This window comes from Marivirga aurantiaca, assembly GCF_016679925.1.
Classification (GTDB): domain Bacteria; phylum Bacteroidota; class Bacteroidia; order Cytophagales; family Cyclobacteriaceae; genus Marivirga; species Marivirga aurantiaca.
Genome location: NZ_JAEQBW010000016.1, coordinates 1 through 57,671 on the forward strand (window position 1 = coordinate 1; position 57,671 = coordinate 57,671).

Here is a 57,671-nt window from a genome sequence, read left to right on the forward strand (position 1 = left end):
GAAGTAACCTGGAAATATTCGAGAATACCTTCTGGCAAAAACAACTCAATTAAACTCTGATCCACTTTGTCTTTTTTTGACAAAGTTAATTCTTCATTCCTAAATCCCCAGATTTATTGCTTGATCCTATATTATCGATTAAAGTGAAATCCTCTACAATAAAAAAACACGGAGCAAAACCCCGTGCATTTTTGTTTTATGGTTGTATATGAAGAAGAAAAATTTTAATTAATTCCCATATCCATCATTTTGATCCAATTCTGGATTAGCAATTAAATCATTTGCAGGAATAGGGAATATTTCTAAATGATCATTTATTGAAGCACCATCTAAAGCTCCACCTTTCCAGGGCCAGGTATATCCGTCATTTGAATAAGAAGTAAAAATATAAGCCTTATTTCAAAATTTTCAAAGTTTGAACACTTTGATCAGATCCAATTATTTTAAGAATTATTAAGCCAGAATAAGAAGTGTTAAATTTAATATGATTTAAATCAAAACTTATCTCTGATAACAAAAGTTTTTTTCCATATTCATTATATGCTTGTATTTTTACTTCAGAATTTGGTGTAGTTCTTGAGGTTAAATGATCTATGTTTAAAGATATATCATCCAATTCAACCTGAACCTCATCATTCTTAATATAACCTAAAACATATCTTGATCTAGGTAACCAAATACATTCATTTGAATTTTTAAGATCTCCAGTACAAATATCTGTTCCAGTCAATTGAAAAAAGTTATATTGGTTTGCAGAAGGTATATAAATCATGTAATCATAACCATCAATAGTTCTGTCCCCTGCATTAATAAATGCATCACCAACAGTTTTATTCATGGAGATATTCTTTAACCTTTTATTAAATCTAATATAAATGTATTGTCCGTTATCTATGTTAGTACAAAAGGTTGTATTATTAAGTGTTTGATATCCTGAGTTTGGGGAACTTGAATAAGTTGCTACATGGAAAGGTGTAGGTGTATTTCTAGATAAAAATTCTACACTTATTTTAGCCTTTATAACATTATTAAACCTATCTCTGAAATAACCTGTAACATAAATCATATCTGATGGATATGGACTATTACTTGGTAAATAAAAAGTTACACTTGTGTTATTCCGCCAAATTGGAGCAGCATTTATAGAAAGCTCCCAATTGCTAAATGTAACCCCAGCTGGTAATTCATTTAAATTATAGCTAACAGTGACACCATCGCCTCTACAAGCTAATTTTTTACTGGAATATAAATTACCATGAAGGTTCATTGTTCTAGCAACCACATTTTCGTCATAAAAAGTCTGAAGCATCCTATTTTTCTGACCATTGGTGAACCGATTTCGAGTTTCACGATAATATGACATAAAATTTTGAATATCTGGATTATACATACCAGTCCTACCTGTATTTGCATCAGCTGGTGTATCACATACAAGGTCTCCACACTCCTCGCAGTTAGGCAAAACTGATGGTACTAATTCTGCACATCCAGATGTATTTGTAGCAGTCCCTTGAAACGTATGATACAAATTTAAACAGTGTCCCATTTCATGTTGCATAGTTGTGGTAAATAATGCATCATATGTAATAAGAAATGCATTTGATGGAATATCTTTGGCGCGACCATTTATTAGCCCAGTGAAAACCTGCGCTCTATTTAGTATGTATATATTTATTACGTTGGGATCATTATTAATATTAAATAAGCTAACATTAGGATCGACCACAATATCATAATCAAAATATGTAGTGTTATTTATATTTGTGTAACCAATAATATCAAATAAAATGTTGTAATCTTTAAATTTATTTGATAATCCTATTTCTAAATTATTCAAAATAGAATGATTATATTTTGCACCACTTCCATCGTTTTTCCGTACAAAATGTACTTTTACATTAACACCTAATTTAGAATCAGGGTTTACAAGTAATCTACTATTTGAACTATTAACTTTTTGTCTATTGTAATTCTCTAAATTAAATGGTGTTCCACAGTCGCTAATATTAGCTGTGTTTATATTCTGAGACAATAAAAAATAACCGTTTGAGGCTAAAATAAGAAGTATAAGCAATGCTTTCATAATGTTTTGGTTTACTATTTAAAAAAGATTTAAAATTCATTATTTTACAATAATTTTTTTAGTGTAAGATGTATTATTTATATTGAAACTAATAAATAAAATATTGTTAGGTAAATATTTAGTTATGATTTTCATACCCTCAGATATTTTTTCACTATCAAAAGAATACGAATTGCCATTCGAGTCAAAAATCTTAATATCATATATCATTTGATCTTGCTTAAATTCAATAATTAGATAATCTTTTGATGGATTAGGATATAAGTTTAAATCACTGGATAAACCTCGATCATTGGAAAGTATAGAAGTAGTATTTATTACTAATTCATTACTAACAGATGACAAATAACTATTGTTAGCACTCACTCTATAAGTATACTGCTGATTAGGTAGCACTTCTGAATCAATAAAGTTTGTTACATCAGCACTTACTTTGTCAATTTCGACAAAATCCTCTGAGTCTGTTTTTCTGTAGATGCTATAGCTTAATTCTATGTTTGAATTATCTTCCCAGCTTATTGAAACGCCTTCTTCTGCAATCTCGCTTAAATCGGTTAATTCTGGAGCTATAGGTGAACTGTAATTAATTAATTCGGCTTCTGGTGATTCTAATTTCACATCTGTATAAATACGGAATTCACCAGGTTGTAAAAATACAGAAAACACATCACTGGTGACATTTAGAGTATCACCCCCAGAGAAATAATGAAGCCAATTGCCCTGATGCGGGAAATTAGTATTAAAAGCTTTAGGTACAACATCCATGTTTGCAATTACATGCACATTCATTTCTGATGAATTGGTAGGGTTTGATATGAAAGGATCACTCAGAAGAGAGATTTCCTTGAACAGTTTTTGATCTTCTCTAAAAACAACACTTTCGGTATCAAAAACTTCATAAGTATTCCGCAATTTAATAATCTCTGAAGTTGTTTTCAATAATCTTTCGCGATTCACATCTTCCAGATAATTCCAGAGTAGGGGCTTCTCTCCTGTTCGTCCATTTTCATTGATTGATACATCATATCCAAATTCTCCGAACTGCCAGAGCATTTTAGGTCCGGGAATAGTATAAAACAGTGCAGATGCTGCTTTCATCCGTTCTAAGGCAGTATTTACGTTTTTTGTAGAATAACCTCCTGAAGCGTTTCCATTATTAATTAACTGATACATTAATCTTTCCTCATCATGGCTTTCCATATAACTTACTAAATTAGGGTTATTCCATCCTCTGGTGCCATGGTAGGCGTTATCAATATTGGCATTATCATTATAGCCCATAGCCAATTGAGAGTAGGCGTAATGTAGATTGCCCCAAAGCATCATTCCATAATTAGCTAATTCAGTTTCTTCGCTATTATCCGCAAAATGTTCCAAAATAACATAAGCATCAGGGTGCGTTGACCATATCTCATCTGCCATTCGTTTGAGTAAAGCAATTCTTGAATTGTCTCTTCCACTCCACGCTCCTACATTATCACCTGTGTTAGTCTGAGTAAATCCTTTAGAAAGGTCAAATCGGTAACCATCTATTTTATACTCCTCCAGCCAATAGTGATTGATAGAATCAAGCAATTCCTGCGTATAGATACTTTCATGATTCATATCAAAAAAAACATTAAAAGGATGTTTTGCTTGTTGGTTAAACCATTTATTATCAGTTTCAGGAACAAAAGTGTTAAAATTTAGGTCCATGAGTAGAAAGGGTGATGGAGCATCCTGATGATTCATGGCTATATCAAGAATTACAGCTATACCATTTTTATGACATTCATCTATAAAGGCTTTGAAGTTATTTTTTGTACCGTAGAATTTATCAGGAGCAAACATAAAAGCGGGATTATAACCCCAACTATTATTTCCATTAAATTCCATAACAGGCATTAACTCAATGGCATTTACGCCTAATGATTTGATGTAATTAAGAGTATCAATCAAGCCTTCGTAGTTTCTGTCATCCACTCCTAAATAGTCTCTTATGAGTAATTCATAAATTACTAATTCCCCGTTTTCAGGTTGCTCAAAATCATCAACTTCCCATTGATATTCCTCTTGATTAGTTTGAAAAACAGAAGCTCTGTTAAAATACCACTCTGTGTGTCGTGCTCCTTCAGGATAGTCTATTAAATCTGGGTAAGTACTTTCGGGAATATATTGATCATCAGGATCTAAAACCTTATCAGCAAAAGGTTCTGCTATGTAAATCTGCTCGTCAACCAAATATTGGAAGGGATACTCTTTCCCCGGAGTCAGGTTATCTAATGTGATCCAAAAGATTTCTCCATCTCTCTTCATTTTATAATCTAAATCCACTTCCCAATTTGAGAGTTCACTTACCAAATAAGCAGATTGATTATTAGGTGCCCAAAGCGCCAGAGTTACTTTATCCATTTCAGTATGATAATTGATCCCTTTTTTGATGCCAGCCGGCAGCGGTTCATTAACGGTTTCCGTTCTAATGATATAGGTGAACTCTTCCACTTCAGTCACACCATCAGCAATAGCTTCAATTCTTACAGGAAGACTTCCTGAACTCTGATTTACATTTAAAACATAGGTATAGGAACTAATACCAATTTGTGAATCAATTAATAAATCATTAACAAATAATTGAAAATCAGCTGTTCTGTTTCCTGCCACTTCAATGGCAATATCTTCACCAGAATTTACAAAGAGCACAGATTGAGAGGGGTTAACCAGAGAAATGTCAAAGCTTCCATCAGAAAAATCCACAAATAAGTCTGTATCTGTTTGTTTATTATCAGCCCAATCTACTGATTTTAATTTTAGGCCTATTTGAGTAATTTCCTCTACTGGTTTATTAAAAAAATCTACGGGTACGAATGTAATTGTGTAAACATCGGGGTTAGCTTCCGACCTGGTCATTAAGGCATCTGACTGTGCATCGGTAGCAGGATTTACGTTGGTGGGCGCATCACATCCTGTTGTACAATTTTCATTAAGCCATGTCCAAATCCAAACATCACCAGTATAACCTTCCAAACTGGTACCTTCTGAATTTACTGTAAAAGTAACTTCTTCCGAAGCCTGAGGAATAGTAGGATTAGTAATAACTGTTTGGGCTTGAACTACTCTAGTAGTTAATATAAAAAATAAAAGAAGTTTAAATTTTAACATAATTAAGAAATATAAAAAGGCACCGAAGTGCCTTTTAATTTATTCAAGAATAATTGATTTATTTACAGCATCTAAAGTTATTTTATAAATTCCTGGTGTTCCAATAAACCTAAAATTACTATCTCCATCCAATGCATTTTCAAAGCTGGCATCAATAGTGTACCCTTCATTTTCATAATAAGGATAATTCCGTCCAGATCCCCAATCGCCTTCAGTTTCAAAGAACCTAAAGGCATCATTTTCAAAATTGAGAACAGAAACCCATACGTTTTCTTTAATCTGAATCATTTCTACGGTTGGTTCATCCCAATCCCATCCACTTGGAGTTGCAGCTCCAACCATAAACTTGGACGGTCGACCATCTATGTAAATCAATTTATTATTAGTGTCTAATGTGAAAGTATATTCACCTGCTTCTCCAACGAATCGGAAATTCTGATCTCCATCAGCTGCATTTTCAAAACGATCATCTATAGTATAACCCTGATCCAGGAAGCCAGGAAAATTTGTTCCAGACCCCCAGTCATCTCTCACATCAAAAACTCTGAATGCCTCATTATTAAAAACCAAGGTACCCTGAAAGAGACCTTCTTCGACCTCAACTATTTCAGTGGGATTATCCCAACCCCATCCTCCAGGAGTAGCTGCACCTACTAAATATTTTGCTTGTACAGATGTAAATCTTTTGAAAGAGATAGTAAAAACATCATCAGAACCTTGTGATAAACTTCCACTACTTGCTACTACTTGCCATTGAAGAGTCAAAGTTTCACCTTCAGCCAAACCTTCTGTTTCCAATATTTGATCAACTGTTTGGTGTGTAAGAGTAAGACTATTGTCTAAACCCTCATTGTCTGATGGTAAAGAAAGAAAAGGCTCAGAAAAATCTCCATCGGGTTTAATAGCTTCCCAAGTATAACTAACAGTATTTCCAAATCCAGAGTAAGTAGAGTCCCATGTAATTAAAATTTCTGCACCAGGATTGTCAATCTGTAAATCAACTGATGTTTCATTTGGAACAGAAATTAAACCAAAAGGAGCAATTTCATCCTTAAATCTGGTGAGAGTGATGGCATTGGGATCTGCTACTTTTACGATATCGCCATTATCGGCAAGCACTGTCCAATTCAATGTAACGGTTTCACCTGTTGCAAGACCAAGACCTTCGAGGGTATTATCAAGCGCTTCGAAAGTAACTGTTAGGGAATTTTCTCTTCCTTCATTGTTGGAAGGAATGGCAACTAATGGTTCTTCCACTGAAGAATTATCATCATAAGCCAACCATGTATAAAGCACCTCAGATTCTAAACCGGATTCTGCTTCACTCCATTCAATAATCAATTCATTTTCAGGATAAATAGAACGCAATTCCACAGTTTCACTTCCAGTAACTAATTGAAAATCTGCGAGTGCCTCTAAACCAGTACCGGTAAATTCTTCTTGTTCACATCCTGATAAGATTAAACTCAACAGGAAAAAAACGCTATATAATTTTTTCATATTTCAATAACTTAATTATTATTAATTACATCGGAAGAATAAGTTCCTGATTGAACTGTGCCTTCCATATTTCTATAGATATAACTAAATGAGGAAATCATCTGTCCAGCTTCTAATTCAAAAAAACTTCGAAGGTCAACCGTTAATGAAAAGACACCATTACCCTCATCAGTCATGGTCAGCTCTGGGGTAGTGCCCACCTCTGTCCACGGGGCTTTTTCAATGTTACCTTCCACAGGTACACCATTTTCATCAATTACATTGGCAAATGCATAAACAAAAACATCTTCCAAAGTCTTCATATCAGCATTATCTGCTAAAGATTGATCGAAATAAAGCGTTACAAAATCCTTACTTGTGAAAGATTCAGGGAAAGTTCTCGATTCTGCAGGCGTAAATATTAATGATTCAACAGGTAAAAATAAATCAATCGTTTGATCACCATTTCCCTTACATGCAGCAAATTCCTTGGGTATGAAACCTATTTCACTACCTATTATTGCGGGAGACGCAGCAAACAATTCTGTAGGAGTAAAAGTAAAACTCCATACATTGTCCCCCTCATTCGTCATCAATAATTCTGAGTTGGATCCATTACAAAAATCCCCATTGCCTCCTACTCCATCAGGCCCTGGACCACCTGGAATAAAGATCCAGATATACAATTCATCAAGTGAAGCTAAATAGCTGCAACTTGAAACATCAACAAATAATTTTACTTCATCTTCTGCTGTAAAAGTTGCAGGTTCAGTTCTGAAAGTAGCTTGATCACAGCTCTGTGCCTTTACAAAAAGAGACGAAAAAGCTAGTACAATTACTATATATAATTTCTTCATCTTCATCATTTTATAAATTTATATTCATATGTTACTATTGGCTCTTCATCTACCATCCTGGAAAAACTAAGATTAAGTTCACCCTCACTTAAACCCAAATACGTACCAACAATCAGAGTGAAAGAACCCCCTTCAGGATTGGTGAAAGTTATTTCTTTTGGATAATCAGGATCATCTAACGACCAGGATCCCTGGGATATACCTAAAATAGTCGGAGCATCAGTTGCTCTTTCTTCAAAACTGGAAGGATTACCACTGTCAGACTGATTAAGCACTAATTGATAGTCATTAAAACCTGCTCTCTCAGTCAATTCTATTCGCTGAACAAAGTCAGGATATCCTTTACTAACCGCTTTTTCGTCTACCTGTATAACTGAACTCAAAGTCCAAGTACCGGAAAGACCAGCTGCTCTATCCACTGGTTCTCCTATATCCTCAAACTCAGGTCTACAACTTGCAATTGCAGCAAGAAAAAACATTATTAAAATTATATTTTTCATATTTCTAACTTTTAAATCTCGATTAACATCCATTCGGATTATTGCCAACAAATCCTTCTACTGTTTCTAATGTGGGGAATTCTAGTAATAAGCCTGGGCATGACCAGATGGCACCGTCCAGTCTTAGATTAGAGCTGTTCTCAAGAATACCAACTCGCTTAACATCATGCAAATAATTACCTTCCGTTACTAACTCGATCCTTCTTTCTAATCTTGCTGCATTGATAATGCTTGTAGTGTTAGCATTAGGAGATAAATTTTGATCTGCTGAACCAAAAGCTCTTTCTCTTATATCATTAATATCACCAATTGCAGTACTGAGTTCCTGATCGGTTAATGCAGCTGATTCTGCTCTAATCAACTTTAATTCTGTTAAATGAATTAATGGTACATCAAAAAATGAAAGTCCATTATATTTTGTAATATAAATTTCTTCATCACTGGTATCCTCATTTGCTACAGTAAACCAATTCAGTCGAGCATCCCCTTCTCTTTCAGCAACAAGCTCGTAGACTTCTTCTGAGATTTTTATAATAGGTTCAATTTCATCAGATCTGAAGTTATTGGTAAATCCAGCACCTCTGTGATCCGAAAAATTAAGACTTGGCATTACAAAAATGCCCTCAGAGGATAAGCCTTGAGAAAATCTATGAGTTAAATCCTGATCCAAATTATATTCTCCACTACTTATGACTTCATTGGAAAGAGTAAAGGCTTCCTGGTATTGATTACTCAAAAAATAGAGTTTAGCCAAATATGCTTTTGCTGCGTTTTCAGTAGCAAATCCAAAACCTCTGTCATTTCCATCAGCTAACAATGAAGCCGCCTCCAAAAAGTCACTTTCAATTTGGATGTAAGCTTCTTCAAAAGTTGATCTTAGCTTAGCATCCTGAGATGCTTCAGTCCGGAGAGAGATTCCCGGATGTTGATTGTCGTCAGTAAATCCAAATGGCTGTGCGAATAGATTTAATACATCAAAATGACATAATGCACGTAAAAAAAATGCTTCTCCTCTCAATCTGTCAATTTCAGCTTGACTTAAACCTTCCACTGACTCAATTTCTTCCAGCAGAACATTGGCTCGAAAAATTGCGATATATGGTTCTTGATAATATCCACCAATCTCCCCATTAAAAAAGCCTGGATTTCTTCTATATACTTCCAGCTTGTTTCCAGTTAAACCTTTATTGGAAACCTCATGTGCTAAAAGTTCTGAAAATAGTTGGCTTCTACCACCCAAAAAACTACCTCCATTCCCTCTTAATACATCATAAGCTGAATTAATAAGTTTCTCATAATCATCAGCTGTATTAAGTGCTTCTTCTGGCAATAATACATCTTGTTCTTCTATCTCCAACCAATCATTACAACCTGTGAATGTTATGGCAGCGATTATTAATGGATAAAATAATATTTTTTTCATAATAGCTATCTTTAAAAACCTATATTTAAACCAAGCATATAAGCCCTTTGCTGTGGTGGAGTTAAGAAAGAAACATTAGGGCTAAGATTTCTATCCTGCGCATTTTGAAAATCTCTTGCAATCTCTGGGTCACCAGGATATTTTGTAAAAGTCAACAGATTACTACCTGTAAAAGATATCCGTACGTTGTTAAGATTATATCTTTGCACAAGGCTCGATGGTAAATTATATCCTAAACTTAAAGACCTTAATCTCAAATAACTGGCATCATACAAGAACAGAGTAGAATTATATTGCCATACATCTCCTCCATCAGCTCCTTGAATTGGTTCGAGTGTTAATTTTGGTAATTGAGCAATATCCCCAGGCTGTTGCCATCTGTTAACAATATCTCCTCTGAAATTCCAACTTGTCACTTCAGAAGGTAATTGTCTTTTTGCTGACCCATCATATATATTACCGCCAACTGTATATGTGAAGAACACATTTAAATCAAAATTTTTGTAGGCAAACTTATTGGATATTCCACCTACAAGATCAGGTATTACTGAACCTACCACTACCCTATTGCTTAAATCAAAGTTGAATGTTTCATTTCCATCTTTATCTAACCAAATAGGCTTTCCTGTATCCGGGTCTACCCTGGAAAATCTAACTAAAAAATTGGCACCAACTGGCTGACCTGGCACCACTCTGGTATCGTTGAAGCCACCTCCAACTGCATCAGGCGAGTATCCTCCTATATCTTTTACTTCGTTTTCATTTCTGGCTGCATTAATTGTAGTTGTCCATGTAAAATCACCAACAAGGTTTCTACTAGTTAAACTTAACTCAACACCTGAATTATCTATTCTACCAATGTTGTCCCAAAAGTTATTGAACCCAGTACCTGGTTGAGTGCCAACATTTATAATTACATCAGTGGTCACTTTATTATAATAAGCTATTTCTGTAGTAATTCTATCATTAGCAAATCCGGTTTCAATAGCAAAATCGATAGTCCTTGTTTTCTCCCATCTTAAATCAGGATTAGCAAGTCTGGTAGGAAAAACAGTTGGCTCCCCATTATAAACCTGACCACCCTGTCCAATTTGAAAGTTACCAAATCGTTGGAAATCGGGAAACGTAGAATTACCTGTTAAACCCCAACTAGCTTTTAATTTTAAAAAGGAAAGAAAGGTTACATCACTCATGAAATCCTCTTCTGAAATAATCCATGCTCCAGAAAGAGATGGAAAAAAGCCAAATCTGTTATTTTCTCCAAACCTGGATGAAGCATCCAACCTGGCAGTACCCTGGAAGAAATATTTATCATTTAAACTATAAGAAGCTCTTGTAAAATAGCTTAAAAAAGCCCAGTTACTTGTATTTTGAGCAGTGAAAATTGTTGTATCTGTACTATTCCTTGTTCTGTTATCGGTAATAGATTTTTGAAATTCATTACCAATAAGCACATTTAATTTACTCTTCTCTGAGAATTTAAAATCATACCCAGCAGTTAAGTTGTAAGTGAAATTCCTGATATAATTTATATTATTATTTGAAACATCAAAATCGTTATTTGGATTAAACCCTTCATTAACAATCCGCTGGTCGTTCAAATCAAGATAATCGAACCCACCTGAAAAATTTATCTTTAAATTATTTATTGGTTCAAAAGCTATATTAAGATTGGTAAGGCTTCTTTTTTCGGTAGTAGTCCAATCTAAAAAATCTCTTACAAAAACAGGGTTTCCCCAACCATTTGCATCATCAATAGGATTATAATATTCCTGTTCCCCATCAATGGTTGTAAATATGGGATAAATTGGATTCGCTTCAGATAAAGCTGCACCTAGACTTCCTTCAAACAGATTTACTCTATTATTTATACCTTGAGCAACGGATTGATTCAATGAAAAAGATAAATTTTCCAGTGGTTTATATTCCAAATTTGCTCTTCCACTCATTCTTTCGAAGGCATTACCTATTAGAAAACTTTCATTGTCAGTATAAGAAAGCCCTATGTATGTTTTAAACTTTCTAGTACCCCAATTGCCAGATAAATTGTATTCCTGATTCACTCCGGTCTGGGTAGTAGCATCAACCCAATCAGTATTGTTCGCTAATGCATCTTCCCAACTAATCCCATCAGGCAATTCTACTCTACCTGTATTACCATCATTTTCCCATGCTTCTTGTCGTAATTGAATATATTCTGAAGCTGAAAGCATATCTGGTTTAAATGCCATTTCAGCAATCCCAACATTGGAAGAAAAATTAAATGTAGGTTTACCTGATTTTCCTTTTTTAGTGGTTACCAAAACTACCCCATTTGCACCTCTTGATCCATAGATACCTGCTGCCGAGGCATCCTTTAATATCTCAACAGATTCGATGTCATTTGGATTTATCGTAGATAGAGGGTTATAATTCATTGCTCCTGCACCACCATTTCCTAAAATAAACTGATCCTGAGTTACAGGTACACCATCAATCACATATAAAGGATCTCCACCAGCACTTACTGAACTAATGCCCCTTACTCTTATGACAGAACCAGAGCCAGCCAAACCACTTCCTTGTACCACCTGGACCCCTGCGGCTCTACCTTGTAAAGCAGCTTCAAAACTAGGAGTTGGAAATTCATTGATATCCTCGCTATCAACTTTAGATATGGATCCTGTTATCTCCCTTTTCACTTGGGTTCCGTAACCTACTACTACAACCTCTGAAAGGGAAGCAATGTCCATGATCATTTCAACGTCTATAGTTGATTGGTTTCCTACTGTAATTTCAGTATTACTGAAACCAACAAAGGAAAACACCAATACATCGCCTTTTTGAGCAGATAATGAGTAATTCCCATCCAGATCAGTCACAGTTCCTTTTCTTTGCTGGTTTTTGATAATAACATTCACACCAGGTAGCCCTTCTCCCGTGTCATCTACTACTTTTCCGCTAACCTGCACTTCTTGCGATAAAGCAATAGAAGCGAGAGATGCATAGAGTAGAAAAAAGATTAGTAAAAACTTATTTTTCATATGTAAACATTTAGTTGTTAATTAATTTCTGGTTTTTTTATAGAATATCAGAAGTTTCAATACCATCGCAACTCCATTTTCAATAATCAATTATAAAACGCTTATCGCGCAAAGAATAACTTAAACACACATTTTTCACCGCAATCGTCTCCGCAATCGTTTGCGGAAAAGCGATTATTTTAGCATATTTGTGAATTCTCAAAATTTTATGGATTATTTCTATATTAATTCTTTTAAGAACTTTGGAAACATTAGATTTAAGTGCTGATTTATATCATGAAAAATGAAAAAAACCAACATTACTATTAAGGATATTGCTCGAAAGCTGGGAGTTTCTCCCTCCACAGTTTCCCGGGCCTTGAAAGATCATCCGGATATTAGCCCGAATACCAAAAAGGAAATTCAGGAACTGGCGATTAGCCTAAACTATCAGCCTAATTCAGTGGCATTGAGCTTGCGTCAAAGCAAAACCAATACAATTGGTGTAATCATCCCTGAAATTGCCCACTTCTTCTTTTCGGCAGTAATCAGTGGTATTGAAGACATTGCCCATAGTGCCGGATACCATGTTATTATCACTCAATCAAATGAATCCTATGAGCGTGAAGTCATGAACACCAAAGCCTTGTTCAATTCACGCGTAGATGGTATCTTACTTTCTATTTCCCGGGAAACCAGTAACTACGACCACTTGCAAAGTTTACTGGATAGTAATGTCCCACTGGTATTTTTTGACAGAATGGTTGACTCGTTAAATGCCTGCAAAGTAATAGTAAATGATGAACAAGGAGCCTATGAAGCCACCACACACTTAATAGAACAAGGATATTACAGGATAGCACATTTGGCAGGCCCGCAAAATTTAGGTATCAGTAAAAACAGGTTGAATGGTTATAAAGCAGCCCTGGCAGATAATAAATATATGATGGACGATAATCTTGTAAAAGTTTGTGGTTTGGGGACTTATGAAGAAGCTGAAGCTATCACCAATGAATTACTTGACTACCGCTTCCCTCCTGACGCAATTTTCTCCAACAATGATGTAGCTGCATATGGGGCTATGACAGCTATTAAAAAGAGAGGGCTTAGGATACCTGAGGATGTGGCAATTGTAGGCTTTAGCAACTGGCGCTTTTCCAGTTTAATACAACCTGCCCTATCTTCTGTTACCCAACCAGGTTTTAAAATGGGGCAGGAAGCAACCAGGCTTTTAATGAAACAAATTGCCCTTGGAGATGATGAGGAAGCTATTACAGAAACCATTTCGCTTAAAACCAATTTGGTAGTGCGAGAATCTTCCATGAAAAAGAAAAAGGTAGTGGAGTAAAAATTTATTGATATCTGAATTCATTGTCAACAAACAAGCATAACTGATTTTACCTCCCGCTATCCTTAGAGTTCCAAGGGGCTCTAAGGATTGATTAATGAAGTAGAGTCTTTGACTCTGCATTAATACAAGAGTAGGTTGAAGTAGAATCTTTCATTCTGATGCCTATAATTGAGTCACAGACTCTTTTCTATTCATTAATCCGTAGTTCGTAGCGCTAAAACTACGGATAGATAATGCTTCTAATGAAACAAATTACCGGCGGGAATGATGAGGAAGCCATTACATAAACACTACTCCTCTATCCTTAGAGTTCCGAAGGGCTCTAAGGATTTATTAATGAAGTAGAGTCTTTGACTCTGCATAATACAAGAATAGGTTAGAAGTAGAATCTTTCATTCTGATGCCTATAATTGAGTCACAGACTCTTTTCTATTCTTCAATCCGTAGTTCGCTGCGCTAAAACTACGGATAGATAATGCTTCTAATGAAACAAATTGCCCTTGGCGATGATGAGGAAGCCATTTCAGAAACATTTTTCCTAAAATTCCCATTTAAAGACTTCCCGGAGGTTGGATTCCTCTTAAACTCTTAACTTTTCGACTATACTAATACCTATAAAGAGAAAAGAAAGTAAATTGCAACCGTCACCGCAAACGTTTGCGGTCATTTAATTATATTTTCTTGCTCTTTGTATATACAATTATAAATAGTTTAGCGGTATAACTCAATAAAATAAATATGCTTACTCAACAAACCATCACTACTTCAGGACTTAGCCAACATTGTGGGAAAATCACTCAATATGAAAGGACTCCCTATGGAATGATGGGAACAACAGAAAATGCCTTTTTCAAAATTTCTGTTGTGCAGGAGGGTATATTTAAAATACATTTAAGCAAATTTGAAGAGTTGGATGAGCATTCTTATGCGGTAATATCCAAACCAATGGGCATCGATTTCACAATTGTAGATAAAAACGGCTCTCTGGAAATCCATACTGAAAAATTGAGTTTATTTCTTAAGAAGGATCCCTTTACTGTTATTTTTAAGAATTCAAATGAAGAAATTATTAATGAAGATGATGCTGCACTTGGTACTTCCTGGATTGGTGAGCAAGTAAGCACTTATAAAAAACTGCAAAAAGGTGAACGGTTTGTAGGTCTGGGTGAAAAAACAGGGCCATTGGACAGAAAAGGCCATGGTTATCAGAACTGGAATACCGATCATTTCGGCTATCCGCCAGATAGTGATCCTCTTTATTGTACTACACCTTTCTACATAGGTATTCATAATGGGCTATCGTATGGCATATTTTTAGACAATTCCCATAAAACTCATTTCAACTTTGGAGCATCCAACAGAAGATTTTCAAGTTTTTCTGCCGATCAGGGAGATATGTCCTACTACTTCATTCATGAAGAAAGTGTTGAGGAAATAATTAGCAGCTATACCGATTTAACAGGCCGAATGGAACTTCCTCCTTTATGGAGTCTGGGCTACCAGCAGTGCCGCTACAGCTATAGACCAGATAAAGAAGTTTTAAGTGTGGCAAAAACTTTCAGGGACAAAGAAATCCCGGCTGATGTCATTGTTCTGGATATCCATCATATGGAACAATATAAAATTTTCACCTGGGACAAAAAAGATTTTCCTGATCCTGAAGGTATGCTTAAGCAATTAGAGGATTTGGGATTTAAAGTTGTAGTAATTTGTGATCCGGGCATTAAAATTGAAAAAGGTTATGATGCATATGAATCAGGACTGCAACAGGATGTTTTCGTTAAATTTCCTGATGGAAGTAATTATGAAGGTGAAGTATGGCCAGGTTGGTGTCATTTCCCTGATTTCACAAAAGCTTCGGTAAGGGAATGGTGGGCAGAAAAGCTCAAGAGCTATACTGACCTAGGTATAGAAGGGTTCTGGAATGATATGAATGAAATAGCTACCTGGGGACAATATTTACCGGAATTGATTGAGTTTGACTTTGACGGCAATAAAGCTACTGCCAGGAAAGGAAGAAATGTTTATGGTATGCAAATGGCAAAAAGTGCCTATGAAGGTGCCAAACAAAACACTCCTAATAAAAGAATTTTCAACCTGACAAGAGCCGGTTTTTCTGGTATTCAGCGTTATGCTGCGGTTTGGACTGGCGATAATGTTGCTGATGACGAGCATATGCTTTTAGGTGTTCGCCTGGTCAACAGTCTGGGAATGGCCGGTGTGGCTTTTGCAGGTTACGATATCGGGGGCTTTGCAGGGGAAGCCGATAGCCAGCTCTTTGCCAGATGGATTTCAATAGGTGCTTTTGCTCCTTTCTTCAGAGGGCACTCCATGATCAACAGCCGGGATTCAGAACCATGGGCTTATGGTGAAGAAGTGGAAGAAATATCAAGAAATTATATTAATCTCCGCTATCAAATGATGCCTTATATATATTCAGCTTTTCATCAGGCACATGAAAAAGGCATTCCTGTGGCAAGAAGTTTGGCTATTTATTATCCCCATGACGCTAAAATCTATTCACCTTTATATGAAAATCAGTACTTATTTGGCTCTGATATCCTTGTCGCACCAGTAGCCAGCAAAGTAAATTTAGCAAAAGTATATTTCCCGGAAGGAGAATGGTATGACATCTTTAATGACACACATTACAGTGGAAATCAGGAAATAATAGCCGAATGCCCGATCGAGAGATTACCTGTCTATGTAAAAGCATCGGCTATTCTGCCCATGCAGGATAAGCTTCAAAGCCTGACCAATAACAAAAATCAAACTTTACATTTACACATCTATTCAGGAAGCAAAGAAAACACTTTCAATTATTATGAAGATGACGGGAACACCTTTGAGTACGTAAATGGAGCTATTTACCAGAGAAGTATTTCATTAAAGCCCTCGGAAAAGCAAATTATTCTGACAGAAAAATCTGGTAGTTACAAATCTCAATACAAAAAAATCAAGCTGTATTTGCATGGGTTCAGTGGCCAGTTGAAAGATAAAATCAAGGTAAATCAAACAACTATTCCTATTTTAAAAGAAGATTTCAAATTTATGGATCAGATTTCCAATTTTGACCCGCTACCAATGAGCGACAGAATATGTTTACAAGTGGAAAATCTTCCTTTTATTGAAATAGAAAATCAGAATGAAGAAATATTAGTAAGCTGGGCGTAATTCGGGTAAAATTCAATACAAGGTTATGAATACAACTTTAAAAATAATCGGTTTTCTTTTGCTCCTTCTAGCTTTAACAGCTTGCGGCACAAATAAAGAAATAAAAGAACAGCAATCATCTGTTTCTTTTCCAGAGAAAGCAAAAGATATGAATATCTATGAAGTCAACATCAGGCAATATACTCCTGAAGGCACTTTACAGGCATTCATACCTCATATCCAACGGCTTAAAAACATGGGAGTTGATATTCTATGGATGATGCCAGTGCAACCCATTGGTGAAAAGAACAGGAAACCACCTCTTGGCAGCTATTATTCAATTATGGACTATACAGCTGTTAATCCTGATTTCGGGTCATTGGAAGATTTCAAATCCCTAGTGGAAAAAGCCCATGAGTTGAATATGGTAGTCATTTTAGATTGGGTAGCCAATCATACAGCCTATGACCATCATTGGGCAACTAAACATCCAGAGTACTATAATCTCGATTCATTGGGCAATTTGCAATCCCCGGTTGAAGACTGGACAGATGTAGCAGATTTAAATTATGATAATGCAGACTTACATTTAGAGATGATGCGCGAAATGAAGTGGTGGCTTACAGAAACCGATATTGACGGTTTCCGCTGCGATGTAGCCGGCATGGTTCCCAATGAGTTCTGGGAAATGGCTATTGATAGTTTAAAAGCCACTAAAGATGTTTTTATGCTGGCAGAGTGGGACGAATCAAAAATGCATAAAGCCGGTTTCCATATGACTTATGGGTGGGAGTTTCATCACCTCCTTAATAATATTGCTCAGGGAAAAGCAAATGCAGATTCGCTTCAGGCTTACATTGAAAGAGACAACCAACGCTATAATTCCTCGGATTTCCGTATGTTTTTCACCTCAAACCATGATGAAAATTCCTGGAATGGTACTGTATTTGAAAGAATGGGCGAAGCATATGAGGCTTTGGCTGTGCTGGCATCCACTATAAAGGGAATGCCACTCATTTACAGCGGACAGGAAGCTGGCCTGGATAAACGCCTGCCCTTTTTTGATAAAGACAGTATTGACTGGTCAGATCTGAATTACGAAGAATTTTACAGTAATTTACTTAAGATTAAAAAACAAAACCCCTCCCTTTGGAATGGAACCTATGGAGGAAAGGCGGAAAGAATAAATACCAAACATAATACAGAAAACATCTATGCCTTTAGTCGGAAAAAAGATGATAATGAGGTAATAGTTATTTTAAACTTATCAGATACCACCCAAGCTTTCATCGTAGATGAGCCTTTTCAGGAAAAAGACTATAAAGATTTAAGCTCAGGTTCAAATTTCACCTTTAATGAAGAGGAATTGATACTTGATAGCTGGTCTTATATGATTCTTACTAAAAACACCCTACAAAATTAATGAAAAGTGTATCAATTACCTCCGCAAAGCCAAAGCTTAGCTTCTGGCAAATCTGGAACATGAGTTTTGGGTTTTTAGGAATTCAATTTGGGTTTGCATTGCAAAATGCCAATGTAAGTCGGATTTTTGAAACTTTAGGGGCAGAAAAAGACAGTTTACCCATTTTGTGGTTGGCAGCACCTGTTACAGGTTTATTGGTTCAACCGATTATCGGTTATTATTCAGATCGCACCTGGTCGATCAGATGGGGACGAAGAAGACCTTTCTTTGCTATTGGAGCCATTTTAGCCTCAATTGCATTATTTATCATGCCAAATTCCCCTGAACTATGGATAGCCGCAGGGATGCTATGGATTATGGATGGTTCAATCAATGTAAGCATGGAACCTTTCAGGGCTTTTGTGGGTGATATGCTTCCCGCAGAACAAAGAACAAGAGGTTATGCCATGCAGTCATTCTTTATAGGGACAGGAGCTGTTATCGCCTCCATACTACCCTATGTATTTACCAACTGGGTAGGTATGAGTAATACTGCAGGTCCGGGAGAAATACCGGATTCTGTTAAATGGTCGTTTTACATAGGTGGTGTGGCATTTTTCTCTGCGGTAATGTGGACAGTATTCAACACAAAAGAGTATCCACCAGAAGATTTAGAATTACTTAGAAAACAAAATAAAGAAAAAGGAGTATTTGGCGGCTTGGCAGAATCATTTCTGGGTATTTTCAAAATGCCTAAAACCATGGTACAGTTAGCCTTCGTGCAATTTTTCTCCTGGTTTGCTCTATTTTCCATGTGGATTTATACCACTCCCGCAGTAACAGAGCATGTTTATGGAACTACAGATACTACCTCACCACTTTATAACGAAGGGGCAGATTGGGTAGGAATCCTATTCGCTGTGTATAATGGTGTGGCAGCATTAGTAGCATTTATGTTGCCAAAGTTGGCCAAAGTTGTAGGAAGAAGAATGGCTCATTTGATTGCCCTTTTCTGCGGTGGAGTCGGCTTGATTTCAATCTTCTATATTAATGATCCAGACCTATTGATTTTTTCAATGGTAGGAGTAGGAATTGCATGGGCTAGTATTCTCTCTATCCCCTATGCCATGCTATCTTCTGCCTTACCAGCAGAAAAAATGGGCTATTATATGGGTGTTTTCAATTTCTTTATTGTTATTCCTCAAATTGTTGCTGCCGGTTTATTAGGTTTTATATTAAGAACTTTTTTCCAAAACGATTCCATTTATGCCCTCATTGTAGGTGGTGCATCTATGATATTGGCTGGACTTTTAAGTCTGTGGGTGAATGATAAGGATGAAGTAGCCTTGTTTAAATAATTAGGTAGGAAATTTTCCTGTGAATTATATTTGATTAATATTGAAGGGTCAAAATAAATTAGGCAAATGCTTCAAATCAATAATTTCATTAAGAGGTATTCAACAGGCTTCCGATTAGAGATCAACTCACTTCATTTGAAAGAGGGAATTCATTTAATCAAAGGAGAAAATGGTGCTGGGAAATCCACTCTTTTCAAGGCAATTGCCGGAATCCATGCTTTTGAGGGTGAAATTGTTCTGGACAATATTTCTATCAAACAACACCCTGTAGCCTACAGGAAACACGTCAATTATTCAGAAGCAGAACCTCAATTTCCTGATTTTTTGAGTCTTGATGATCTGATATTGTTTGTAGCCCGGGCAAAGCAATCACCGGATGATCAGGTGCAAAGCTTAAAAGAAGAATTTGGAGTAAATAATTATTCCAAAAACAGGATTTCGTCTTACTCCTCAGGAATGTTGAAAAAGGCCTCTTTATTGCTGGCATTCTTAGGGAGTCCCAAATTAATCATTCTTGATGAGCCCTTTACCACCATTGATACTGAAACTCAGGCTAATTTAATATCTCTTATAAAAAAGGAACTACTAAAAGGAGTCAGTTTTCTTATTTCTTCCCATCATTTACCTGAGATTCCTTTTTTTGACTATGAATCCACCTTACAGCTAAAAAACGGAAATATAATACTCTCAAAATAATGAAAAGTATTATTATCAAATCTTTCGTCATTCCCTTTTACAGGGCCCATCTGGGTCTTTTCATGCTGCTTATCATATTTTTTGGTGTATTTATGAGGCCCAGTGATCATGTACTTCTGGCTCAATTCATCATACAGAGCCCTTATGGATTAACTTTTGTTATATTTCTTTTTATTCTTTACTCACTCCTTCACATAAGGTTTAATATTCAATTGCTGCATCAAAATAACTATCTGGTATTTCATCAAATGGCTCTTTTCCCTCCGGTAGTTTTTTATAAAACACAGTTATATAGTTGGTTGGCCAATTATCAGTTAATCCTTATTTACACCGCTTTCTTAAGCATACAAAGTATTCTGCTAGGCTTGTGGGCTGTAATTATTTTACTCTGGCTGACAATGGTTGCCCTATATATCATTTCAACCGGTTTTATTTTTCATCAACTAAAGAAAACTTACCCTGATCCTAAAGCTCGTTTTGCCGGCACATGGGTAAAATCATTCCAACTTCATTATCATTTTTGGTTTCCAGTTCATTTAATACACAAAAGGCCTTTGTTGTTATTAGGAGCCAAATCCCTAAGTCTCTTAATGTTAAATTTATTCTTTAGCTCTTATTATTCAGGAGGTTATGATTTAAGATGGCTACAGTTTGGGATAATCTGTGCTTCATTTATCAATTACTTTCATTGGGAAGAGAAATCTAATTTTGAAAACAAACAATTGAGTTATTTTCGTAATATGCCTATGTCTATTGGTGAAAAAGCTTTTGGTCATTTCCTGGCTTTCATACAAGTATTAATACCTGAGTTACTATTCCTGCTTTACCAGTTGACGACCGTTTCTAACACCATAGGAGGTTTTACATTATTGCTTCTATTGGTTGCTTTAAATGCAGGTCTATATGGACTCATTCATTCCACTAAAAACAAGAATAATCTCACACGAAATTCCTTCATAGCCTTCTTCTCATTATTCTTTATCGTTCTTTTCGGAATACCTGCTCCTTTAATTATCCTGCTTTGTATGATTACTTTTGTCAAAATATTTTACCTAAAACCCAGACGCTAAGCACTTTCATTCCTTTTTATTGGGTGGAGTTAACCCCAGGTCATTAGGACAAAATCAAGAGTAAGGGTCCCAATTTTAAAAACATTTACATATATTTGATAGAATTATAAAAAATGATTCCAATTAACCAAAAGTCTTATAAAAAAACTCATGAATAAACTTGTATTAAAAACACTCCTGTTATTGTCCTCAATACTTATAAGCTTAAATGCGAACGGACAAACTTCCAATCTATGGATTCAAAACAGTGACCAATCTGTTAACTTACAAAAAAATATCCCCGTACATAGTGCAAAATACTATTCTTTAAAAACAGCTGATTTAGTTCAATCATTAAAGCCTGTTTCTAAAACTACAAAAAGAACAATTACAATTCCATATCCGGATGGCACTACAGGTGATTTCTTATTAGAAGAAATTTCTACCATGTCCGATAAATTAGCTGCTAAATACCCAATGATAAAAACCTATTCAGGTAGAAATATAGCCAATGGGGATGTAATTCGTATGGATGTAACGCACAAAGGGTTTCATGGAATGGTCTTTACCAAAAATGGCCAGTTTTTCATTGATCCGATAAACAAGAATAATATAAATGAGTATCAGGTTTATTATAAGAAAGACCTGGTTCAAACTGAGAAATCACAACATTTTGAAGAAGCAGAGCCTATTATTTACAATAAAACCACTTTTGAGGCTGTAAAACGAAAAGTTGAAACTGGCAATTTCAGCAAACCTGCAGGAACAGAATTACGCACCTATAGAATTGCCATTGCAGCAACTGGGGAATATACTCAGTTCCATGGTGGCACCGTGGAAGATGGGCTTGCGGCCATTGTTACCACTCTAAATCGTGTAAGTGGCATTTATGAGAAAAATGTTGCTGTTAAAATGGTTTTAGTTGACAATAATGATCAAATTATTTTTACAGACAGCAATTCTGATCCGTTTTCAAATAGTGATGCAGGTTCAATGATTAATGAACTTCAGACAGAAATTGATGCTACTATAGGAAGTGATAATTATGATATTGGTCATGGGTTCTCTACAGGTGCCGGTGGCTTAGCAGGTTTAGGTGTAGTTTGTTCAAGTGACTCAAAAGCAAGAGGTGTAACAGGAACAAACAACCCTACTGGTGACCCTTTCGATGTAGATTATGTTGCGCATGAAATTGGCCATCAATTTGGAGCCCCACACACATTTAACGGTGTAGTAGGATCCTGCTCAGGAGGAAATAGAAGTGGCAGTTCAGCTTATGAGCCAGGAAGTGGTACCACCATTATGGCTTATGCCGGTATATGTGGAAGTGATAATATTCAAAACAACAGTGATGCTTATTTCCATGTAACAAGTCTGGATTATATTAACGCCTATTCACAAGAATCAGGTGGGAATTCTTGTGCCACAATTACTGATACAGAGAATAATATACCAGTTGTTGATGCCGGAACAGGTGGTTTCACAATACCTGTAAACACACCTTTCCAACTAAATGGCTCAGCAACTGACCCTGATGGAGATGCTATTAGCTATTCATGGGAACAATTTGATCTTGGTCCTGCAGGTAGCCCCAACAGCCCGGTAGATAATGCACCAATTTTCAGATCTTTTTCACCAACTACTGATACTTTCAGGGTTTTCCCTCAAATTTCAGATATTTTAAGTGGTACCCAAACAATTGGAGAACTACTACCTACCTACTCAAGAGATCTTACTTTCCGTTTGATCGCAAGAGACAACCAGGCAGTTTCAGGAGTAGACTATGATGAAATCTCATTTTCAGCAACAGAAGAAGCCGGTCCATTCCTTGTTGAGGATGTCACAGGAGAATTTGATGGCCTATCTACTTTATCTGTAGTGTGGGATGTAGCAAATACCAATACAGCACCCGTTAATTGTCAAAAAGTAAATATCTATTTATCATTGGATGGTGGTCAAACTTTTACTGAAACACTAAAAGAAAACACTCCCAATGATGGAAATGAGAATATTACCCTTGCAAATGTAAATACAACAGAAGCCAGAATAAAAGTGGCTGCTGCTGACAATATCTTTTTCAATATTAGCAGCAGTAATTTCAGTATCACAGAAACAACAGATCCAACGTATGTAGTTACTACCAGCTTTGATAAAGAAAAATACTGTCCTACAGATGATATCATTTTAACCATTCAAACCGAATCAATTCTAGGTTATAATGAAGAAATTAATTTTAGCAGTTCCAATATACCTACAGGCTTAAGTGGTAGCTTCAGTATTACCAATATCCTGCCAGGGGAAACAACTGTATTAACATTGGACAATACTGAGGGCATTAGCGGACAAATATCATTGGATATTAATACAAGTTCCGGAAGTATTACTAAAGATGAAAATATTGCTTTTTCAATTTTAAATAACCCTGTACCTCCAACCATTACCTCTCCAGCGGATGGATCTTCAACTGAAGGTATTCTACCGGTTATTAGTTGGGAAGATGATAATTTGGAGGTCGTTTATGATTTACAAATTGCCACAGACCAAAATTTCTCAAACATTATTGAAAGTGTTTCGGACATCAATGGTAACTCTTACGCGCTAAATGAAACTTTAAGTGGAGGTACTAATTATTTCGTAAGGATAATGGCTAAAAATTTCTGTGATGAAAGTGCCTACGCTGAAATTAGTTTCACAACCCAGAATATAGATTGTGTTAATACAACAAGTGACAATGTGCCGGTCGAAATCCCTACCAGTGTTGCTACCGTGGAATCTACTTTACTAATAGAAGATAGTGGGGAAATTGAAATGCTTAGTGTCAAAAACCTAATAGGTACACATACTTATATTTCTGATTTGGTAATAAGCCTACGAAGTCCAATGGGTACTGAAGTAGTATTGATGGATAAAGTTTGTGGTAGTGAAGAAAATTTCAATATCTCCTTTAGTGACCAGGCTGATGATTCAAGCATTCCGTGCCCTCCAACAGATGAAGGAACCTACCAACCAGCAACTCCTCTAAGTGTTTTTAATGGTGAAAACATGCAAGGAGAATGGACTTTGATTGTGGAGGATGTAGCCAACCAGGATGGAGGCCAACTCGAAAACTGGGATTTGGAAATATGCGTAACCAATTTGACCCTTGCGGAATTAAGCAGGCCAACTAATCTTACAGGAGTAGAAGATAAGCCCGGAGAAATTATTCTAACCTGGACAGATAATTCTGATAATGAAACAGCTTTTGTTATTGAAAGAATGGCCGATGGAGAAGAGAACTTTGGGGTGTTAACTGAAGTTGACCCAAACACCAGTCAATATATTGACAAATCAATCCTGGAACTAACAAAATATACCTATAGGGTAAAAGCAATTAATGCAAATACTGAGTCTATCTATTCAAATGAAGTCGAGATTACCACTCAACTAGGATTGCCCTCTGCCCCGACAGATTTTTCCATGGAATATGGTGGAGATGGTTATATCAATTTGCTTTGGGTTGATAATTCTGAGAATGAGTCTGCTTATGTGATTGAAAGAAGAATTTTAGGAGAAGACGAATTTGAGACAACAAGTTTTTTACCTGAAAATTCAACTACCTATGAAGAAAGATTACCTGATTTAAGCAAAACCTATCAGTACAGGGTATTTGCTCAAAACACTACAGGAAACTCAGATTATTCTGAAACTCTTGATGCCTCATTGGTTATTTTAGGAACAAAGGATGAGTTAAATAATCAAATTGTACTATATCCTAATCCTACAAATAGTGTAATCCATATTCAAAACAACAGCAATAACACTATCCATCAAATCAGGATCAGGAATACACTGGGTCAGTCAGTGAAGGTGATCAGTGGGAAGTCTGAATCAATTGATATAAGAGAACTTCAGCCGGGGCTGTATTTTGTACAAATTGAAATCAATAAAGAACATATTGTTAAGCAAATAGTTATTAAAAATTAGGAGTGAATCTGATGGCATTGATACTTATTTAGTAGTAGTAATTTTAACTCAAAAATAAGTATTAATGCCTTCATCATTCTTTAAAAAAAACTCTTAAATAGAATGGACTATGAAAATGTTACTGTCTTTACTATTTCTGATTAGCTTTCTGCAGCTAAATGCTCAGGATTTAATTTCCACCAACAATGGAGAAGTGAGAATAACACCTGTTTTACATGGCAGCCTAATACTTTCCTACAATGACCTCACCATTTTCGTTGATCCATATGGAGGAGCTGAAAAATTTAAAGATTTCCCACCAGCCGACCTTATTCTTATTACTGATATTCATGGAGATCATTTACATAAGGCTACATTAAAGGAACTTGATATTACCCATACAACATTTATAGTGCCTAAAGCAGTAGCTGAACAAATGGATGAATTTCAGCTGGGAAAAATGATTGTTTTAAACAATGACGAGAGCACGCTCTACCAATCTATTGAAATCAGTGCCCTTCCTATGTACAATCTACCGGAATCAGAAGATTCAAGGCATACCAAAGGTAGAGGAAATGGATACGTACTGACTATTGGAGGAAAGAAAATTTATATTTCAGGTGATACTGAGGACATTCCTGAAATGAGAAATTTGAAGAATATAGATGTAGCATTTATCTGTATGAATTTACCTTACACGATGTCTGTTGAGCAGGCCGCTGATGCTGTTTTAGCATTCAATCCGTCCATTGTTTATCCTTATCACTTCAGGGGAAAAGACGGCCTGGCTGATGTTGAAGCGTTTAAAAACATTGTCAATAAAAACAACAGCTCCATTGATATTAGGCTCCGAAATTGGTATCCGGAAAATTAGTCGAAAAGATTGAAAAAAATTATTCAAAATATCTTGATATTTCAAAAACCCGATTAATTTTATGTCGTAATTGAACTTGCAAAAAAACAATAGATAATGGCTCTTAAAATTGCATCAGATTTCGACAGGTTTGGCGAATACGATGAAGAGGAAAATGATTGGGATGATAATGATTCCTTTGATGGTGACAGTGACGATGTTATTGAAGATGATGATGAGATCGATGAATTTGATGATGAAGATGAATTTGATGATGAAGAAGATTCTATAGATAAAATCAAATTCGAAGACATTGATGATTATGATGAAGAAGAATACGATGAAGGTGAAGAGCCTGACTTCGATAACTTTTAATCGTAAATGAAAAAAGTCCGGACCTGGTGTTCCGGACTTTTTTTTAGCCTGTAGTTTGGCTAATAAATTTTATAGAGGAAATATTCTGCCTGCCATATTTTGTGCTTCCCTGAAAGCAGATTGATCAAGACTGAGATCCTGTCCAACCTCTTCAAAATAAGCTACCATTTGTTCTGTAGCCATATTCCCCACCAAATCATCTTCGGCCATAGGGCAACCACCATAGCCTTTAATTGCGCCATCAAACCTTAAACATCCAGCCTCAAAAGCCGCTTCTACTTTTTCACGAATAGTCTCGGGAGTACTATGCAAATGAGCACCAAATTCAATTTGAGGGTACTTTGGAATAATCTCATTAAAAATCCACGATATATTCTTAGGATTGGAAACGCCTATGGTATCCGCCAGCGAAATAATTGAAACATCTATCTCCTTAAGTTTCTGCACAAAATCATCTATATAAGAAGCATTGTATGGGTCGCCATAAGGATTTCCAAAACCCATGGATAAATATACTACCAATGTTTTCTCATGCTTCACACAAAGGGATTGAATAGCTTTCAAATCTTCCATAGCCGTGGCAATAGAGCGATTGGTATTCCGCTGCTGAAAAGTTTCAGACAAGGAAAGCGGGTAGCCCAGGTAATCAATCTGAGGAAATGCCACTGCTGACTCTGCCCCTCTTTGATTGGCTATAATAGCCAACAATTTAGACTTAGTTTTGGACAAGTCAATTTTATCAAAAACCTCTGCAGTATCACGCAACTGAGGAATGGCCTTAGGGGAAACAAAGCTTCCTGCATCAATAGTATCAAAACCCACCTTCAATAGTTGGTTCAGGTATGCTATCTTCTGTTCTGTGGGGATAAACTCATGCAAACCCTGCATGGCATCACGAGGGCATTCAATAATTTTTAACCTTTGGCTGCTCTTATTTTTCATATTCCAAAACTAAGCAATCCTGACTAATCCGGAAAAATTTCCAATAAGGATTTATAATCCACTGAATGTATTTATTAATTGCCTGCATCTTGTTAAATTTCCACTTCATTCTAAAAACAACCTGTGGGAATAGTCATCAAACAAAGTGCTTATGCTTCAGCCATCAGTTATTTCGGTGTGGTAATAGGTGCAATCAATATGATTTTTCTCTTTCCTCAATTCTTCACCCCAAAAGAATTAGGGCTATTTAAGGCTATATTTTCAATGGCTATCCTCCTGGCACCTTTTGCCCAGGCCGGATTAGGCCGAAGTACTTTGCGTTATTTCCCACGGTTTAATAAAAGTAATAAAACAGCGGGCCGGTTTTTAAGCCTGATTTTCATCCTTGGCTTTTTTACTATTATGTTGTTTCTGCTGATATTTCAATTAGTGGATGACTGGGTATTTTCTTTCTTTGAAAAAAATGCTCCGGAATTAGTCCATCATTATTGGCTTATTTTAATTCTGGCCTTTTTAATGGTATATATCACCATATTTGAAGCCTATTATAAAGCCTTAATGAATATAGTGGTTCCTACTTTCATGAAAGAATTCTTTCTCAGAATTGTGGTTAGTTTGTTAGGCTTGTTGTACTTCACCGAAATAATTACTTTCCAATGGTTTCTTTATTTTACCATTCTAAGTTATGCATTCAGTTTAATTTTACTCATTCTTTATTTAGCGGCAAAAAACCAATTACATTTCAATTTTTCCATTTTTCAAATTGATAAGACCTTTTTTAAAGAATTATTGAAATATATGGTTTACATAATGGCTGGTGCAGTAGGCTCAGTAATTGTGCTACAAATAGATCAGTTAATGGTAACTGGCTATCTGGGATTGGAGGAAAATGCTATTTATGTTATCGCCTTCTTTATGGCTACTGTTATAGAAATCCCACGCAGAGCAATTGCTCAAATGTCGGATTCAATTATAGCCAAATCATTTGAATTTGAAAGGCTGGATGAAGTGAAGAAAATCTACAAACAATCCAGCATTAATCAGTTGATATTAGGGAGCTTTGTTTTTCTATTAATCATTTTAAACCTGGATAATATCTATAACATTATGCCAAAAGGTGAAATTTATAATGCAGGTAAATGGATTGTGGTATTGATTGGTTTTGGGAAAATTATAGATATGGGATTTGGGGTGAATTCCGAAATCATTGTTTCTTCAAGCCTATACAAAGCCAATATCCTTTTTGTAGTAGTTTTAGCTATTTTAACTGTAGGTTTGAACATACTCCTTATCCCCACCTACGGTCTTTTAGGAGCTGCAATTGCCACTTTAAGTGCAATATTCAGTTTCAATTTAATAAAAATGCTTTTTATTTGGTATCACTTTAAATTTCAACCATTCTCAATCCATACGTTAACCACCCTGCTATTATCTGCCATTAGTTTTGTGATCGTTTATTTTATTCCGAAAATAGAAAATCCCATCCTTAATATTATGTGGATAAGCATAATCCTCACACTAGTCTTTAGTAGCCTTATGCTTTTATTTAAACCTTCAAAAGAAATCAATAACCTCTTAAAGCTACTAAAGAATAAATTTATCCCTTAAAAAAAACTTTTATCTGTTGGCAAACATAATTGACATCAGCCACTTCATGATTAGGATGAATGGGCAGAGAAAGTATAGTGGCCGCAACCAATCTTGCATTAGGACAATCAGCCGGAACAGATTTTTGAAAACAATCCATATCACTTAGTGCGGTGGGGTAATGTATATCTGTTTGTATTCCTTTGCTCAAAAGAAAGTCCTTTAAAGCATCCCGTTTTTCCAGCCTGATCACAAACTGATGATAAACATGTCCATTGTTTTCTTCCGGTAAGGCTATGGGCAAATGGGCAAGCTCTCGCAAATACATTTTTGCCAATTCTCTTCTCCTATCATTATTTTGCTTTAAGTAAGGCAACCTGGCCATAAGCACAGCCGCCTGGATTTCATCCATCCTGCTATTTCTTCCTAATTGTAGGTGGTTATTCCTTTCCTGCTGCCCATGATTGGACCACAGCTTATATTGATGACTAAAATGGGCATCATTGGTAACAATGCAACCTGCATCACCCAATGCCCCTAGGTTTTTGGTAGGGTAAAAACTAAATGCTGCCATATGCCCAAACGTTCCTGCCAGGCAATTATTCAAAGTAGATCCATGGGCTTGCGCACAATCCTCTATTAACAACAGCTGATGTTCATCACACATCTGCCTGAATTGTTTTATCTCAGGATGCGTACTGCCAAAAAGATGTGGGACAATAATAGCCTTGGTCTTTCCGCCTAATAAAGCTTCTGTACTGCTGATATCCAACCCATAATGTGTTAAATCCACATCTCCAAACACAGGTTTTGCTCCCACTAACTGCACTACTGAAGCATCTGAAAACCAGGTAAAGGCAGGCACTATCACCTCATCACCAGCACCTATTTCATGAGCTCTTAAAATAATCTCCAATGCATCTGTACAATTGGCCGTAGGTATAAAATGATCAATGCTTAAATACTTTTTAAAACTTGATTCAAACAAGGTACTATACTTCCCATTGAAAAAAACACCACTATCCATTACCTCCTGAACAGCCTTTTGCACATCCTCCGGAACAGGACTCAATCGCACAAATGGAATAGTTCTATCTAACATCTTTTCAAGATATGGTCCACATTAACAAGATCAAAGCTAAATATATTGAGGAATTTATTTAGCATTGCTCAATCCTTTTTCAAATTAAATTAGGCTTTCAAATTGCAAATGCGTTATTTTCGAGATTCATATAATACAAAACATAAATGAATAAAGTAGCCATATTTACTTCAGGAGGCGATGCTCCGGGAATGAACGCCTGTATTAGGGCGGCTGTAAGGGGTGCCATATATCATGGAATTGAAATTTGTGGTATCTACAGAGGATATGATGGAATGATTGAGGGAGATATTGAACCCATGAATTCCTATTCTGTCAGTAATATAATTCAAAAAGGAGGCACCATTCTAAAATCAGCTCGTAGTAAAGAGTTCATGACTAAAGAAGGCAGGCAAAAAGCTTATGACCAACTAAAAAAGAAAGGCATTGAAGGATTGATTGCCGTTGGTGGAGATGGAACATTTACTGGTGCAAAAGTGTTTTTTGAAGAATTTGGATTGCCAACTGTTGGCGCTCCTGGTACTATTGATAATGATTTATTTGGCACTGATTACACTATTGGATTTGATACAGCTGTCAATACCGCTTTGGATGCGATTGACAAGATCAGAGATACAGCCAACTCACACAATAGATTATTCTTTGTGGAGGTAATGGGACGTGATTCAGGTTATATTGCCATCCGATCGGGAATTGGCGGAGGTGCTGAATTAGTAATGGTACCGGAAACGGCCACCTCCATTACTGAAGTGATCACCACTTTGCAGGAAGGTTGGAACAGGCAAAAAACATCCTCGATCGTAGTAGTGGCCGAAGGGGACGAAGAAGGCAATGCAATGGAAATAGCTGAAAAAGTAAAAAGCCAAATTCATATGAAAGATGTAAAAGTTTCTATTCTAGGCCATATTCAAAGGGGTGGATCACCCAGTGCTCAGGATAGAATACTGGCCAGTAGGCTGGGACTTGGAGCTTTGGAAGGCTTAATGAGTGGCCAGAAAAATGTCATGGCAGGTATCATCAATGATAAATTGGTGTATACTTCCTTTGAAGAAAGTATTGGAAAAACGAAAGCACTCAATCAGGATTTGATCAGAATGGTCAAAATATTGAGTGTATAATTTTCAATGTTGTTTAGTTAAGACAAACTTCTCAGTCTTTGGCTGGCTTCTCTTTATCCAGTTGGTTATTGGATAGAGGGTTGGAGGTTTTAGTTTAAAACTTAACTAAACAACATGAGTGTAATTTCATTCAATGCGTAGGATCTATGATTGAAGATCTTTTTAGTAGAATTGAAATTGTTTTGGTTGATAAAAAATGACTAGGATTCACATTCTTCTCAAAAAATAATATTTGATAATTTAAATAATGGAATTCAAAACAACGCTTGAAATAAAGCCTGCACAGGAAAAAATCCACCCTCATTATATGGTGGCTTCCATAGGCTCATGCTTTGCAGATCATATTGGGCACAGATTTGAGGAAATGAAAATGGATATTTTGAGTAATCCATTCGGAATCATTTATAATCCGATTTCTCAAATGCGACTGATAAACTTATGCCTGGAAGGCAAGCAACTCAACCCGGAACATATTGTTGAAAACCAGGATATTTATAATCATTTGGATGCCCATTCCATGTTCGGAAAGAAAGATCTGGACGATTTAAAATCAGGAATTCAGGTAGCTTCGAATGCATTCAAAAATTATCTGGAAAATGCCAAAGTGCTTATTTTGACATTTGGTACTGCATGGGTGTTCAAATATGAAAAAACAGGTGAGATCGTGGCCAATTGTCATAAACTCCCCTCCCATCACTTCACAAAAGAACTGCTGACTATAGATAACATCACTGAAGAAGTAATTTCCACACTTGAAAAAGTGAAAGAAATTAATCCTGCTATTCGTGTTATACTCACTGTAAGCCCTGTTCGCCATATTAAAGAGGGAATTCCTGAAAATATGTTAAGCAAATCCATTTTAAGGGTAGCTACAGATACCATAGAGAAATCCTTAAAAGATACTTCTTATTTTCCTGCTTTTGAATTAATGATGGATGATTTACGTGACTACCGCTTTTGTGGAGAAGATATGATCCACCCCAATATTATGGCTCGTAACTACATTTGGAAAAAATTCCGGGAAACTTATTTTTCTGATGCTTTATTTACTTATTGTGATAAATGGCAATCCATCAAAAATGATTTGAGCCATCGTGTGATGAACCCGGGTTCAATCGAACACGTACAATTTCTAGAGGCGTTATTAAAAAAACTGGAGAAATTTTCGGTTATCGGTAACGTAAATGCTGAAAAAGAATATGTGCAAAAAGAATTAGAAGATGCCAAAAGCCAATAAGTTAATTGATGAAAGCAGTCCTTATTTATTACAACATGCCCATAATCCTGTAAACTGGCAGGCCTGGAACGCTGAATCATTAAAGGAAGCACAACAACAGGATAAACCCATTTTATTGAGTATTGGCTACTCTGCCTGCCATTGGTGCCATGTAATGGAACATGAATCATTTGAGGATGAACAAGTTGCTCAAATCATGAATGAGAATTTTGTGTGCATAAAAGTAGACAGGGAAGAACGTCCGGATGTAGACCAAATTTACATGGATGCTGTACAAACCATGGGGTTAAATGGTGGCTGGCCTTTGAATGTATTTCTAATGCCAGACCAAAAGCCTTTTTATGGAGGTACCTATTTTCCTAAAAAAAATTGGTTAAGTCTATTGGATAATGTTGCCCTTGCTTATCAGAACAACAGAGAGAAACTTATAGAATCGGCAGATAATTTTGCAGAGGCGCTTAATAGTTCGGATGCCAGTAGATTACAATTTGGCCAGTCCGACTTACAGGGATTTTCTGCCAAAACTTTGGACGATACTTTCCAGCAGTTGGAAAAATTCATTGATTGGGATAATGGAGGAACAATAGGTGCCCCAAAATTCCCTATGCCTGCTATTTGGCGTTTTATTAACCGTTATACATCATTAACGGATGACAAAAAGGCAATGGAAGCATTGGAATTAACACTCAACTCCATGGCCAGGGGAGGAATCTATGATCAAATTGGCGGTGGCTTTTCACGTTATTCTGTTGATGGAGAATGGTTTGCTCCCCATTTTGAGAAAATGCTCTATGACAATGGTCAATTAATCAGCTTATATGCCAATGCTTACCGCCTGACCAAAAATGTTTACTTCAGATCTATTTATAAAGCATCCATTTCATTCATACAAAGAGAATTAATGGATGAAAAGGGTGGCTTTTATTCTGCTCTGGATGCTGATTCTGAAGGGGAAGAGGGGAAATTTTATGTTTGGACTTATGAGGAATGGGAAAATGCATTAGGTGAAAACAGCGAATTGATGGCCAGGTTTTTCAATATTTCCGCACATGGAAATTGGGAGAAAGGACAAAATATCCCTTATCAAAACAGCAGTCCGGAGGAATTTTGCAAGGCAGGAAATCATGACCTTCAGGAATTCCTGAAAAAACTGGAAGTCTCAAAAAAAACATTACTGGCAAAAAGGCAAGAAAGGATCAGGCCTGGGCTGGATGACAAAATTCTTTGTGGGTGGAACGCCTTAATGCTTAATGGATTATGTGATGCATACAAAGCCGAACCGAAAGAAGAATACCTGCACCTTGCCAAAAGGAATTTTGAATTCATTTACAGCAATATGTTGTATGGTAGCCGTTTGTTCAGAAATTATAAAAATGGGAAAGCCAGTATAGATGCTTATCTGGAAGATTATGCCTTGTGCATCCAGGCTTTCATTTCTTATGCTGAAATTTCAGGCAATACAGATGCCTTGCAAAAAGCAGTAGACCTTGCAGATTATACTATAGAAAACTTCTTTGATAAAAACGAAAAACTATTTTTCTATACAGATAACCAATCAGAAAAATTAATCGCTCGTAAAAAGGAGCTTTTCGATAATGTAATACCTGCCTCCAATTCTGTTATGGCAGAAAACCTGCATTGGTTGAGTATCTTGAGTGGGAAAACGCAATACATGGAAATATCCGATGACATGTTGCAACAAGTGCAACATTTCTTAAAAAAGGAACCACGATATATGTCCAACTGGGCTTCCGCCTTATTGCTAAAAGCCTATCATTCATATGATGTAGTGATTTTGGGTCCTGAAGCTAAAAACATGCAACAACAACTTTGGGCAGACCATCATCCCAATGCGATAATTCTGGCCAGGGAAAAAGCAGATTCAGGATTAGCAGTTTTTAAAGGAAAAGAGCTTTTAAAAGAACAAACCACTATATTTGTTTGCCAGAAAAACGCCTGTCAAAAACCAGTGTATACGGTGGGCGAAGCTATTGAGCAAATGAGAAAATGAGCCAGTTAAACCTGCAGGATACTCAAACAGATACTACAAAAGCCACGCTATTTGCCCAGGTGCTATTGCCATTGCCCCTACCAAAAACCTTTACTTATAGAATTCCCCGTAACCTTGAAAACAATGTTCAGATAGGAATTCGAGCCATAGTTCCATTTGGCAAAAAGAAAATCATAACCGGTATCGTGAAAGAAATTCACGAAGTGCCACCAGCAGACTACGAAGCTAAATATTTACTGGAAGTACTGGATGAATTTCCCATACTCAGCGACCAGCAATTCAAGCTTTTTGAATGGATGGCACAGTATTACATGTGCACAGAAGGCGAAGTGATGAATATAGCTTTGCCATCAGGCATGAAACTAAGTAGTGAATCTAAAATTCAACTCAATCCGGCATTTGACCTTAGTAACTCGCCTTATATTTTTAGCTCATTGGAAAATGTTGTATTGGATTTATTGAAAAAGGAAAGCCTTTTGTCCTATCAACAGATAGCTGATATCAGCAACGCCAAGCAAAGTAGTTTGTTGATCAAAGATTTGTTAAAGAAGCAAGCCATTCTTTTAATAGAGCAGGTTCAGGAAAAATACAAGCCCAAAACAGAAAAGTTTATCAGGTTGCATGAACAATACCTGGACAAAAAAGCATTGTCTGCCCTAATGGATGCCCTTGATAAGAAACCTAAACAGCTGGACATCCTTCTAAAATACCTCCAGCAACTACCCGTATTCTCTTCTCCTGAGGAAAACAAAAATGGACTTAGCAAAAATGTGTTTAAAGCAGAAGAATTTTCTGCTTCTTCCCTTTCTACTCTTATTAAAAATAAAGTTTTTGAAGAGTTTGAGAAGATTGTCTCCCGCTTGGATTATCTCACTAGAGGAAAATTTATTGATACGCTCATTCAATTAAGCCCTGCACAACAACTATGCAAAGATGAAATTAACGCCTCCTTTGCTGCCCACCCTGTCACCTTGCTGCATGGAGTAACAGGCAGTGGCAAAACGGAAATTTATCTTTCCTTTATTCAGGAAGTAATTGAAAGTGGTTCGCAAGCTTTGTTTCTACTACCAGAAATTGCCATAACCACTCAAATGATACAACGGGTAAGGAAAATATTTGGAGACCAGGTGGGAGTTTACCATTCCAAATTTTCAGATGCAGAGCGTGTGGAGGTTTGGCAAGGCGTGGCAGAAGGTCGTATTAATTTTGTGATTGGAGTACGATCTTCAGTATTACTTCCATTCAATAACCTTTCCTTAATAGTTGTGGATGAGGAACATGAGAGCAGCTATAAACAATTTGATCCTGCCCCCAGGTATCATGCACGCGATACTGCCATTGTATTAGGACAAATACATCAAGCACCCGTTTTGTTAGGTTCAGCCACCCCTGCCTATGAAAGCTATTATAATGCACAAAATGGGAAATATGGATTCGTTACTTTAACAGAGCGTTATGGTGAAGGCAAGTTACCTGAAATTGAACTAGTGGATATGCGCAGAATGACTGCCAAAAAGCAAGTAACAGATGACTACAGCCATACATTTCTCACTGTAATGCAAGAAGAATTAGGGAAAGGCAATCAGGCAATTATTTTTCAAAACCGAAGAGGCTATGCCCCCTACTTACAATGTGAAACCTGTGGATGGATTTCAGAATGTGAAAACTGCTCTGTAAGCCTCACTTATCATATGCATCAGCATGAATTGAAATGCCACTACTGTGGCTTTAGGCAGAAAAGTCCTGCGGCTTGTTTAAATTGTGAGTCCACCGCCTTAAAAATGAAAGGGTTTGGTACTGAGAAAATAGAGGATGATTTAAAACTCCATTTCCCTGAAACAAGAATTCAAAGAATGGACAGGGATACCACCCGGAAAAAATATAGTTATCAGCAGATAATAGAGGCTTTTGAATCTGGTGAAACACAGGTATTAATTGGCACACAAATGGTAAGCAAGGGGCTGGATTTTGAAAATGTTAGCCTGGTAGGCATAGTTGATGCAGACCGCATTATGTATTATCCTGATTTTCGGGCAGAAGAAAGAGCTTTTCAGTTGATGTTGCAGGTAAGTGGTCGTGCAGGAAGAAGCAAGAAAGCGGGTAAGGTACTGGTGCAAAGTTTTCAGAAAGATCATCCTTTGTTTCAGTATCTATTGCGCTATGATTATGAAGGCTTTTATCAACTTCAGCTGAAAGAAAGGCATTCTTTCTTCTATCCCCCATTTTGCAGATTGATCAGAATCATACTCAAAGGTCAGCAATCATCTGTTACAAAAAATGGTGCCACCCAATTATATGAAGCCTTGCTTCAACCATTGGGATCACAAAGAATGCTGGCACCACATGAGCCTATGATTGCCAAAATCAGAAACATTTACCATATGGAAATATGGATTAAGCTGGAAAAAGGGTTTCCATTGGAAGGCACAAAAAAGCAAATATTGCAGGCAGTGGAAAAAATGAAAGAAAACAGCCATTTTAGAAAACTGAGGATAGTCTATGATGTCGATCCACAATAAACCTTTATGATTCATTCCACCAACCAGTCTGCAAAAAGTTGTAACATTATTTCCAAATTTATCATAATTACCAACATCTGTAACTACTAACCTATCATCACGTTAATAAGGATATTGTTAACCTAAAAATTAATACCATGAACGCAGATATTTTGAAAGGAAATTGGAAAGAGAAAAAAGGTAAGTTAAAGCAAAAATACGCTGATCTGACAGATGATGATCTACAGTATGCTGAAGGTAAAGAAGACGAACTGGTAGGTCGCGTCCAAAAAAAATTAGGCGTTGGAAAAGATGAGGCCGAAAAGATCATACGCGATATTTAGTGTAACCAGCGAATCACTTAAATAATAAAGAGCCCTAAAGCAATACGTTTAGGGCTCTTTTTTTAGAATGCTCTCCACTATGATTTCTTAACTGCTTTTACCGGGCTGTTCTTTCTAAATTTTTTAAATGAAGTTTTTAGTCTGTTATCAAAAAACTCAATCTCTCAAATTATCTTCAAATAGTTTTAAGATTCTTCTGTATTCGTCCGTCCAGCTGCTTGGCTCTACAAAACCATGTCTTTCTACCGGATAAACTGCCATTTCCCAGTTCTCTTTTCCGAGCTCAATCAACCTTTGAGCCAATCTTACTACATCCTGAAAATGCACATTGTCATCAACCATACCATGGCAAATAAGAAGTGCTCCTTGCAAACCTTCAGCATAATATATAGGAGAACTCTTTCTATAGGCAATGCTATCCGCTACCGGAACATTCAAAATATTGCTGGTATATCCGTGATTGTAATGTGCCCAATCAGTAACCGACCTTAATGCCGCTCCGGCAGCAAAAACATCAGGTGTGGTAAACATCGCCATTAAAGTAATAAACCCACCATAAGAACCACCATACATACCTATTCTTTCAGCATCAATACCATGTTCTTCTACCAGATATTTAGCGCCATCTACCTGGTCGGTTAAATCTTTTCCTCCCATATGCCTGTAAATAGCTGTGCGCCAATCACGACCGTAACCGGCACTTCCCCTATAGTCGATATCTAAAACTGTATATCCCAAATCAGTTAATAGATTATGGAACATATACTCCCTAAAATAACTACTCCACCAATGGTGGGCATTTTGCAAATAGCCGGCACCATGTACAAAAACCACTGCGGCTCCGTTGGATTTTGCTGCTTCAGGCTTATAAATCCTGGAATGTACTTTTTCTCCATCCCTGGCTTTAAATGTAATAACCTCAGCCTCTCTCCATGGATACTTATCAAAAGCCTCAGTAGTTGATTGGGTGATTTGTCTTTCTTCAACTGTTTCGGCTTTAAGCGGATTATCCTTAATAAATAGCTCTGTTGGCTGATTGGAAGTGGAGTGCAACAAAGCAATTTTGCTGTCATCAGGAGAAAAGATGGCTTCGCTCTTTCCTTTTTGGGTAGTGATAGCCGTTAACTTTCCTCCATTTATGGGCATATAATATACATTTCTGATACCAGGATGCTCAGGGTTGGCCTCAAAGTACCAAAACTTTTTGTCGGCACTTATTCTCGGATCATACACCTCGTAATTTCCTTTTGTTAAAGCTTTCTTTCTTTTGTTGCCTAAATCAATTGTATATAAATGGGAATAACCTGTTTCTTCCGATTGAAAATAAATGCTTTTATTATCAGGCATAAAGCCCAACACACTTCCACCAAAAGTCCAGCCGATGCCAGGCCCTCCTATCCATGCTTCATCTCTTTGTCTGTCCAGTACTTCCAGTTCGGCTGTTACCGGATTCACCAGGCAAATCCAGCGATCCTTATTGTCCTTTGAGCGCACATTGGCCACTAAATATCGACCATCATCCGACCAAACAGGTGAATTGGTAATCACCTCCCTACTAGACTTATTTTCTTCCAAATTATATTCCTTCAGATACGCAGGTTGTTCGTCTATTCCCTCTAATTCATTTGTTTGAAGGAAATAAATACTATCGGATTCTAAGTGATAAATACCAACTGTCATATCGCTGATATCGCTACCTACTTTCGATCTTGCTCGAATATCTTCGGTATAGCCCGATTCGTGGAGATAATCAGGCACAATGGTACTTTTATTATTCGCTCTTTTAAAAAGTGTAAAAGTGATATAGTCCTGGTTTGGGCTTAGCTCAATACTACCCACAGACTGCCCATTTAAATAGTAGGTTTTGGGTCTTTTAACTTTTTTATATTGCTGATAAGCCTCTTCCTGTTCTGCCCTGGATTTTCTCTCCTGCAATACTTTAATTAAGTTGACATTATCCTTTTCCAACCAATCATCCTGCTCCGACTTTTTGTCAGTACCTGATGATTTCTTCTCTTGAAAATCTGTCAGTTGCTCAATGGCACCATTCATTAAGCTTATTCTGTACAAATTGTCTTCATACTCGTAAGTGATGTATTTTTCGTCCCCGGTAAAAGAAGGTGAGGATTCAGTGCCAAGTGTCTGTGTAAGTTGCTGCATTTCACTGGTTTTAATATTGTAGAGAAAAATATCCCCATATCGACTGAATACCTTCAATGATTTATCATTATTATAATCACCACTTCCAGAAGGCAAAGCCAATTCTTCTTCCAAACTTACCTTTACAGGCTCACCCCCTTTGGCATTCACTTTATACAATGAATCCCCCGGATGTGCTTCAGGATTCCATTTAAAATATAGGATTTGGCCATCTTCCGCCCAAAAAGGGTCTGAGGGTGAAGTACCTACCCAGCTTTTGGGATCCTGCATAATCTTTTGAACAGACAATTCACTGGTTTGCGCAAATAATCCGGCTGTGATAAACAGTGAAAAAAGCATTAATAAAGAAAGTCTCATAATTATTGGATTTTTTAGAATGAATCGCATTGAAAAATCAATTTAATTATAAAAATGAAAAACCAACTCATTGATTTTATGAGCGGTTGATAAAACTTAAGTCAGGAATAATAAACTCGTTATGAACAAAATTGAGTTAAAAGAAATAAATGAATTATGCGCAATCAGAATTTGTTATATGGAACATTAATAATATATTTCAATAAAATTACGCTTATGAATTGGCTCAGGAAAATAGGTTATTTAAGTGCTTTTATTATCCCTGCACTTACTATCAGTAGTTTTTATGTAGGTGGAATAGCCAATTTATCAACCTTATTATTTGTTTACCTATTAATTCCCCTTATTGACCGTATCACCGGAAGGGATTTAAGCAATGTACCCAAATCCTCAGTTAACTCTGTTGCCAATGACTTCTATTACAGGTTTGTTACCTATTGCTGGACTTACTTTCAACTTGCATTTATCATTTGGGCTGCATGGGCTGTAACAACCCATAGTTTAAGCTTATTTGAATGGATCGTTTTCACCATAGCAGTTTCTTTATCCACAGGTGGTATTGGTATTACGGTAGCGCATGAGCTAGGGCATAAGAAATCTTCTTTAGAAAGGTTCTATAGCAAGGTGTTGCTAATGACTGTGAGTTATATGCACTTTTATATTGAGCATAATAAAGGGCATCATGTGAGGGTTTCCACTCCGGAGGATCCGGCTACTTCAAGGGAGAATGAAAGTTTTTACGCTTTTTGGTGGAGATCAGTTACCAAAGGCTATAGAAGTGCCTGGGAAATAGAAAACAGAAGATTGGAAAGAAAAGGTATTTCCCGGTGGTCTTTACACAATAATATGATATGGTTTACTCTTTTACCTTTCCTCTTTGCCGGGGCTTTATCCGCAGGAATCAGTCTTTATTTAGGTTATTTCGTGTGGCAGCCTGCACTGTTTTTCTTCACACAAAGCTTTTTTGCCTTTTCTTTATTAGAAGCCGTCAATTATGTTGAACATTATGGCTTAATGCGTAAGAAAGTAGATGAAAACCGATATGAGCAAGTGGCACCACATCACTCCTGGAATGCGAGTCAGATAGTGAGCAATTTCTTTCTATTCCAGCTGCAAAGACATTCGGATCATCATTTCAATGCTATCAAAAGATATCAGGTACTGGATCATTACGATGAGGCTCCCCAATTGCCGGCCGGCTATCCTACTATGATATTAATGGCTCATCTACCTGCTTTGTGGTTTAAGGTAATGAATCCGAAGTTGGCACAGTGGAATGAGAAAAGTGAGTCTGAAGGGTTGGTGGGTTAGCAAGTTGGCAGGAGGTGAATAGGTTTTGAGGTCCCCTAGTGTTTTGTAACTCGCCCTATAAAATTAACAAGTTGTACAGGTTACGTAAAAGTTTTAATTGAAAATAAATTAAGGTTTAATCAGTTTTAATTTTCCCTGCTAAAATTACCACAGCCAATCCCATTAGTGCAATAAAAGAAAACGACAGTTGAAGGTTCATCCAGCCAGCCAAAAATCCTATTAAAGGTGGCCCCAATAAAAAGCCGAAAAAGCCCATAGTAGAGATGGAGGCCAAAGCAACTCCTGAAGACATTGTTTTGGTACGTCCGGCAGCACTGAATACCAACGGTATCACTGATGAGACACCAATCCCTACAATAAAAAAACCTATAATTGAAGTAATAAAATAAGGGAATAATATTGAGAGCAATAATCCTGATACAGTAAATAGCCCACTGACCCGGATAACGTTTTTAATCCCATATTTTTTGGTGAAGTTATCCGCTAAAAACCTTGTTCCAGCCATACTGATCATAAAAGCAGTATAGCCCAGTCCGATCCATTTTTCCGGGGCATTCACAACTTTTCGAAAATAGACACCACTCCAATCGAACATCGTTCCCTCCGCCATCATGGAACAAAAGGCAATTACACCCAAAAGAATGAGTCCCTTGTCAGGCAATGCAAAAACAGGCTTCTCCTCTCCTTCTTCCTGATCATTTTTAAGCAACCAGTTAAAGCTAATCCAGGCAGCTATAACACCAGCAACCACCACTATTGCATAGTGGTATTTCAAAAGCACATCTGTGCCAATCATGTAGGCTCCTATAGTAGCTCCAGCAAAACCTGCCAAACTCCACATTCCATGAAAAGAAGCCATGATATTCCTTCCATAATTCTTTTCCAGAGTAACTGCCTGGGTGTTAATAGCAATATTTACCATATTGCCCATCATACCAAAGAAAAAAAGAACAAAAGCCAGCAAATAAACATTATTGGACAGGCCAATTAGCAGTAAGGATATCAAATAAAGATTAATGGCAATTTGTGTAATCAACTTACTATTCCATTTCGCTACTAATAGCCCTGCAAGGGGAAGGGAAATAAAAGAACCAATTGGTAACATCAGCAATAAAGTACCTAATTCTGTTTCAGACAAATCGAATTTTTCCTGAACAGTGGGAATCCGGGCAGCCCAACTGGAAAAGATAAGTCCATAACAAAAAAAGATAGCACTTATGGCTATCCGGGATTTCATTAAAGTGTGAGTTTCATTATTTGTCATAAGAATAATGACAGCATTAAGGAGTAAAGTAACCTAAATAAGGACTAGCTATTAATTCAGAAGATAATATTTTTTTAATAATACCATTTGGCCTTCCCTTTTCTGAGCAATCTTCTTAAATCCCTTATAAATGCCAGGGACATATAAAGAAGGATGGGCGAACCAAATGTTAAAAAGGACGTATAGATGAAAAACATTCGAATATGAGAAGTAGGCAAATCCATTAATTCTCCTAAGCGTGTGCACACTCCAAAGGCTTTATTTTCGATGAACTGTTGAACTTTTTTCATAATTATGACTAAATTTAAACAATTTGAATCAAATCCACTTTATAAATTCGATGAAATTTAATTTCTTTTTGTTAAATATGATGAATACATTGCAATAGTAACAATATAAATATAATTTCGCATTAACTTCCAAACTTAATCAAATAATGAATCACATGAAAAATTTATTCTATGCAGTTATCCTTTTAGGATCATTAACCTTTTCGGGCTGTGCACTCAACAACATGATGAAAGCTGCCGAAGAACAAGCAGTAGATGTTACGCCTAACCCATTGGAATTACATGGTGAAGAGGTAGCTTTTACAGTGGACTTCCAGTTGCCAGCCAAAATGTTAAAAGAAGGTATTGTTTATTCAGTAAAACCAACTTATGTATATGGCGATAAAGAAATTACTACATTAGAGCCGGTAGACTTTAAAAAAGCAGACTACCCAAATAGTGATACTGAGCCGGTTAAAGCCAGTCAGAAATATTCTTTTGTTTATGAAGAGGATATGAGCACAAATGGTCAATTATTGATGCAAGGAACTGCCACTATTGAAAAGAACAATAAATCAAAATCAACAGAAAAGAAAGAATATGCCACTGGTATAATCACAACTTCTCAAATGGTAAGCCCTTCTTATTATGCATCTTATGCAGACCACGGGTATAACAATAAAGAAGAGTTGGTTCCAACAAATGTTAATTTCTACTTTGACCAAGGTAGATCTGTATTGAAAACTTCTGAATTGAGAAGTGACAGAGGTCAAAGATTGAATGCTTTTATTGCAGACAAAAACGTGACTCGTACTGTAACTATTACCGGTACTCACTCTCCTGAAGGTCCTGAAAGAATCAATGCTAACCTTTCTGAAGAAAGAGCAAAAGCCATTGAAAACTATTACAGAAGACAAATGAAGAGATATGACTACAAAGGCATGTCAGATTCTATCGAATTTATTTTGAAGCCTGTAGTTGAAGACTGGTCAGGTCTTAAATCACAATTAGCTGAATATGACGGTATTGACCAATCTCAAAAAGATGAGTGGTTAGCTATTATCAATGGTGCTGGTGATTTTGAAGAAAAAGAAGATAGATTACAGAAATTATCTTCTTATAAAAAAGTATTTAAAGATATCTATCCTGAATTAAGAGCGGCTAAAACTGAAGTTTTAACTGTTAAGGATAAAAAATCAGATGCTGAAATATCTGTTTTATCAAAACAAGTTGCTCAGGATGAAGTTTCTGCTGATACTTTATCAATGGAAGAATTGCTTTATGCTGCCAGCCTGACTCCTTCTTTGGATGAAAAAGCTGCTATTTACAAAGCTGCTACTAAAAAGAATGATGACAGCCCGGTTGCTCACAACAATTATGGAGCAGTACACTTAGAAATGGCAATGGATGCTGAAGGTTCTGAAATGAATAGTTTAGTAGAACAAGCCATCACTCATTTAGAAATTTCTAACAAAAAAGAAGAAAATGCTGCTGCTTATGCAAATTTAGCTACTGCTTATACTATGCAGGGAAATTATGAGAAAGCATATGATGCTGCTACAAAAGCTAATGAAATGCAATTAAGCTCAGAAAATGAAAGAGGTTTAATGGGCGTAAAAGGTGGAATAGAAGTTAGATTAGGAGACTATGAAAAAGCGGCTACTTCATTAAACAACGCTACTGATTCTGAAGAAAACACTTTCAACAAAGGTTTGGCTCAGCTTTTAAGTGGGGACTATCCAAATGCGGTAAGTTCTTTTGAAGAAGTTGCAGGTAAAACTTCAGGTAAAGGTATCCATGCTAAATCTCATTATTTAGCTGCTGTTGCGAGTGCAAGACAAGGAAAAGATGCTGCTGTTTATGAGCATTTACAAAAAGCAGGTCAAGCTGATGCTGATTTAAAAGCTAAAGCTTTAACAGATCTTGAGTTTGTTAACTATCAGGCAAACGAAGAATTCAGAAATGCTTTAAAATAATAATTAAATAATACTCTATTGAAAAGCGCTTCCCACAAGAAGCGCTTTTTTTATTTATTTGGATTCCAAAATGAGTTGGTAATTGGTGTTTGAATAACTATTTTTACGCTGTAAAATTTGTAAATAGATGAGAGAAATTCAATTCAGAGAAGCCTTAAGAGAAGCCATGTCGGAAGAGATGCGCAGAGATAAGAATGTTTTCTTGATGGGCGAAGAAGTAGCAGAATATAATGGTGCCTACAAAGTATCACAAAGCATGTTGGATGAATTTGGTGCCGACAGAGTATTGGACACCCCTATTGCTGAGTTGGGATTTGCCGGCATAGGTGTTGGTGCTGCCATGAATGGCATCAGACCTATCATAGAATTCATGACTTTCAACTTTTCGTTGGTAGCTATAGATCAGGTAATTAACTCTGCCGCAAAAATGCTGAACATGTCCGGTGGACAGTTTAATATACCTATGGTTTTCAGAGGTCCTACTGGAAATGCGGGCCAGTTAGCTTCACAACACTCTCAGAACTTTGAGAACTGGTATGCCAACACTCCGGGTTTAAAAGTAGTGGTACCCTCCAATCCTTATGATGCTAAAGGTTTATTAAAATCAGCTATCAGGGATAATGATCCTGTAATTTTCATGGAGTCGGAGTTGATGTATGGTGATAAAGGCGAAGTGCCTGAATCAGAATACCTGGAGCCAATCGGTAAAGCCAAAGTAGTGAAAGAAGGAACAGATGCTACTGTAGTTTCATTTGGTAAAATGATGAAGGTGGCATTGGCTGCTGCCGAAGAAATGGAAAAAGAGGGCCATTCTATAGAAGTAATTGATTTACGTACTGTAAGGCCAATTGACTATCCTGCTTTGTACCAATCAGTAAAGAAAACCAATCGTTGTGTGATAGTGGAAGAGGCATGGCCTTTATCCTCCATTGCTACAGATTTGGCATTCAATATTCAGAAAAACATATTTGATTACCTTGATGCGCCTGTATTAAGAGTAAACAACTTTGATGTGCCTGTATCTTATGCTCCTACCCTTTTGGAAGCTGTATTACCTAATACAGAACGTACGATCAAAGCATTGAGAAGTGTGATGTACCTGGATTAATTTAGCCAATACTTTCATTCTTTTGAAAAATGTCCTGCTCCATTTAAACCGGAACAGGACATTTTTGTTTATGGGCTGAGTTAGCAGGATTTGGCATATCCGTAAATTACTTCATTTCAATGATATTGAAACTCCGTTTCAATCATAAGATCCCCACCTGCGTGGGGATGGTGGGGACGGCTTAGCAAAGATTCTTTAATCTTCTGTTGAAATAAGTTATATTTAAACTACTATGAGGGCAAAAGGAGGATATGTATATATAGTGAGTAATATAAATAGGAGCACTATTTATATTGGTGTTACATCTAATTTAGCAGAAAGAAGTTATCAGCACAAACATGGAGAAGGCTGCGATTTCACTAAAAAATATAATTGCACTGATACCCTTTATTATGAATTTTTCGAATCTATTGAAGAGGCTATTCAACGTGAGAAAATGCTAAAAAAATGGAACAGAACATGGAAGATCAGATTGATAAGAGAAATGAATCCGCTTTTAAAGGATTTATATGACGAAGTAGTGGAAATGAAATAATTTCCTTTTAACAACTTATACTTGATATTATTCAAATCAGCAAAATCAGTAACATTAGAACGTCATTCCCTTGCAGAAGGGAATCTTTTGATTTAAACCACAGGTTTAAATATGTAGTTTTTATCACTTTAACTTAAATCCAGCTATATATTCCAATATTATCAGGATTTGGCATATCCGTAAATTACTTAAATGATATTGAAACTACGTTTCAATCACCAGATCCCCACCTGCGTGGGGATGACGCAGTGATAGCAAATATCTCTGGTTATGCTAACTGAGTTTCCTCCTTGTTGACGTTTTTCACCAACAACCGAAAAAAACCGCCCTATATACAGGGCGGTGATTATTCTAATTCATTGAAACCACTATTTTACCTCTGGTATGGCCAGTGTCAATTTGCTCAAATGCCTCATTAATCTCTTCGAGAGAATATTGCTTCTGAATAGGCACTTTTAAAGAACCTGCCTCTACCATTTCACGAATATGCTCTAACTCACGCGCATTAGGTGCTACAAATACAAAACGGAAATCTGTACCTTCCGGCAAGCCTTCCCCCTGGCTGGTGATGGATACCAATCTGCCACCTTTATGCAGACACTCAGCTCCTGTTTTCGTGGTTTCCCCTCCTACTGCATCAAAAACCAAAGGCACTCCTTCTTTTTCAATTTTCTTCACTTCCTCAGCTACATTGCCTTTTTTATAATCGATGCAATGATCTGCTCCCAATTCTTTCAAGTAAGCATGGTTTTTCTCACTGGCAACCGCTATTACTTTACTACCGTGGTATTTGGCCAGTTGTACTGCAAAAGTACCAACGCCACCGGATGCACCTAGTATTAAAACGGTTTCATCGGTTTTTAAATTACCTGCATCAAATAACGACTGGTAGGCGGTTAATCCTGCCAATGGAATGGCGCTGGCCTCTTCAAAGCTGATATTGATAGGCTTTTTAGCCAAATAGCTTTCTGGGATCGCTATATATTCAGCAAAGGTACCTTCTTGCAATTTAGGCCTTCGGGCATAAGCATATACTTCCTCTCCTTTTCTGAAGCGTGAGGCTCCATGTCCGCACTCTTCTACTTCACCGGCCATGTCCCAGCCTAATACAATAGGAAATTCATAAGGAAGTCTGTCTTTCATATAGCCCAAAGACAACTTTTGGTCCACTGGATTAATACCACTGGCTTTGATTTTTACCAACACCATACCTTCACCCACTTCTGGCTTATCAATGTCTTTTATTTTTAATTTCTGATTAAACTCTTCTAAAATTGCTGCTTTCATCACCTAAAATTTTATGGTTTCTATTTACTTATCAGCTAACGAACTGGAAATAGAACTGTTTATAGAAATGTAAATTGTTAAGTGAGAGGTGGCTGCTTATTGGGTAAATAGCATGAGTGTTAAAGTTTTAAAGCTATTCTTCTAAAATAATTTTATAATCAATCTGAAATACTGAAATTTGCGCCATGCAAATACCCAATCAAGATACCATTATTGCTTTATCCACCGCTCCCGGAGTAGGTGCCATTGCTGTCATCAGACTTTCAGGCCCTGAAGCTATTGAAATAGTAAATGATGTATTCCATGGCAAAAGCCTGACAGAGCAGGAAAGCCATACGGCACATTTCGGCACTATACGGGACAATGAACGGGCAGATGGCATAGCAAAAATCATTGATGAAGTATTAGTCACCTTATTCATTGCGCCCAAATCCTTCACCAAAGAGAATGTAGTGGAAATTTCCTGCCACGGCTCACCCTTTATCGTGCAGCAAATCATTAAATTGTTTTTGCGGAAAGGCGTGCGTTTGGCCAAGCCGGGTGAATTTACGCAGCGAGCCTTCCTAAATGGCAAGTTTGATTTGGCACAAGCTGAAGCAGTGGCCGACCTGATTAATGCAGATACAGAAGCAGCACATACGGCAGCCCTTAACCAGATGCGTGGTGGCTTTTCAGAGCAGATTAAACAACTGCGCCAGGAGTTGATTCATTTTGCTTCCATGATAGAGCTGGAATTGGATTTCGGTGAAGAAGATGTGGAATTTGCCGACAGACAGGATTTGAAAAACCTGGTGGAAAAATTATTGTCTGTCATAAAAATACTGGCCAACAGCTTTGATTTAGGCAATGTCATTAAAAACGGTGTACCCACTGTAATAGCCGGAAAACCCAATGCGGGAAAGTCCACCCTGCTAAATGCTTTATTGAATGAGGAAAAAGCTATTGTTTCTGACATAGCAGGTACCACCAGGGATTTTATTGAAGATGAAATTAACCTGGAAGGCGTGGTATTCCGATTTATTGATACAGCCGGGCTGCGAGAGACAGAGGATAAAGTGGAAGCCATTGGTGTGTCCCGTACAAGGGAGAAAATGAAGCAGGCTTCATTGATCATCTATTTGTTCGACATGAAGAATGATTCTATTGTGGAGATTCACCGTGACATCAATATGCTGGAAAATCTGGGTGTGCCTTTTATTAAAGTAGGCAATAAAGTAGATGAAGCGCAGCCTGAACTATATGAAAAATTGAAAGAAGGCAATGATGTGCTCTTTATCTCAGCCATCAATAAGGAAAACCTGGAGGCCCTGAAAACTAAGCTGGTGGAGACAGTCAATTTGGATAAATTCAAAACCGGTGACACAGTGGTCACCAACATCCGCCATTACGATAATCTTATCCAAACACAAAATGCTTTAACAGCAGTAATGACTGGATTGGAGAGTGACATAACCGGGGATTTCCTTGCCCTGGACATCCGTCAGGCATTGCATTACTTAGGTGAGATTACGGGTGAAATCACCACTGATGATTTGCTGTCGAATATATTTAGTAAGTTCTGTATCGGAAAGTAATTTCAAAAACCAGAATAACCTCCCTTTATTTAAAATGGGCTAATCAAAGCACCGCCTTCTTTAACCTTCCTTTGACTAAAAATAGCCTCTATTAAATTAAGAAACTTTAAGATTGCTTTATATTAAAAAAACTATTGCTTACATTAGTATAGATATATGTTTAACCTAATCTTATAAAAGCATGAAAAAATCTATTTTAATTATGTTACTATTCGGACTTGGATTATTCTACTCTAATCAAGTAGTTGCCCAAATTTCAAGTGCCCCAACCTGGCAGGATGGTTATGATGATGGTTTTAATGAAGGGAAAAATTTAGCTTTACAAGGAAATTACTCTTTGTACCAACAATTTTCCAATTCATACAGTACCTACCCACAGCGATTTCCTAATGAACAACAAAACTACCCCTATTTTTCCGGAAAATATGTAGGACTTTATTACGGATGGCAAGCATATTATAACCCAAATCCTCCTGGTGGTGGAGGAAGTGGTGGCGGTGGCGGGGGAGGAAATGGTGGTCCAATTACAGGGCCTTCCACTCCATATGATAACTAAGTAAACTCAAAAGCAGAAATGAACAGTTTCTGCTTTTTTTTATCATATTTTGATCCGTTAACACATTTTCACAGGCATTTGCTATTTCCAATGCGGTCATACGCTTTCTCTCCTTTTATAAAATCTTCAAGCTGTTACAGCCTGCTGAATTCGGTCAATACATAAATGACTGTCCTGATACTTCATTTCAGTACTTATTTTACCATTCATATTCTTAACACTATTTTTGGATCGGAAAAGTACCATTTAGAAATGTTCACTATATAATTTTGAGTGTTCCATCATCTGGTTATAATAAGCTGGACATGAAATCCATGTCAAAGATTTAAACTATACCCTTCGTGAAGAAAAACCTTATTTATGTTCTTTCATTTTACTTTTACCCTGCTTAAGAATCTTCTTATAAAAGAATTATTTACTCCCCCTAAATATTTCTATTGCTTTTCATAAACTAATATTATATCTTTCAATATACTTTGTAATTCTATGTATATAGAAAGCGAATTAAATCAACTATATGATCTCAAAAAACTTAACAGCAGCTTCAACAAAAGCCATTATCCTGGGAATACTTAAGCAGGGAAATAGCTATGGATACCTGATCATTAAGAAAATAAAAAAGATGTCGGGTGGGAAAATGGAATATTCCGATGGGATGCTTTACCCGGTGCTCCACAGGCTTGAGAAGGACGGACTGATTCAATCCAACTGGACCATGAGCGAGGATACAAGGCCAAGAAAATATTACGAAATTACTGAAGCAGGTAAACAGGCACTTCTGGAAGAAAAAGAGCAGTGGTTGCAGGTAAATACCGTGCTTGAAAAACTGTGGAATCTAAAACCTGATACTAATTATTAATTATGTTCGATCTCGAAAAAGCATTAACACTATGGCTCCGGTCATTCAGGAAGTATCGCGCTTTTGATCATGGTGCTATTCGGGAAATGGAGCTGCACCTCAGAGACCATATGGATGACCTCCTGGCCGAAGGACACTCTGAACAGCAAGCCTTTGAGATGGCAGTGGCAGAATTTGGAGAAATTAGCCCAATGGCTGATGAAGAATTTTCAAATATTAAAAGTAAAACCACCATCAGCTCCTTAATACATACTGCTATGTTTAAAAACTATTCGAAGGTTTCTATCAGAAGTTTGATGAGAAATCCTTTAAACTCCTTCATCAATATTTTTGGTTTATCTGTTGCCATAGGCCTTGCCATTTTTGTGTATGCTTATATCCAGTGGGTACATAAGACAGACCAGTTTCATGAGAATAAGGAAAAAGTACAGCTTGTCACCTTCTTTGCAGATCGGGATGGTAGCTCCCAGCAGTTTGCAAAAACACCACGACCTCTGGCTGAGATGCTTAAGAATGATTTTTCAAATATCGAAAAAGTCTGCCGCATAGAGGACCGGAATGTAGTGGTAAAGCATGAGGATAATGTATTTCATGAAGGGGTAAGATTTACTGATCCTGAATTCCTGGAGATGTTTACTTTTCCATTGAAATGGGGAACAGCCGCCTCATTGAAAGATATGAACAGCATCATTCTCAGCGAGAAAATGTCCGTCAAATACTTTGGCGAGGAAAATCCTGTAGGTCGTGATATTCTTCTGAAGTTTGACGAAACAAGAAGCAAAGCTTTTAAAGTGGCAGGAGTCGCTCAAAAATTCCCTGTTGCACATACTATTGATTTTAATTTTCTCATCAATTTTGAGAATTTGCGCATATCCGCTCCTGAATATGATTTCCATGACTGGAATCAGTTTGTCAATGCTACCTTCATACAGCTTGCTGAGCCTGCTGACATAACAAGCTTAGAGCAAGGAATGGAAAAATATAAGCTCATTCAAAATAAAGCTGTCGATAAAGATTGGGCCATTTCTTCTTTTGGATTTGAGCCGCTGGCCACCTTACATAAAAGATCAGGAGATATAAGAGATGGCATTGCAAGAAACTCTGCTGATAATTTAAAATCGATTTATTTCTTATCATTCGTTGTAGCATTTATGCTAATTCTGGCATGCATGAATTATATCAATATAGCCATAGTCTCTTCTACTAAAAGGCTGAAGGAAATTGGGGTAAGAAAAACAATTGGCGCTTCCAGGAAAGTGATTATCATACAATTCCTGACGGAAAATATTGTGGTAACTTCCTTTGCCTTACTACTTGGCGTTTTAATTGGGTTTTTCCTTTTTATTCCATGGTTTGAAGGCCTCTGGGGCTTTAGCATGGGGTTCAGCTTTACTGATCCCACTCTTTGGATATACCTTTCTGCCATTCTGTTATTCACCGCCCTGATATCAGGTAGCTATCCCGCTTTTTATATTTCGTCATTTAAAGTAACAGGCATTTTAAAGGGTTCGCTCAGGTTTGGACAAAAAAATCCGTTAACGAAACTTTTGCTGGGTTTTCAGCTGGTGTTAGCATGTATTTTTATCACTGCTGCAGTAACTTTCTCATTGAACACCAACTATTTGTCAAAGCGGAGCTGGGGATATGATAACAGGCAAGCGCTTTTTCTAACTGTTCCTGATTATGCCGGCTTCGAGAAAATGAAAGCAGTACTGGGGCAGGATCCTTCCATATTATCAATTTCAGGCTCAGAACACCATATTGGCAAGAGCCATGCAACATCAATTTTAAAGAAACCCGATCGCCAATTTGAGGTGGATCAATTATCTGTGGATGCCAATTATTTTCAGACGATGGGAATAGATCTTTCTGAAGGGCGGGTTTTCAAGGAAGATTATGAGAGCGACAAGAATAAAATAGTGGTTAATGAAACTTTTGTCAGCAGCCTGGGCCTTAAAGATCCGCTGGGTGAATTATACAAAATTGATACCCTGGAATATGAAATTATAGGTGTGGTGAATGATTTTCACAGCTATAGCTTTTCAGAAATAATTAAGCCGGGCATTTTTAAACTGGCCGATAAAAAAGACTATATATACCTGTCATTAAGGGTAGTTCCCGGCTCAGAAAGGGAGACTTATAAAGCTATACAGGCTACATGGATTCAGCTATATCCGGAAATACCCTTTGATGGCGGGTATCAGGAAGCTGTTTGGGGCAATTATTATGAACAAATAGCTATTCATGCTGAGGTATGGCAGGTTTTTGCGGCTATAGCCATTCTACTGGCATGCCTGGGCTTATATGGGCTGGTTACATTAAATGTTGCCGGACGGGTAAAGGAATTTAGTATCCGCAAAACTTTAGGAGCGGGAGTAAAAAACATTGCCATCAATGTCTCCCGACAATACATCATTTTGTTTTCACTAGCAATTGTTATAGGCGCTCCGATTAGTCTTTATCTGATGAAGTTAATCTTCAGTCTCTCCTATCGTTATCACGTGCCGATCACCTATGAAATCATCGTTATTTCGGTGGCTATTCTTGTGCTGGTTTTTTTGCTTACTATTTCAACACAAATCAGAAAAGTACTGGTGTCAAATCCTGTAGAGGGCTTGAAGGTGGAGTAGAGCGGAAGAGAATGAAAAGAATACGTAACTTATTGCTGCATTTATTGCCACAATAAAACTTATATGTCTGTTGGTCTGATCGTTTTATGTGACGATTGGACCAGTTCTTATACTTTAAATTTAACAATTGAATGTTTACAGATGGGCTTACTAAAATAAACCAAACCCTTTATATTCCCCCAATCTAAATTTAGTAGAGTGAATGCTCGCTCGAGTTCTCAGGAAAATCTCAAGTTTTTAATTTTCGGGTCCGGACCGCAAAAGCTTCTCATAATAAGAAGCTTTTGCGGTTTAGACAGTTTTATATTAAAGTATAAGGCAACCAAATTACAATATCCGACAAAGCAAACAAAACCGCTCCTATTACATTGGTAGCTTAAATGATTCTAAGTAAAAACAAAATAATCATCATCCTAACTCCTTGGTATTATCTCTACATTATCAATTACCAATAAAAGATCCTGGTATTCGGATAGGTTGGAGAATTCTATTTGTCCCCTGAAATTTCCTGCTCCATTGTATTTAAGTATAAAAGGGAATTTAAAATAACCATCTTCTGTGGAACGAGCACTTGGAATACTGTAAGTTGAAGTTACTTTTAAGCCTGTAGAACAAATATCCTGAAAAGATATTAGCACTTTAAAACCTTCTGACGAAATCAACTCTTCTGTTACATTTTTACCTGATTTGGCATCTACCAGTTTAAATTGCAGATCTATTTCGGCTCCTTTCGTTACTACCACCGGAGGCGTGAATAATTTTCTCTTATTCTTTTCTCTGGTAAAATTCATTTCAATAGCATTAGAGCCATTTATTCCTTTATCAGAAATTCGCAGTGAATCCGGCAAATAACTATAATTCCAGCCTTGTTGGGCCAAATCTTTTTTTGTTTCAATATCATCAAAATTAAAAGTGTAAGTTTTATCTTTCTCTAATGTTTCCGGATCAAATACTCTGTTAAGGTAAGTCACTTTATTATCAGACATGTCCGAATCTATGGGTTTCAATGACCTGTCTTTTTTATACGTTTCTAAATCTATAAGATATGACTCAACAGTTATTTCGTACAAACCGGGCTGTGATAAATCAATAGGTGCAAACCTGAAATTCATCCAGCCTGGTGTGAAGCCTCTAAAATCATAGACTGCTTCCTCCTTAAGTAAAACCTCTCCATCTGATAATCTTTTTATTTGAACAGATCCAAATTGCGGTTTACCAGCTTTATTAAAATTATCACCTCGGTTTTCAACCCTAAACTGAAGCTTAGTAACCTGGCTTCTCGGGCAGTTACTAAATGGAACATAATCGCCTCTAGGGTATTCTGGTATATCTATGGATTTAATACCTATATTTATTTCTTGTGAAAATAACTGGTAAGACATTAATGAAGTACAAGCAAGGATCAAAATAACTCTATCAAAATTCATATTTTTTCATTTATTAATTTAATTAATCGCTAAATATATAAATAGAACAACAAAATACTACTACATCATGTGTGATTTATTATGCCTAACTTTGAATTTCCAGTCCAATACTTTAACAAATCAGACCTCCTACAATGCATTTTAATAAGATAATGTTTTAAAAGGGGCATTTTCGAAACTTCCTGATGCAGTTCCCGATAAATTATCCCGGTTTCATTACTCGCTTAAATTGTAAGGAAGTATTACCAAAATTGATTAACAATCCAATTTCAAGGCCATAAGCTTCTAAATAATTAATGGCTTGTGCCAAATGGACATCTTCTAATTCTTTCACAGCCTTTATTTCCAGCAAAATTTTATCCTCCACAAAAAAATCTACTCTTCTAGTCCCTACATGCTCACCTTTATATTTCAAGGGCATTTCCAGCTCCCGAACATGATCGAGTTTTTGTAAATTCAATTCTATTGATAAGGCACGCTGATACACTACTTCTTGAAATCCATTGCCCATTTGGCGGTGAACTTCCATAGCGCAGCCAATGATTTTACCTGTCAATTCAGAATGCTCGTATCGCTCATTGATTGTTGTCTTCATCTCTTTGTCTCCAGCTATGATTTTTTTGATTGGATGATGGACTAGGATGGTCAAAAATCATAGTATTCCTCTAATCATTTCAATCATAGTTGAAGACTATTCATGGAGTAGAATGTCATCAGCTTATTTTGTACCATATTGGCCTAGGCAACAGGCTAACATTTTCTAAGGTAGTTTCTTCAATCTCTCCCTTAAAAGCTCTCCTATTGCTTTACCAATAGGTTTGAACTCTTCAGCATCAAATTCATCTGTTTTGGCATTATTGCACCAGTAGCAGGCTGGTACACAATTTTCATTAGAGTATTCCTGGTTAGGTTCTTTACGATCAATTTCCATTCTCCAGCCTCTCTCGTTCTTTTTATAAATCTTTTTATTGTGGACCAACTCTAAAATTTCATTTAGGGTTATCTCACAATAATAACAAGTATCGGCCTCCTGAAGCTCTTTAAATTTGTCTGGTTGCAACTGATTTCTAAACACTTTGTGAAAATACTCTTTTCTCCAATTTGGCAACATTTGTTTTAAATCTCTTTCCGCCTCTTTCATAGATAAATAAATGTCATCAATCTGCATATCCGTGCCTGACAGATTTTGCTTCCTTTTAGTATGATAGAACTCAGCAGTGAATTTATTGATTAAGCTTTGTTTACCCGAAAGGTCATATTGCAAAAACTCTTCCAGCAGGAAAGAATCTACTGCCTGACCGTTGATGATTTTATCAAAAAGAAAGATCCTTAATCTGGATTTGAAACTGTTATTTGATTTTGATAGATAGGTCATGTTAGTTTATTAAATTAAGCTAAAACATCTTGCAGTTTTTAGAGAAAGGGGTTGTGTTGCTGCTGTATTCTAAGCATAAACAAAATAATTCTTCCTCTACATTAAATCTTAATTTCAAAATAAAAAGCTTTATAATGGAGTCAACCGCGCTAAAAATATACAATTTTCGCCAACATTTGGCCATACATGCTTTTCGTAATTTGAATCAAAAGAACTAAAGTCACTCATTTCATAAATTTTATTAGTAGTTTGAGAATAACTCTTAACTTCAGGCTCTCACATTTTAAAAGTACATAAACGTGAATTTATTAAACCATCAACAAAAAGCTATAGAAACTCTTTTACCACTGATTGAAAAAAGATTAAGGCTCAATGCAGTTATGGTTAATGGGTCTGGATCAAATCGAACACTGGCTAATTTAATATTCGAATACTGTCGAAAAAATTCTTTTAATAAAAGAGTTCTATTATTAACTAAAAGAAGCGTACTAGCTTCCCAGTTGCGTAAATCTATTGATGATGTTTTTCGATCAGCTGGCTAAAAATCTACTTCATCTCGATTACAAAAAATCAGGTAAAGACAATATTTGGGAAAATGAAGACTATTATGAATTGTTTGTAGAATTATTAATCTCATTTAGTAAACCTAATCATCCGAATGTTCAAGAAGAAATATTAAGGCTAAAATCCAATAGCAATAAGATAATCCACATTGGCAAAATTAAAAGATCAGTAAAAACAGAAGATTATAAAACACTATTAAACGTATTTGATTTGGTTATTGCTTATTGAAAATTATTTCTGAAATAGATATCACCCCTCAAAAACCTCCTTCAACATATGGTTATGATGTAACTGCAATTAACTTCATATATTGAATTATACAATAGCCTTTTAATAAACAGTGATTTCCGGAACCATTCTACCTCTATCAAACCAGCTAAGGTCAAATTCTTTTTTATCCTTTGATTTAGAAACATTTTCACCATAACTTCTATAAATTTCCTTTCTGTAAACAGCATCACCATCAAAATATTCGAGAGTAACGCTTACATTATCCTGAAACCCAATCCAAGAAGAACTTTCTACTATTGTTAAGATCTTTTCTCCCTCCCTAAAATAGGCTATCTCCTGTGAACTTCCGTGTTCTCCACCTTGTCCCTTTTGTGTCAATACCGTTCTGCCTCTAAACTTATGATACGCTATATCCCACTCAGAATAATTCCCTTCGTTAGGATCGGATTGGTAATCAACAGTGTTTTTTACCAAAACCATATCATGCACTTTTTCGACATAATCAAGAATGCTATCGGCCTTCGGGTCATTGAACTCTCTATGATACATAATTGTGTTGTAAGCATTTACTGCCCCTAGAATTAAGTGGTAGGGGCCACGATAATTTTCCAGTTCAATTTCCTGTTCATTCTCTTTGTACCAAACAAATTCTCCTCTACTATCGAGATAAGCTCTCAAATCAGGCTTT

At 36.7% G+C, this 57,671-nt stretch carries 42 protein-coding genes (1 of these 42 running past the window's edge); 25 read left to right on the top strand and 17 right to left on the bottom strand.

Features of this window, described 5'->3' with window-relative positions:
- Positions 1-394: 394 nt before the first annotated feature.
- The 7 genes from JKA74_RS19690 to JKA74_RS19720 are packed head-to-tail and all read right to left on the bottom strand — an operon-like array spanning position 395 to position 12,503.
- Positions 395-2,083 carry a M43 family zinc metalloprotease gene (locus JKA74_RS19690; protein ID WP_201432961.1) on the bottom strand — a complete coding sequence of 563 codons (1,689 nt, stop codon included), beginning with the start codon at positions 2,081-2,083 and terminating at the stop codon, positions 395-397.
- 39 nt (positions 2,084-2,122) lie between these two features.
- On the bottom strand, positions 2,123-5,221 hold the full coding sequence (locus JKA74_RS19695; protein WP_201432962.1) for an alpha-amylase family glycosyl hydrolase: 3,099 nt from the start codon (positions 5,219-5,221) through the stop codon (positions 2,123-2,125).
- Positions 5,222-5,260: 39 nt separating this feature from the next.
- Positions 5,261-6,721, bottom strand: a complete 1,461-nt coding sequence (locus tag JKA74_RS19700; RefSeq protein ID WP_201432963.1) for a SusE domain-containing protein — start codon at positions 6,719-6,721, stop codon at positions 5,261-5,263.
- A gap of 11 nt (positions 6,722-6,732) precedes the next feature.
- Positions 6,733-7,557 (bottom strand): DUF4961 domain-containing protein, encoded by an 825-nt coding sequence (locus JKA74_RS19705; RefSeq protein WP_201432964.1) that lies wholly within the window; start codon positions 7,555-7,557, stop codon positions 6,733-6,735.
- Positions 7,558-7,562: 5 nt separating this feature from the next.
- Positions 7,563-8,057 (bottom strand): DUF5004 domain-containing protein, encoded by a 495-nt coding sequence (locus tag JKA74_RS19710; protein ID WP_201432965.1) that lies wholly within the window; start codon positions 8,055-8,057, stop codon positions 7,563-7,565.
- 22 nt (positions 8,058-8,079) lie between these two features.
- Positions 8,080-9,480 carry a RagB/SusD family nutrient uptake outer membrane protein gene (locus tag JKA74_RS19715; RefSeq protein WP_201432966.1) on the bottom strand — a complete coding sequence of 467 codons (1,401 nt, stop codon included), beginning with the start codon at positions 9,478-9,480 and terminating at the stop codon, positions 8,080-8,082.
- Positions 9,481-9,491: 11 nt separating this feature from the next.
- Positions 9,492-12,503 carry a SusC/RagA family TonB-linked outer membrane protein gene (locus JKA74_RS19720; RefSeq protein WP_201432967.1) on the bottom strand — a complete coding sequence of 1,004 codons (3,012 nt, stop codon included), beginning with the start codon at positions 12,501-12,503 and terminating at the stop codon, positions 9,492-9,494.
- A gap of 283 nt (positions 12,504-12,786) precedes the next feature.
- Here JKA74_RS19720 and JKA74_RS19725 point away from each other — a divergent pair, with 283 nt between their 5' ends.
- From JKA74_RS19725 to JKA74_RS19765, 9 genes are all read left to right on the top strand, one after another.
- Positions 12,787-13,830 carry a LacI family DNA-binding transcriptional regulator gene (locus JKA74_RS19725; RefSeq protein WP_201432968.1) on the top strand — a complete coding sequence of 348 codons (1,044 nt, stop codon included), beginning with the start codon at positions 12,787-12,789 and terminating at the stop codon, positions 13,828-13,830.
- 741 nt (positions 13,831-14,571) lie between these two features.
- Positions 14,572-17,007: a glycoside hydrolase family 31 protein gene (locus JKA74_RS19730; RefSeq protein ID WP_201432969.1), complete on the top strand. Its 2,436-nt coding sequence runs from the start codon at positions 14,572-14,574 to the stop codon at positions 17,005-17,007.
- A 25-nt stretch (positions 17,008-17,032) separates the two neighbouring features.
- The gene (locus JKA74_RS19735; RefSeq protein ID WP_201432970.1) at positions 17,033-18,409 is read left to right on the top strand and encodes an alpha-amylase family glycosyl hydrolase; all 1,377 of its coding nucleotides are present in this window, start codon (positions 17,033-17,035) and stop codon (positions 18,407-18,409) included.
- On the top strand, positions 18,409-19,746 hold the full coding sequence (locus JKA74_RS19740; protein WP_201432971.1) for an MFS transporter: 1,338 nt from the start codon (positions 18,409-18,411) through the stop codon (positions 19,744-19,746). Before JKA74_RS19735 ends, JKA74_RS19740 begins: the two co-directional genes overlap by 1 nt.
- Before the next feature lie 66 nt (positions 19,747-19,812).
- Positions 19,813-20,442 carry an ABC transporter ATP-binding protein gene (locus JKA74_RS19745; RefSeq protein ID WP_201432972.1) on the top strand — a complete coding sequence of 210 codons (630 nt, stop codon included), beginning with the start codon at positions 19,813-19,815 and terminating at the stop codon, positions 20,440-20,442.
- Positions 20,442-21,512 (top strand): hypothetical protein, encoded by a 1,071-nt coding sequence (locus JKA74_RS19750; RefSeq protein ID WP_201432973.1) that lies wholly within the window; start codon positions 20,442-20,444, stop codon positions 21,510-21,512. The genes JKA74_RS19745 and JKA74_RS19750 overlap by 1 nt, the downstream gene beginning before the upstream one ends.
- Positions 21,513-21,662: 150 nt before the next feature.
- On the top strand, positions 21,663-25,454 hold the full coding sequence (locus JKA74_RS19755; RefSeq protein WP_201432974.1) for a reprolysin-like metallopeptidase: 3,792 nt from the start codon (positions 21,663-21,665) through the stop codon (positions 25,452-25,454).
- A gap of 109 nt (positions 25,455-25,563) precedes the next feature.
- Positions 25,564-26,307, top strand: coding sequence for an MBL fold metallo-hydrolase (locus JKA74_RS19760; protein WP_201432975.1), 744 nt, complete (start codon positions 25,564-25,566; stop codon positions 26,305-26,307).
- Between the two features lie 96 nt (positions 26,308-26,403).
- Complete coding sequence (locus JKA74_RS19765; protein WP_201432976.1) at positions 26,404-26,661, top strand: hypothetical protein; 258 nt, start codon at positions 26,404-26,406, stop codon at positions 26,659-26,661.
- A 69-nt stretch (positions 26,662-26,730) separates the two neighbouring features.
- On the opposite strand, the gene JKA74_RS19770 is transcribed toward JKA74_RS19765, so the two are convergent.
- The gene (locus JKA74_RS19770; RefSeq protein ID WP_201432977.1) at positions 26,731-27,603 is read right to left on the bottom strand and encodes a hydroxymethylglutaryl-CoA lyase; all 873 of its coding nucleotides are present in this window, start codon (positions 27,601-27,603) and stop codon (positions 26,731-26,733) included.
- Between the two features lie 123 nt (positions 27,604-27,726).
- Between JKA74_RS19770 and JKA74_RS20995 the strand changes: the two genes are divergently transcribed.
- Positions 27,727-29,211 (top strand): lipopolysaccharide biosynthesis protein, encoded by a 1,485-nt coding sequence (locus JKA74_RS20995; RefSeq protein WP_201432978.1) that lies wholly within the window; start codon positions 27,727-27,729, stop codon positions 29,209-29,211.
- Here the strand turns inward: JKA74_RS20995 and JKA74_RS19780 are convergent.
- The gene (locus tag JKA74_RS19780) at positions 29,201-30,292 is read right to left on the bottom strand and encodes a DegT/DnrJ/EryC1/StrS family aminotransferase (RefSeq protein WP_201432979.1); all 1,092 of its coding nucleotides are present in this window, start codon (positions 30,290-30,292) and stop codon (positions 29,201-29,203) included. The genes JKA74_RS20995 and JKA74_RS19780 overlap by 11 nt on opposite strands.
- Before the next feature lie 146 nt (positions 30,293-30,438).
- Between JKA74_RS19780 and pfkA the strand changes: the two genes are divergently transcribed.
- From pfkA to JKA74_RS19805, 5 genes are all read left to right on the top strand, one after another.
- Positions 30,439-31,410, top strand: coding sequence for a 6-phosphofructokinase (gene pfkA / locus JKA74_RS19785; RefSeq protein ID WP_201432980.1), 972 nt, complete (start codon positions 30,439-30,441; stop codon positions 31,408-31,410).
- A 247-nt stretch (positions 31,411-31,657) separates the two neighbouring features.
- The gene (locus JKA74_RS19790; RefSeq protein WP_201432981.1) at positions 31,658-32,647 is read left to right on the top strand and encodes a GSCFA domain-containing protein; all 990 of its coding nucleotides are present in this window, start codon (positions 31,658-31,660) and stop codon (positions 32,645-32,647) included.
- Complete coding sequence (locus JKA74_RS19795) at positions 32,631-34,658, top strand: thioredoxin domain-containing protein (RefSeq protein ID WP_201432982.1); 2,028 nt, start codon at positions 32,631-32,633, stop codon at positions 34,656-34,658. The genes JKA74_RS19790 and JKA74_RS19795 overlap by 17 nt, the downstream gene beginning before the upstream one ends.
- The gene (gene priA, locus JKA74_RS19800) at positions 34,655-37,177 is read left to right on the top strand and encodes a replication restart helicase PriA (protein ID WP_201432983.1); all 2,523 of its coding nucleotides are present in this window, start codon (positions 34,655-34,657) and stop codon (positions 37,175-37,177) included. Before JKA74_RS19795 ends, priA begins: the two co-directional genes overlap by 4 nt.
- Positions 37,178-37,314: 137 nt before the next feature.
- On the top strand, positions 37,315-37,500 hold the full coding sequence (locus JKA74_RS19805) for a CsbD family protein (protein ID WP_201432984.1): 186 nt from the start codon (positions 37,315-37,317) through the stop codon (positions 37,498-37,500).
- Between the two features lie 156 nt (positions 37,501-37,656).
- On the opposite strand, the gene JKA74_RS19810 is transcribed toward JKA74_RS19805, so the two are convergent.
- A complete protein-coding gene (locus tag JKA74_RS19810) occupies positions 37,657-40,017 on the bottom strand; it encodes a S9 family peptidase (RefSeq protein ID WP_236587967.1) in 2,361 nt (786 codons plus the stop codon).
- A gap of 156 nt (positions 40,018-40,173) precedes the next feature.
- Here JKA74_RS19810 and JKA74_RS19815 point away from each other — a divergent pair, with 156 nt between their 5' ends.
- A complete protein-coding gene (locus JKA74_RS19815) occupies positions 40,174-41,328 on the top strand; it encodes an alkane 1-monooxygenase (protein WP_236587969.1) in 1,155 nt (384 codons plus the stop codon).
- A gap of 115 nt (positions 41,329-41,443) precedes the next feature.
- Here JKA74_RS19815 and JKA74_RS19820 read toward each other — a convergent pair whose 3' ends face one another.
- Together JKA74_RS19820 and JKA74_RS19825 are read right to left on the bottom strand one after the other, a co-directional pair.
- Positions 41,444-42,565, bottom strand: a complete 1,122-nt coding sequence (locus JKA74_RS19820; protein ID WP_236587971.1) for an MFS transporter — start codon at positions 42,563-42,565, stop codon at positions 41,444-41,446.
- Between the two features lie 101 nt (positions 42,566-42,666).
- A complete protein-coding gene (locus tag JKA74_RS19825; RefSeq protein WP_201432987.1) occupies positions 42,667-42,882 on the bottom strand; it encodes a PspC family transcriptional regulator in 216 nt (71 codons plus the stop codon).
- Positions 42,883-43,037: 155 nt separating this feature from the next.
- On the opposite strand from JKA74_RS19825, the gene JKA74_RS19830 reads away from it, so the two are divergent.
- From JKA74_RS19830 to JKA74_RS19840, 3 genes are all read left to right on the top strand, one after another.
- The gene (locus tag JKA74_RS19830) at positions 43,038-44,837 is read left to right on the top strand and encodes an OmpA family protein (RefSeq protein WP_201432988.1); all 1,800 of its coding nucleotides are present in this window, start codon (positions 43,038-43,040) and stop codon (positions 44,835-44,837) included.
- A gap of 127 nt (positions 44,838-44,964) precedes the next feature.
- A complete protein-coding gene (locus JKA74_RS19835) occupies positions 44,965-45,945 on the top strand; it encodes a pyruvate dehydrogenase complex E1 component subunit beta (RefSeq protein WP_201432989.1) in 981 nt (326 codons plus the stop codon).
- Positions 45,946-46,177: 232 nt separating this feature from the next.
- On the top strand, positions 46,178-46,480 hold the full coding sequence (locus tag JKA74_RS19840) for a GIY-YIG nuclease family protein (RefSeq protein WP_201432990.1): 303 nt from the start codon (positions 46,178-46,180) through the stop codon (positions 46,478-46,480).
- A gap of 351 nt (positions 46,481-46,831) precedes the next feature.
- Here JKA74_RS19840 and JKA74_RS19845 read toward each other — a convergent pair whose 3' ends face one another.
- On the bottom strand, positions 46,832-47,767 hold the full coding sequence (locus JKA74_RS19845; RefSeq protein WP_201432991.1) for an NADP-dependent oxidoreductase: 936 nt from the start codon (positions 47,765-47,767) through the stop codon (positions 46,832-46,834).
- Between the two features lie 185 nt (positions 47,768-47,952).
- On the opposite strand from JKA74_RS19845, the gene mnmE reads away from it, so the two are divergent.
- The 4 genes from mnmE (at position 47,953) to JKA74_RS19865 (ending at position 53,386) form a co-directional block, all read left to right on the top strand.
- On the top strand, positions 47,953-49,341 hold the full coding sequence (mnmE, locus tag JKA74_RS19850) for a tRNA uridine-5-carboxymethylaminomethyl(34) synthesis GTPase MnmE (RefSeq protein ID WP_201432992.1): 1,389 nt from the start codon (positions 47,953-47,955) through the stop codon (positions 49,339-49,341).
- A gap of 181 nt (positions 49,342-49,522) precedes the next feature.
- Positions 49,523-49,897, top strand: a complete 375-nt coding sequence (locus JKA74_RS19855) for a hypothetical protein (protein WP_201432993.1) — start codon at positions 49,523-49,525, stop codon at positions 49,895-49,897.
- Positions 49,898-50,414: 517 nt separating this feature from the next.
- Entirely contained in the window at positions 50,415-50,756 is a 342-nt protein-coding gene (locus JKA74_RS19860; RefSeq protein ID WP_201432994.1) for a PadR family transcriptional regulator, read from the top strand.
- Between the two features lie 2 nt (positions 50,757-50,758).
- Complete coding sequence (locus tag JKA74_RS19865; RefSeq protein WP_201432995.1) at positions 50,759-53,386, top strand: ABC transporter permease; 2,628 nt, start codon at positions 50,759-50,761, stop codon at positions 53,384-53,386.
- Between the two features lie 413 nt (positions 53,387-53,799).
- On the opposite strand, the gene JKA74_RS19870 is transcribed toward JKA74_RS19865, so the two are convergent.
- The 3 genes from JKA74_RS19870 to JKA74_RS19880 form a co-directional block, all read right to left on the bottom strand.
- On the bottom strand, positions 53,800-54,813 hold the full coding sequence (locus JKA74_RS19870; RefSeq protein ID WP_201432996.1) for a hypothetical protein: 1,014 nt from the start codon (positions 54,811-54,813) through the stop codon (positions 53,800-53,802).
- A 202-nt stretch (positions 54,814-55,015) separates the two neighbouring features.
- Entirely contained in the window at positions 55,016-55,408 is a 393-nt protein-coding gene (locus tag JKA74_RS19875; protein WP_201432997.1) for a GxxExxY protein, read from the bottom strand.
- A gap of 165 nt (positions 55,409-55,573) precedes the next feature.
- Complete coding sequence (locus JKA74_RS19880) at positions 55,574-56,188, bottom strand: hypothetical protein (RefSeq protein WP_201432998.1); 615 nt, start codon at positions 56,186-56,188, stop codon at positions 55,574-55,576.
- Positions 56,189-56,487: 299 nt separating this feature from the next.
- Between JKA74_RS19880 and JKA74_RS21020 the strand changes: the two genes are divergently transcribed.
- Positions 56,488-56,730: a DEAD/DEAH box helicase family protein gene (locus tag JKA74_RS21020; protein WP_201432999.1), complete on the top strand. Its 243-nt coding sequence runs from the start codon at positions 56,488-56,490 to the stop codon at positions 56,728-56,730.
- Positions 56,705-56,980 (top strand): hypothetical protein, encoded by a 276-nt coding sequence (locus JKA74_RS19890; protein WP_201433000.1) that lies wholly within the window; start codon positions 56,705-56,707, stop codon positions 56,978-56,980. Before JKA74_RS21020 ends, JKA74_RS19890 begins: the two co-directional genes overlap by 26 nt.
- A gap of 102 nt (positions 56,981-57,082) precedes the next feature.
- On the opposite strand, the gene JKA74_RS19895 is transcribed toward JKA74_RS19890, so the two are convergent.
- Positions 57,083-57,671: the 3' portion of a hypothetical protein gene (locus JKA74_RS19895; RefSeq protein ID WP_201433001.1), read on the bottom strand. Its footprint extends 296 nt past the window's final position; only the last 589 of its 885 coding nucleotides appear in the window; its start codon lies beyond the right edge, outside the window; it ends in the stop codon at positions 57,083-57,085.

Bases quoted from the DNA above. Each gene is read 5' to 3' on its own strand.
- JKA74_RS19690 (WP_201432961.1), bottom strand. From the start codon at position 2,083: ATGAAAGCATTGCTTATACTTCTTATTTTAGCCTCAAACGGTTATTTT.
- JKA74_RS19695 (WP_201432962.1), bottom strand. From the start codon at position 5,221: ATGTTAAAATTTAAACTTCTTTTATTTTTTATATTAACTACTAGAGTA.
- JKA74_RS19700 (WP_201432963.1), bottom strand. From the start codon at position 6,721: ATGAAAAAATTATATAGCGTTTTTTTCCTGTTGAGTTTAATCTTATCA.
- JKA74_RS19705 (WP_201432964.1), bottom strand. From the start codon at position 7,557: ATGAAGAAATTATATATAGTAATTGTACTAGCTTTTTCGTCTCTTTTT.
- JKA74_RS19710 (WP_201432965.1), bottom strand. From the start codon at position 8,057: ATGAAAAATATAATTTTAATAATGTTTTTTCTTGCTGCAATTGCAAGT.
- JKA74_RS19715 (WP_201432966.1), bottom strand. From the start codon at position 9,480: ATGAAAAAAATATTATTTTATCCATTAATAATCGCTGCCATAACATTC.
- JKA74_RS19720 (WP_201432967.1), bottom strand. From the start codon at position 12,503: ATGAAAAATAAGTTTTTACTAATCTTTTTTCTACTCTATGCATCTCTC.
- JKA74_RS19725 (WP_201432968.1), top strand. From the start codon at position 12,787: ATGAAAAAAACCAACATTACTATTAAGGATATTGCTCGAAAGCTGGGA.
- JKA74_RS19730 (WP_201432969.1), top strand. From the start codon at position 14,572: ATGCTTACTCAACAAACCATCACTACTTCAGGACTTAGCCAACATTGT.
- JKA74_RS19735 (WP_201432970.1), top strand. From the start codon at position 17,033: ATGAATACAACTTTAAAAATAATCGGTTTTCTTTTGCTCCTTCTAGCT.
- JKA74_RS19740 (WP_201432971.1), top strand. From the start codon at position 18,409: ATGAAAAGTGTATCAATTACCTCCGCAAAGCCAAAGCTTAGCTTCTGG.
- JKA74_RS19745 (WP_201432972.1), top strand. From the start codon at position 19,813: ATGCTTCAAATCAATAATTTCATTAAGAGGTATTCAACAGGCTTCCGA.
- JKA74_RS19750 (WP_201432973.1), top strand. From the start codon at position 20,442: ATGAAAAGTATTATTATCAAATCTTTCGTCATTCCCTTTTACAGGGCC.
- JKA74_RS19755 (WP_201432974.1), top strand. From the start codon at position 21,663: ATGAATAAACTTGTATTAAAAACACTCCTGTTATTGTCCTCAATACTT.
- JKA74_RS19760 (WP_201432975.1), top strand. From the start codon at position 25,564: ATGAAAATGTTACTGTCTTTACTATTTCTGATTAGCTTTCTGCAGCTA.
- JKA74_RS19765 (WP_201432976.1), top strand. From the start codon at position 26,404: ATGGCTCTTAAAATTGCATCAGATTTCGACAGGTTTGGCGAATACGAT.
- JKA74_RS19770 (WP_201432977.1), bottom strand. From the start codon at position 27,603: ATGAAAAATAAGAGCAGCCAAAGGTTAAAAATTATTGAATGCCCTCGT.
- JKA74_RS19780 (WP_201432979.1), bottom strand. From the start codon at position 30,292: ATGTTAGATAGAACTATTCCATTTGTGCGATTGAGTCCTGTTCCGGAG.
- pfkA (WP_201432980.1), top strand. From the start codon at position 30,439: ATGAATAAAGTAGCCATATTTACTTCAGGAGGCGATGCTCCGGGAATG.
- JKA74_RS19790 (WP_201432981.1), top strand. From the start codon at position 31,658: ATGGAATTCAAAACAACGCTTGAAATAAAGCCTGCACAGGAAAAAATC.
- JKA74_RS19795 (WP_201432982.1), top strand. From the start codon at position 32,631: ATGCCAAAAGCCAATAAGTTAATTGATGAAAGCAGTCCTTATTTATTA.
- priA (WP_201432983.1), top strand. From the start codon at position 34,655: ATGAGCCAGTTAAACCTGCAGGATACTCAAACAGATACTACAAAAGCC.
- JKA74_RS19805 (WP_201432984.1), top strand. From the start codon at position 37,315: ATGAACGCAGATATTTTGAAAGGAAATTGGAAAGAGAAAAAAGGTAAG.
- JKA74_RS19810 (WP_236587967.1), bottom strand. From the start codon at position 40,017: ATGAGACTTTCTTTATTAATGCTTTTTTCACTGTTTATCACAGCCGGA.
- JKA74_RS19815 (WP_236587969.1), top strand. From the start codon at position 40,174: ATGCGCAATCAGAATTTGTTATATGGAACATTAATAATATATTTCAAT.
- JKA74_RS19820 (WP_236587971.1), bottom strand. From the start codon at position 42,565: ATGAAATCCCGGATAGCCATAAGTGCTATCTTTTTTTGTTATGGACTT.
- JKA74_RS19825 (WP_201432987.1), bottom strand. From the start codon at position 42,882: ATGAAAAAAGTTCAACAGTTCATCGAAAATAAAGCCTTTGGAGTGTGC.
- JKA74_RS19830 (WP_201432988.1), top strand. From the start codon at position 43,038: ATGAAAAATTTATTCTATGCAGTTATCCTTTTAGGATCATTAACCTTT.
- JKA74_RS19835 (WP_201432989.1), top strand. From the start codon at position 44,965: ATGAGAGAAATTCAATTCAGAGAAGCCTTAAGAGAAGCCATGTCGGAA.
- JKA74_RS19840 (WP_201432990.1), top strand. From the start codon at position 46,178: ATGAGGGCAAAAGGAGGATATGTATATATAGTGAGTAATATAAATAGG.
- JKA74_RS19845 (WP_201432991.1), bottom strand. From the start codon at position 47,767: ATGAAAGCAGCAATTTTAGAAGAGTTTAATCAGAAATTAAAAATAAAA.
- mnmE (WP_201432992.1), top strand. From the start codon at position 47,953: ATGCAAATACCCAATCAAGATACCATTATTGCTTTATCCACCGCTCCC.
- JKA74_RS19855 (WP_201432993.1), top strand. From the start codon at position 49,523: ATGAAAAAATCTATTTTAATTATGTTACTATTCGGACTTGGATTATTC.
- JKA74_RS19860 (WP_201432994.1), top strand. From the start codon at position 50,415: ATGATCTCAAAAAACTTAACAGCAGCTTCAACAAAAGCCATTATCCTG.
- JKA74_RS19865 (WP_201432995.1), top strand. From the start codon at position 50,759: ATGTTCGATCTCGAAAAAGCATTAACACTATGGCTCCGGTCATTCAGG.
- JKA74_RS19870 (WP_201432996.1), bottom strand. From the start codon at position 54,813: ATGAATTTTGATAGAGTTATTTTGATCCTTGCTTGTACTTCATTAATG.
- JKA74_RS19875 (WP_201432997.1), bottom strand. From the start codon at position 55,408: ATGAAGACAACAATCAATGAGCGATACGAGCATTCTGAATTGACAGGT.
- JKA74_RS19880 (WP_201432998.1), bottom strand. From the start codon at position 56,188: ATGACCTATCTATCAAAATCAAATAACAGTTTCAAATCCAGATTAAGG.
- JKA74_RS19890 (WP_201433000.1), top strand. From the start codon at position 56,705: ATGATGTTTTTCGATCAGCTGGCTAAAAATCTACTTCATCTCGATTAC.